The sequence below is a fragment of the Nitratireductor sp. GZWM139 genome, assembly GCF_030068685.1.
Taxonomy (GTDB): domain Bacteria; phylum Pseudomonadota; class Alphaproteobacteria; order Rhizobiales; family Rhizobiaceae; genus Nitratireductor; species Nitratireductor aquimarinus.
The window spans coordinates 225244-281893 of the sequence record NZ_JAMQML010000001.1 but is presented as its reverse complement, the minus strand read 5'-3'; the positions used below and the strand labels follow the sequence as shown (position 1 = coordinate 281893).

At 62.0% G+C, this 56650-nt stretch carries 51 protein-coding genes and 3 pseudogenes; 20 read left to right on the top strand and 34 right to left on the bottom strand.

Annotation, left to right across the window (positions count from 1 at the left end):
* Positions 1-347 precede the first annotated feature (347 nt).
* The gene (locus tag NDI72_RS01310; RefSeq protein ID WP_206993674.1) at positions 348-2303 is read left to right on the top strand and encodes an acetyl-CoA carboxylase biotin carboxylase subunit; all 1956 of its coding nucleotides are present in this window, start codon (positions 348-350) and stop codon (positions 2301-2303) included.
* Between the two features lie 89 nt (positions 2304-2392).
* Here the strand turns inward: NDI72_RS01310 and NDI72_RS01305 are convergent, their stop codons facing one another.
* From NDI72_RS01305 to NDI72_RS01290, 4 genes are all read right to left on the bottom strand, one after another.
* Positions 2393-2659 carry an SEL1-like repeat protein gene (locus NDI72_RS01305; RefSeq protein WP_113154643.1) on the bottom strand — a complete coding sequence of 89 codons (267 nt, stop codon included), beginning with the start codon at positions 2657-2659 and terminating at the stop codon, positions 2393-2395.
* Positions 2660-2978: 319 nt separating this feature from the next.
* Positions 2979-3815: an ABC transporter ATP-binding protein gene (locus NDI72_RS01300; RefSeq protein ID WP_113154642.1), complete on the bottom strand. Its 837-nt coding sequence runs from the start codon at positions 3813-3815 to the stop codon at positions 2979-2981.
* Entirely contained in the window at positions 3808-4863 is a 1056-nt protein-coding gene (locus NDI72_RS01295) for a FecCD family ABC transporter permease (protein ID WP_283799336.1), read from the bottom strand. Before NDI72_RS01295 ends, NDI72_RS01300 begins: the two co-directional genes overlap by 8 nt.
* The gene (locus NDI72_RS01290; RefSeq protein WP_283799335.1) at positions 4860-5852 is read right to left on the bottom strand and encodes a FecCD family ABC transporter permease; all 993 of its coding nucleotides are present in this window, start codon (positions 5850-5852) and stop codon (positions 4860-4862) included. Before NDI72_RS01290 ends, NDI72_RS01295 begins: the two co-directional genes overlap by 4 nt.
* A 130-nt stretch (positions 5853-5982) precedes the next feature.
* Between NDI72_RS01290 and NDI72_RS01285 the strand changes: the two genes are divergently transcribed.
* The 3 genes from NDI72_RS01285 to NDI72_RS01275 all read left to right on the top strand — a co-directional run bounded on the left by NDI72_RS01285 (position 5983) and on the right by NDI72_RS01275 (position 8342).
* Positions 5983-6882 carry an ABC transporter substrate-binding protein gene (locus NDI72_RS01285; protein ID WP_283799334.1) on the top strand — a complete coding sequence of 300 codons (900 nt, stop codon included), beginning with the start codon at positions 5983-5985 and terminating at the stop codon, positions 6880-6882.
* Between the two features lie 84 nt (positions 6883-6966).
* Positions 6967-7881: an ABC transporter substrate-binding protein gene (locus NDI72_RS01280; RefSeq protein ID WP_283799333.1), complete on the top strand. Its 915-nt coding sequence runs from the start codon at positions 6967-6969 to the stop codon at positions 7879-7881.
* 116 nt (positions 7882-7997) lie between these two features.
* Entirely contained in the window at positions 7998-8342 is a 345-nt protein-coding gene (locus NDI72_RS01275; RefSeq protein WP_206546034.1) for a DUF2147 domain-containing protein, read from the top strand.
* A gap of 166 nt (positions 8343-8508) precedes the next feature.
* Here the strand turns inward: NDI72_RS01275 and NDI72_RS01270 are convergent, their stop codons facing one another.
* Complete coding sequence (locus tag NDI72_RS01270; RefSeq protein WP_113154637.1) at positions 8509-9417, bottom strand: LysR family transcriptional regulator; 909 nt, start codon at positions 9415-9417, stop codon at positions 8509-8511.
* Between the two features lie 111 nt (positions 9418-9528).
* On the opposite strand from NDI72_RS01270, the gene NDI72_RS01265 reads away from it, so the two are divergent.
* On the top strand, positions 9529-9867 hold the full coding sequence (locus NDI72_RS01265; RefSeq protein ID WP_113154636.1) for a DMT family transporter: 339 nt from the start codon (positions 9529-9531) through the stop codon (positions 9865-9867).
* Entirely contained in the window at positions 9864-10181 is a 318-nt protein-coding gene (locus NDI72_RS01260) for an SMR family transporter (protein ID WP_113154635.1), read from the top strand. The genes NDI72_RS01265 and NDI72_RS01260 overlap by 4 nt, the downstream gene beginning before the upstream one ends.
* A 73-nt stretch (positions 10182-10254) precedes the next feature.
* Here the strand turns inward: NDI72_RS01260 and NDI72_RS01255 are convergent, their stop codons facing one another.
* Positions 10255-10959, bottom strand: a complete 705-nt coding sequence (locus NDI72_RS01255) for a glutathione S-transferase family protein (protein WP_206547334.1) — start codon at positions 10957-10959, stop codon at positions 10255-10257.
* Between the two features lie 226 nt (positions 10960-11185).
* Between NDI72_RS01255 and NDI72_RS01250 the strand changes: the two genes are divergently transcribed.
* From NDI72_RS01250 to NDI72_RS01235, 4 genes are all read left to right on the top strand, one after another.
* On the top strand, positions 11186-11356 hold the full coding sequence (locus NDI72_RS01250; RefSeq protein ID WP_206545936.1) for a hypothetical protein: 171 nt from the start codon (positions 11186-11188) through the stop codon (positions 11354-11356).
* Positions 11357-11379: 23 nt separating this feature from the next.
* Positions 11380-11556, top strand: a complete 177-nt coding sequence (locus NDI72_RS01245) for a hypothetical protein (protein WP_162742260.1) — start codon at positions 11380-11382, stop codon at positions 11554-11556.
* Between the two features lie 92 nt (positions 11557-11648).
* A complete protein-coding gene (locus tag NDI72_RS01240) occupies positions 11649-13148 on the top strand; it encodes an AMP nucleosidase (protein WP_113154633.1) in 1500 nt (499 codons plus the stop codon).
* Between the two features lie 59 nt (positions 13149-13207).
* The gene (locus tag NDI72_RS01235; protein ID WP_283799332.1) at positions 13208-14224 is read left to right on the top strand and encodes an endonuclease/exonuclease/phosphatase family protein; all 1017 of its coding nucleotides are present in this window, start codon (positions 13208-13210) and stop codon (positions 14222-14224) included.
* Positions 14225-14284: 60 nt separating this feature from the next.
* Here the strand turns inward: NDI72_RS01235 and NDI72_RS01230 are convergent, their stop codons facing one another.
* Together NDI72_RS01230 and NDI72_RS01225 are read right to left on the bottom strand one after the other, a co-directional pair.
* Positions 14285-15136 (bottom strand): class I SAM-dependent DNA methyltransferase, encoded by an 852-nt coding sequence (locus NDI72_RS01230; protein ID WP_283799331.1) that lies wholly within the window; start codon positions 15134-15136, stop codon positions 14285-14287.
* Between the two features lie 5 nt (positions 15137-15141).
* Entirely contained in the window at positions 15142-16824 is a 1683-nt protein-coding gene (locus NDI72_RS01225; protein WP_283799330.1) for an electron transfer flavoprotein-ubiquinone oxidoreductase, read from the bottom strand.
* Positions 16825-17186: 362 nt separating this feature from the next.
* Between NDI72_RS01225 and NDI72_RS01220 the strand changes: the two genes are divergently transcribed.
* The 4 genes from NDI72_RS01220 to NDI72_RS01205 all read left to right on the top strand — a co-directional run bounded on the left by NDI72_RS01220 (position 17187) and on the right by NDI72_RS01205 (position 20355).
* Positions 17187-17786, top strand: a complete 600-nt coding sequence (locus tag NDI72_RS01220) for a DUF2585 family protein (protein WP_245447508.1) — start codon at positions 17187-17189, stop codon at positions 17784-17786.
* Positions 17787-17890: 104 nt separating this feature from the next.
* Positions 17891-18463 carry a hypothetical protein gene (locus tag NDI72_RS01215; RefSeq protein ID WP_283799329.1) on the top strand — a complete coding sequence of 191 codons (573 nt, stop codon included), beginning with the start codon at positions 17891-17893 and terminating at the stop codon, positions 18461-18463.
* 86 nt (positions 18464-18549) lie between these two features.
* A complete protein-coding gene (locus NDI72_RS01210) occupies positions 18550-19386 on the top strand; it encodes a uracil-DNA glycosylase (protein WP_283799328.1) in 837 nt (278 codons plus the stop codon).
* Positions 19387-19485: 99 nt separating this feature from the next.
* Positions 19486-20355, top strand: a complete 870-nt coding sequence (locus NDI72_RS01205) for a hypothetical protein (protein WP_283799327.1) — start codon at positions 19486-19488, stop codon at positions 20353-20355.
* Between the two features lie 25 nt (positions 20356-20380).
* On the opposite strand, the gene NDI72_RS01200 is transcribed toward NDI72_RS01205, so the two are convergent.
* Both NDI72_RS01200 and NDI72_RS01195 read right to left on the bottom strand, forming a co-directional pair.
* Positions 20381-21334, bottom strand: coding sequence for a DMT family transporter (locus NDI72_RS01200; RefSeq protein ID WP_113154626.1), 954 nt, complete (start codon positions 21332-21334; stop codon positions 20381-20383).
* Between the two features lie 68 nt (positions 21335-21402).
* Positions 21403-23718, bottom strand: a complete 2316-nt coding sequence (locus NDI72_RS01195) for a xanthine dehydrogenase family protein molybdopterin-binding subunit (RefSeq protein ID WP_283799326.1) — start codon at positions 23716-23718, stop codon at positions 21403-21405.
* 187 nt (positions 23719-23905) lie between these two features.
* Between NDI72_RS01195 and pepN the strand changes: the two genes are divergently transcribed.
* Positions 23906-26551 carry an aminopeptidase N gene (pepN, locus tag NDI72_RS01190; protein ID WP_283799325.1) on the top strand — a complete coding sequence of 882 codons (2646 nt, stop codon included), beginning with the start codon at positions 23906-23908 and terminating at the stop codon, positions 26549-26551.
* A 130-nt stretch (positions 26552-26681) separates the two neighbouring features.
* Positions 26682-29018, top strand: a complete 2337-nt coding sequence (locus NDI72_RS01185) for a PAS domain-containing sensor histidine kinase (protein WP_162742259.1) — start codon at positions 26682-26684, stop codon at positions 29016-29018.
* A gap of 25 nt (positions 29019-29043) precedes the next feature.
* On the opposite strand, the gene NDI72_RS01180 is transcribed toward NDI72_RS01185, so the two are convergent.
* The 18 genes and pseudogenes from NDI72_RS01180 to NDI72_RS01095 all read right to left on the bottom strand — a co-directional run.
* Positions 29044-32010 carry a bifunctional [glutamine synthetase] adenylyltransferase/[glutamine synthetase]-adenylyl-L-tyrosine phosphorylase gene (locus NDI72_RS01180; protein WP_283799324.1) on the bottom strand — a complete coding sequence of 989 codons (2967 nt, stop codon included), beginning with the start codon at positions 32008-32010 and terminating at the stop codon, positions 29044-29046.
* A gap of 43 nt (positions 32011-32053) precedes the next feature.
* The gene (locus NDI72_RS01175) at positions 32054-33514 is read right to left on the bottom strand and encodes a sensor histidine kinase (protein WP_206545924.1); all 1461 of its coding nucleotides are present in this window, start codon (positions 33512-33514) and stop codon (positions 32054-32056) included.
* Positions 33514-34185, bottom strand: coding sequence for a response regulator transcription factor (locus NDI72_RS01170; RefSeq protein WP_113154620.1), 672 nt, complete (start codon positions 34183-34185; stop codon positions 33514-33516). Before NDI72_RS01170 ends, NDI72_RS01175 begins: the two co-directional genes overlap by 1 nt.
* A 97-nt stretch (positions 34186-34282) precedes the next feature.
* Complete coding sequence (locus NDI72_RS01165) at positions 34283-35830, bottom strand: Do family serine endopeptidase (protein WP_206545923.1); 1548 nt, start codon at positions 35828-35830, stop codon at positions 34283-34285.
* A 124-nt stretch (positions 35831-35954) separates the two neighbouring features.
* Positions 35955-37199, bottom strand: coding sequence for a bifunctional alpha/beta hydrolase/OsmC family protein (locus tag NDI72_RS01160; RefSeq protein ID WP_283799323.1), 1245 nt, complete (start codon positions 37197-37199; stop codon positions 35955-35957).
* A gap of 103 nt (positions 37200-37302) precedes the next feature.
* Complete coding sequence (locus NDI72_RS01155; RefSeq protein ID WP_283799452.1) at positions 37303-37776, bottom strand: cytochrome c-type biogenesis protein; 474 nt, start codon at positions 37774-37776, stop codon at positions 37303-37305.
* Positions 37776-39764 (bottom strand): heme lyase CcmF/NrfE family subunit, encoded by a 1989-nt coding sequence (locus NDI72_RS01150; RefSeq protein WP_206547318.1) that lies wholly within the window; start codon positions 39762-39764, stop codon positions 37776-37778. The genes NDI72_RS01155 and NDI72_RS01150 overlap by 1 nt, the downstream gene beginning before the upstream one ends.
* 62 nt (positions 39765-39826) lie before the next feature.
* Entirely contained in the window at positions 39827-40261 is a 435-nt protein-coding gene (gene ccmE / locus NDI72_RS01145) for a cytochrome c maturation protein CcmE (protein WP_283799322.1), read from the bottom strand.
* A gap of 7 nt (positions 40262-40268) precedes the next feature.
* The gene (ccmI, locus tag NDI72_RS01140) at positions 40269-41408 is read right to left on the bottom strand and encodes a c-type cytochrome biogenesis protein CcmI (protein ID WP_206993688.1); all 1140 of its coding nucleotides are present in this window, start codon (positions 41406-41408) and stop codon (positions 40269-40271) included.
* 169 nt (positions 41409-41577) lie between these two features.
* Positions 41578-42015 (bottom strand): RT0821/Lpp0805 family surface protein, encoded by a 438-nt coding sequence (locus NDI72_RS01135; RefSeq protein ID WP_204360793.1) that lies wholly within the window; start codon positions 42013-42015, stop codon positions 41578-41580.
* A 98-nt stretch (positions 42016-42113) separates the two neighbouring features.
* The gene (locus tag NDI72_RS01130) at positions 42114-43520 is read right to left on the bottom strand and encodes a sensor histidine kinase (RefSeq protein WP_283799321.1); all 1407 of its coding nucleotides are present in this window, start codon (positions 43518-43520) and stop codon (positions 42114-42116) included.
* 9 nt (positions 43521-43529) lie between these two features.
* Positions 43530-44201 carry a response regulator transcription factor gene (locus tag NDI72_RS01125; protein ID WP_206545916.1) on the bottom strand — a complete coding sequence of 224 codons (672 nt, stop codon included), beginning with the start codon at positions 44199-44201 and terminating at the stop codon, positions 43530-43532.
* A 75-nt stretch (positions 44202-44276) separates the two neighbouring features.
* On the bottom strand, positions 44277-44543 hold the full coding sequence (locus NDI72_RS01120; protein ID WP_113156228.1) for a hypothetical protein: 267 nt from the start codon (positions 44541-44543) through the stop codon (positions 44277-44279).
* 106 nt (positions 44544-44649) lie between these two features.
* The gene (locus NDI72_RS01115; RefSeq protein WP_206547315.1) at positions 44650-44856 is read right to left on the bottom strand and encodes a hypothetical protein; all 207 of its coding nucleotides are present in this window, start codon (positions 44854-44856) and stop codon (positions 44650-44652) included.
* A gap of 24 nt (positions 44857-44880) precedes the next feature.
* The gene (locus NDI72_RS01110) at positions 44881-45159 is read right to left on the bottom strand and encodes a hypothetical protein (protein WP_283799320.1); all 279 of its coding nucleotides are present in this window, start codon (positions 45157-45159) and stop codon (positions 44881-44883) included.
* Between the two features lie 34 nt (positions 45160-45193).
* A pseudogene (locus tag NDI72_RS01105) lies at positions 45194-46138 on the bottom strand (IS630 family transposase).
* 91 nt (positions 46139-46229) lie between these two features.
* Positions 46230-46535 carry a DUF6107 family protein gene (locus NDI72_RS01100; RefSeq protein ID WP_283799319.1) on the bottom strand — a complete coding sequence of 102 codons (306 nt, stop codon included), beginning with the start codon at positions 46533-46535 and terminating at the stop codon, positions 46230-46232.
* Positions 46427-47074: pseudogene (locus NDI72_RS01095) on the bottom strand (IS110 family transposase); the annotation flags it as partial. The gene NDI72_RS01100 and the pseudogene NDI72_RS01095, both read right to left, overlap by 109 nt.
* A gap of 277 nt (positions 47075-47351) precedes the next feature.
* Here NDI72_RS01095 and NDI72_RS01090 point away from each other — a divergent pair.
* A pseudogene (locus NDI72_RS01090) lies at positions 47352-47657 on the top strand (integrase core domain-containing protein); the annotation flags it as partial.
* 524 nt (positions 47658-48181) lie between these two features.
* On the opposite strand, the gene NDI72_RS01085 reads toward NDI72_RS01090, so the two are convergent.
* The 5 genes from NDI72_RS01085 to NDI72_RS01065 all read right to left on the bottom strand — a co-directional run bounded on the left by NDI72_RS01085 (position 48182) and on the right by NDI72_RS01065 (position 52460).
* Entirely contained in the window at positions 48182-48463 is a 282-nt protein-coding gene (locus NDI72_RS01085) for a hypothetical protein (protein ID WP_162742257.1), read from the bottom strand.
* Positions 48464-48828: 365 nt separating this feature from the next.
* On the bottom strand, positions 48829-49515 hold the full coding sequence (locus NDI72_RS01080) for a hypothetical protein (RefSeq protein WP_283799318.1): 687 nt from the start codon (positions 49513-49515) through the stop codon (positions 48829-48831).
* A gap of 37 nt (positions 49516-49552) precedes the next feature.
* Entirely contained in the window at positions 49553-50722 is a 1170-nt protein-coding gene (locus NDI72_RS01075; RefSeq protein ID WP_206547298.1) for a phage portal protein, read from the bottom strand.
* A gap of 33 nt (positions 50723-50755) precedes the next feature.
* A complete protein-coding gene (locus tag NDI72_RS01070) occupies positions 50756-52003 on the bottom strand; it encodes a DNA-packaging protein (RefSeq protein WP_502888362.1) in 1248 nt (415 codons plus the stop codon).
* The gene (locus tag NDI72_RS01065; protein ID WP_283799317.1) at positions 51987-52460 is read right to left on the bottom strand and encodes a hypothetical protein; all 474 of its coding nucleotides are present in this window, start codon (positions 52458-52460) and stop codon (positions 51987-51989) included. The genes NDI72_RS01070 and NDI72_RS01065 overlap by 17 nt, the downstream gene beginning before the upstream one ends.
* 344 nt (positions 52461-52804) lie before the next feature.
* Between NDI72_RS01065 and NDI72_RS01060 the strand changes: the two genes are divergently transcribed.
* The 3 genes from NDI72_RS01060 (at position 52805) to NDI72_RS01050 (ending at position 56157) form a co-directional block, all read left to right on the top strand.
* Positions 52805-54952 (top strand): transglycosylase domain-containing protein, encoded by a 2148-nt coding sequence (locus tag NDI72_RS01060; RefSeq protein WP_113154606.1) that lies wholly within the window; start codon positions 52805-52807, stop codon positions 54950-54952.
* Positions 54953-55037: 85 nt separating this feature from the next.
* A complete protein-coding gene (locus NDI72_RS01055) occupies positions 55038-55622 on the top strand; it encodes a DUF1214 domain-containing protein (protein WP_206547295.1) in 585 nt (194 codons plus the stop codon).
* Positions 55615-56157: a DUF1254 domain-containing protein gene (locus tag NDI72_RS01050; RefSeq protein ID WP_283799316.1), complete on the top strand. Its 543-nt coding sequence runs from the start codon at positions 55615-55617 to the stop codon at positions 56155-56157. The genes NDI72_RS01055 and NDI72_RS01050 overlap by 8 nt, the downstream gene beginning before the upstream one ends.
* Positions 56158-56303: 146 nt before the next feature.
* Here the strand turns inward: NDI72_RS01050 and NDI72_RS01045 are convergent, their stop codons facing one another.
* Positions 56304-56495, bottom strand: a complete 192-nt coding sequence (locus NDI72_RS01045) for a hypothetical protein (RefSeq protein WP_162742256.1) — start codon at positions 56493-56495, stop codon at positions 56304-56306.
* Between the last annotated feature and the right edge of the window lie 155 nt (positions 56496-56650).

Sequence of the window (56650 nt, the reverse complement as noted above, 5' to 3'; positions counted from 1 at the left end):
ACGATGCGAAGTACTTGGAACGAACCGACGCGTACTCGGGGTCTAGACACACGAAAAAAATAGACGGAACGGATACCGCTTGAGCAGTGCTGGAAGGGTATGGTTACGGTATCGAAATCGAAGGGATTACGGATTAAAGCACTGCAATTACTTTGTCTTTCAGGACACAAACGGAGAGAAGACCTGTTGATGCGGTCTCTCGGACAAGCGCAGCAGGACAGTTCAGCGTGGCTCCCGGAACGGTGTTTGCTTATGCATCCAAAAAACAGCGCCAGTGACCGATTCTTCGCTGCAAGCCCGTGCGACAGGCGTTATGCTCTGGCAGCTTTGTAGGAGGATCGGTTCGCATGTTTCAGAAAATCCTGATTGCAAACCGCGGCGAGATCGCCGTGCGGGTGATCAAGACCGCGCGGCAAATGGGGATTGCCACGGTCGCGGTCTATTCGGACGCGGACCGGGATGCCCGGCATGTGCGCATGGCGGATCAGGCCGTCCATATCGGCCCGGCTGCAGCTTCTGAAAGCTACCTCAACGGGGACCGGATCATTGCGGCGGCGCAGGAAACCGGTGCAGAGGCGATCCATCCCGGCTACGGATTTCTCTCCGAAAACCCGGATTTCGTGGAAAAGGTGGAAGCAGCGGGCCTTGTCTTCATCGGGCCTTCGTCGCAGGCCATTCGCGCCATGGGGCTCAAGGACGCCGCCAAGCGCCTGATGGAAAAGGCGGGCGTGCCGGTTGTGCCCGGCTATCACGGAGACACGCAGGCGCTGGTGGCGCTCGCCTCCAAGGCGAACGAGATCGGCTATCCGGTGCTGATCAAGGCGCGGGCCGGCGGTGGCGGCAAGGGCATGCGCCTGGTTGCGGACCCGGATGCGTTTCCCGATGCGCTCGCGGCTGCGCAACGCGAAGCAAAGGCCGCCTTTGGCGACGAGCGCGTTCTGGTGGAGAAATACATCGAGACGCCGCGCCATATCGAAGTGCAGGTCTTTGGCGACAAGCATGGCAATGCGGTGCATCTGTTCGAGCGTGACTGCTCTGCCCAGCGCCGTCACCAGAAGGTGATCGAGGAAGCGCCCGCGCCCGGCATGGATGCGCTGACGCGTGAAGCCATGACGGATGCTGCAGTGAAGGCGGCAAAGGCCATCTCCTATAGCGGAGCGGGCACGATCGAATTCATCGTGGATGCGTCCGAGGGGCTTCGGCCCGACCGGTTCTGGTTCATGGAAATGAACACGCGCCTGCAGGTGGAGCATCCCGTGACCGAGATGATCACCGGCATTGATCTGGTGGAGTGGCAGTTGCGGGTGGCCGCCGGCGAGCCCCTGCCCCGTACGCAGGACGAGATCGCCGCGCATGGCCATGCGGTGGAGGCGCGCCTTTATGCGGAAGACGCCACGCGGGACTTCCTGCCGGCCACTGGTACGCTGCATCATCTGAAGTTTCCCGAGCATGTCGATGGCGCGCGCCTGCGCGTGGATGCCGGTGTTGCCGAAGGCGACGCCATCACCCCGTTCTACGATCCGATGATCGCCAAGCTGATCGTGCATGCCCCGACCCGCGAGGAAGCGCTGGAGGGGCTGGCGAATGCGCTGGAACGCACGGAGGTTGCCGGATCAACGGTCAATCTCGGCTTTCTGACCCGATTGTTGCGCGACGACGATTTTGCGGCCGGCCGGCTGGAAACGGGGCTGATCGCGCGCAAGCAGGAAGCGCTGACCACGGTCGCGCCACTGCGGGACCGCCATCTCGCCGTTGCCGTTGCCGCCACAAGCGGGACGGCCACGGGCGCCGATGCCTCAGACCCGTTTTCGGCAATCTCGGGTTATGGGCATTTTGGGCCGCTCGTTCACAGGCGGACACTGGTGGATGGCGAGGATGCGGTGGAGGCGCGGGTGACGGCGCAGGGGGATGGCGCGTTGAGCATTCGTCTCGGCGACGACGAGGCGGCGCGACCGATCATCGTGCGTCGGGATGATCCGACGCGCATCGCGCGCTGGCCGGGGCATGTCACGGTTTTTGAGGGTGCGGATGCGCTGACGTTAAAGGTGCCGGATCGCCTTCAGGCTGCCGACGAGAGTGCTGGCGGTGACAGGCTGAGCGCGCCCATGCCCGGCCTTGTGAAGGTCGTGCGGGCAGCGGTGAACGACACGGTGAAGAAAGGTCAACCGCTTCTGGTGCTTGAAGCCATGAAGATGGAGCACACCATCACCGCGCCTCATGACGGCGTGGTCGCAGAGATTGCGACCGAGGGGGCGCAGGTGAATGACGGCGCGATGCTTGTCCGCTTCCAGGACGCTGATTAGGAGAATAAGGCGCCCGGGAGCCGGTGGATCTGCGTCCGGTCCCGGGCGTTCCGCCCTCGCTATCAGTTCCCGGGCGTTCGCCCCCGTTATCAGTGCATCGTCATCCATTCGCGCGCATCGCGCAGCGCCTTGGCGAGTTCCGGCTTGCTCATGCTTGCGGCCAGTTCCGAGCGCAGCGCAGCGGCGCGTCCAGAACCCTTGATGGCCGCAATGTTGAACCATTTGTGCGCGGCCACCAGATCGACAGCACAATCGCGGCCGGTCGCATACATCATTCCCAGTTGAAACAGCACGTCCGCCTGGGTGGACGAACCAGCCGTACCGAAGCCTGCTTCCTGAACGTCATAACGTGCCATAATCCAAGATCCCTGTTTTTCTCCCGAGAGCCTTTTGTTTTTGCCCGTCTGGGCTAGCCCTTCGATGCTTCCGAGAATGCAGGGAGCGGCTGAAATCGCCGTTAAATCTTGTGCTTAATTTGAAGAAAAAAAGTTCAAATTTTCAGTAAACGCCTGTTTTTGTTAAGCATCGCAAACCCGCACGGTGTCGGGGTTTGGGCTCTGTGTGACTGGCTCATTCGTTAACGCCCAGGCTAAGACTTCGCTAACCATGCGGAACGCAAGAACAGACGGTTTTCTGAAAATTGCGGCGCATCGGACCGAACGGACGCTCGGCGCTTTAGTCCTGCACGAGGCGGTCGCGACGGGCCGGACAGGCTGCGAGCGGCACGCAGAAGGGGCGGCCTGACGCTTCTTCGCGGCGGACAATGCATTCGATGCCGAACACGTCCTCGATCAGCTCCTGATGGAAAACCGCTTCCACCGGCCCGCAGCCGGCGACCTGGCCCGCACGGAAGAACACGATGTCATCGGCAAAGCGCGCGGCCAGATTGAGATCGTGGAGCACGACCACCACGGTCTTGCCCTCCTGCGCGCCGAGGCGCTGCACAAGCGACAGCACTTCCAGCGCATGGGCGATGTCGAGATGATTGGTGGGCTCGTCGAGCAGGATGACGGGTGCGGCCTGCGCCAGAACCATGGCGATCCAGACGCGCTGAAGCTGGCCGCCAGAGAGCGTGCCGATGGCGCGATGGGCAAGCTCGGCGAGATTCGTTTGGGCGAGCGCAGCGGCGACGGCCTCGCGGTCGGCGCGGGCATCGGGCGCGAAGGCCCGGCGGTGGGCGTAGCGGCCAAGAGAGACCAGTTGCTCGACCGACATTTCGTCGGGTGCGGTGGGGCTTTGCGTGAGCATGGCGATCTCACGCGCAAGCGCCTTGGCCGGGATCTGCGAGAGCGGCGTGTCGCGCAGCAGCACGGAACCGGCCTGCGTGGGCAGCATGGCCCGCATGGCGCGCAGGGCCGTGGACTTGCCACAGCCATTCGGCCCACACAAAGCGGTGAGACGCCCCGGACGGATTGAAAGATCGAGCGCATCGAAGACGAGCTTTCCCGGATAGCCGAGCGCTGCGGCGCGCAGTTCGATTTCGCACTGGTCTGCCGAATGGCCTTTAAGCATGAACGCGTCCTGCACGGATCAGAATGAATAGGAAGTATGGTGCGCCGATCACGGCGGTGACCGCACCGGCAGGCACTTCAAGCGGCGCGAACAACACCCGCACCGCGAGATCGGCCGCGATGACGATGGCTGCGCCGATGAGCGCCGCGCCAAGCGCCTGCACGCCCGCCCTGCCCCCGAGCATGAGCCGCGCGGCATGAGGCGCGACGAGACCGACGAAACCGATGGCTCCGGCAAAGGAGACCGCGGCGGCTGTGAGTGTTGCCGCCAGCGCAAAGAGCATCAACTGGGTGGCGCGGACGGGAAGGCCCGTGGCCTGCGCGCTCAGTTCATCAAGCTGGAGCTGGTCCATGCGACGGGCGAGCAGAAAGACAAGCGGAACCAGAACGCCAAGCACGATGGCCAGCACCTGAACATCGGCCCAGCGCGCCTGATAGACGGAACCGGCAAGCCACATGGCGGCCTGGCTCGCGCGATGCACCGGGCCATCAACAATGAAGAGCGTGACGCCGGCCTTGGCCAGAGCACCCAGCGCGACACCGTAGAGAATGACCCGCAGGGGCGGCGCTCCGGTGCGCGCGGCAAGCAGGATGACAAGTCCTGCGAAGCCGAGCGCGCCCAGCACCGCCGCCAGCGGTTGCCACTGAATGCTGACAGTGAGCGCATTCTCGTCATTGCTGAAGAGGAAGAGAAACACCACCACGCCAAGGGCAGCGCCATCGACGATGCCGAGAACCGACGGTGAGGCGAGCGGATTGCGCGTGGCGCGCTGAAGCGCGAAGCCTGCCAGCGCCAGCGCCAGACCGCTCAGCCCGGCCATGGCGAGGCGCGGCATGCGCAGCGACCAGATGATGATGGTGTCGCTGCGCTCTCCCGTGCCGAGGATGGCGGACAGGACACGCTGCAACGACATGCCCGAGCTGCCCAGCGCAACGCTTGCAAGTGCAAGCGCGCATAAGACGGTGGCGCAGGCGACCAGGATGGCCACGCGCGCCGGGATGCGCGAGCGGACAGGATGCGCACGCTGCGCGAAAGAGGCTGCCGTCATGCTGCGGCTCCGAGCCGTTTGCGCTGAAGGAGATAAAGCAGCATCGGCACGCCGACCACGGCCAGAAGAACGCCAACCGGCGCTTCTGACGGATAGATGATGAAACGGGCCGCAATGTCGGCGGCGAGCGCCAGCGCCGACCCGGCAAGAAGCGAGAGCGGCACGAGCTGCCGGTGCCCCGGAAAGCCGCTGAGCCGCGCCAGATGTGGCGCGGCAAGACCGATGAAGGCGACCGGCCCGGCAACCGAAACACTGACACCGGCAAGGATGGCCGCAAGAACAAGCACCGTCATGCGCACTTTCAGAACCGGCACGCCCAGCGCCTCGGCAGTCGTATCGTCGGTCATGAGCGCGTCGAGCGTCGGAGCGAGGAAACGGCATGCCACCGCCACCAGAACGACCACCGGAGCCGCCAGATAGAGAAGCTCCGCGTCCCGGTCAGCGAAACCGCCGGAAAGCCAGAAGATCAGCTCTTCCATGGTGCGTTCATCGGCAACGATGACGATCTGGATGCCGGATGACAGAAGGGCGGCGATGGTGACACCCGCCAGAAGCAGATAGGAAGGCGAGGAAATGCCCCCCGCCGAGAAGGCAAGCGAGAAGACGAGAAGCGCGCATAAAAGCGCGCCAAGGCAGGCCGCGAGCGCAATGAGGGAGAGTGATCCCGTGCCGGTGAAGACGACCAAGAGCACGACGGCAAAGCCAGCCCCTGCATTGATGCCCAGAAGACCGGGTTCGGCCAGCGGATTGCGGGTTGCCGTCTGAAGCAGAAGCCCGGCAAGACCGAGCGCCCCTCCCACAATGAGCGCCACAGCCGTGCGCGGGACACGCAGCGTGTTGACGATCAGCGCGGCCTGATCGTCCCCGCCCCGGCTCAGGGCGCGCCAGACCTCTGCGCTGGGTGTGAAGCGAATACCCACATGCAGGCTGATGATCGCCAGAAGGGCAATCACCGCAATCAATATGGTGTGTGGAAGATAGCGCGGCATCCGTCTCTCTTTCGTGCCCGCTGCATCCCAGAAATTGACTAATAATGTCAACTTCAAACTTGACATTTTAACGCAAGATTTGTTGGTCGTGCCGGCAAGACAGCCACCGCGTCAAATCAGGAGACAGATCATGCGCGTCCTTCCCCTCTTACCGGCCATGCTGATGGCGTTGTTCACGGCGGCGGCAGGCGCTGCCGGGATCGAGCACGCCATGGGAACGGCCACGGTGCCCGACGCTCCGCAGCGCGTGATCGTGCTGACCAATGAAGGCACGGAAGCCCTGCTGGCGCTGGGCGTGAAGCCCGTGGGCGCGGCGAATTCCTGGAATGGCGATCCCTGGTATGCCCATATCGCGGACCAGATGGAGGGCGTGGAGCCGGTCGGCAAGGAGAGCGCCGTCAATCTGGAACTGATCGCTGCACTTGAGCCAGACCTCATTCTGGGCACCAAGATCCGACACGAGGGGATTTTCGAACAGCTTTCCGCCATCGCTCCGACCGTTGTTTCGGAGCGCCTGCGCGGCGACTGGCGCGAGAATTTCGAACTCTGGGCGAAGGCGCTGAACCGGCAGGAAGCCGGCGAGAAGGTGCTTGAGGACTTCGACGCGAAGGTCTCGTCCCTGAGAAACGATCTGGGCGAAGCGGTGGATGAGAAAGTCTCCGTGATCCGCTTCATGCCCGGCCACATCCGCATCTACCAGAAGGACAGTTTTTCCGGCTTCATCCTCGACAGGGTCGGTTTTCAGCGCCCTGAAAATCAGGATGTCGACAACTTCATGCTGAAGGCCGGAAAGGAGAGCATTCCGGACATGGATGGCGACCGCATTTTCTACTTCACCTATGAACCCGGCGATGGCGACGCGACCAGACTTTCTGAAGAGGTGCTGGCCGATCCCCTGTGGCAGACGCTTTCAGGCGTGAAAGCGGGCAAGGTTCATCAGGTGGATGACACGATCTGGAACACGGCCGGAGGCGTTCTGGCCGCGAACCTGATGCTCGACGATCTTGCCCGCCTTTACGGGCTTCCTTGATCAAGACCGGGGCGGCCTGCCAGTGACGGGCCGTCCCACCCTCCCCGTTTTGGGGATTTTTCTCATTTTAAGACGAGATTTTTCATGAAACGATTGCTTATTCCCCTTTTGACCCTTGCCCTGTCCGCCGTGAGCGGAGCCGCTCTGGCCGGCAATGTGCAGCATGCCATGGGCAGGACGACAACGCCCGACAACCCGCAGCGCATCGTGGTGCTGACCACCGGGGGAACCGAAGCGGTTCTCGCACTGGGCATCAAACCGGTGGGCGCCGCCAATGGACGCGCGGTCAATGCGCGTGGCTCCGTCTGGTATGCGCATGTGGCCGACCGGCTTGACGGCGTTGAGCCGCTTGGCGAAGAGCGTGCGGTCAATCTGGAGCAGATCGCGGCGCTGGAGCCGGACCTGATCCTCGGCAACCGCCAGCGTCATGAGGGCGTATACGACCAGCTCTCGGCGATTGCGCCCACCGTGCTCTCCAACCGCCTCAGGGGCGACTGGCGCAAGAATTTCGAACTCTATGCCGAAGCGCTTGGCAGGAAGGACGAAGGGGCTGCGGTGCTTGCGGCCTTCGACAAGCGTGTGGCTGACCTGTCCGACGCGCTCGGCGCGCAGAAGGACGAGACGCTTTCCGTCATCCGCTTCATGCCCGGACAGATCCGCATCTACCAGAGAGACAGTTTTTCAGGCGATGTGCTTGCCCGCCTCGGCATTGCGCGGCCTGAACTCCAGCAGGAAGACAGCTTCGTGCTTAAGGTCGGCAAGGAGAGCATTCCCGACATGGATGGCGACCGGCTGGTGCATTTCACCTATGAATCCGGTGACGGAAAGGCCACCGCGCTTGCGCGTGACATTGCCAGCGATCCGCTCTGGCAGAGCCTGAAGGCCGTACAGGCTGGCTCGGTTCATGCCGTTGACGACGTGATCTGGAACACGGCTGGCGGCATCCTTGCGGCAGAGCGCATGCTGGATGACGTGGCGAAGATCTACGGCGTCGACTGAGCGAAAAGCCCCCGCCCGTCTGCGCGGGGGCCTTCACGGGCCAGTTGCAGAAAGAGGTTGTATTACGTTTACGTTCGCGTAAGCTTGCAGCTGCAACGTCATTGGGAGGAAGAATGATGATTGGCAAACTCTTTCTGGGCGGTGCGGCCCTGCTGCTTGCCGGCGGTGTCGCCATGGCCGACCCGATCGAGGGGAACTGGAAAACGGAATCGGGCGCGACCGCGCAGATCGCCCCCTGCGGCGGTTCCTATTGCATCACGCTGAAAAGTGGAAAGTTCGCCGGCAAGAAGATCGGCACGTTCCAGGCAGCGGGCAGCAACAAGTACACCGGCAAGATCACCGACCCGGCCAAGGACAAGACCTATTCCGGCAAGGGCACCCTCACCGGCAACAATCTGAAGATGGGCGGCTGCGTTCTTGGCGGCCTGATCTGCCGCAACCAGACCTGGTCCCGCATCTAAAGCAATTCCAGGAAAGGTGGGAACCGGTTTTCCGTCCGGAATTGCGCAAAACAATGCCTTAGAGCGCTTTCGCGATTCAGCGAAAAGTGGAAGCGCTCCAGGGGCAGGCAAAACCCTCCAGCTCAATGCCTCCGCGCGCCTTAACCCTGCAAGGCGCGTGGAGGTTTTAATCTGCAATCAGCCCATCGCTGCGCATCTGTGTGAGAATGATGTCGTGCGCGCGCGACTGTAGCGGCTCCCTCGCCTGCCCCTTGGCGGCCAGCGGCTCGCGACTGCAGACGAAATAGGGATACCACGCAGCGCCCAGACCATGATTGATCTGGCCGAGCTGCGCGTAGTCTTCTTCCGACAGCAGGGATTCGGGCACATAGCCCCAGCCCAGACCGTCGCAGATCGCATCCTTGCCGAGTTCAAAACTACTCAGCGCAATCCGCTCGCTGCCCATGGCGTCGAGGTGGAAGCGCTCATGCTGCGTGCTGTCGAGATAGGTGATCTGCGGCAGGATGGAGAGATCCGCATCGGCGACATAGCTCATCGCGGCGAGCGGGTGACCACGCGCGACCATCATGCGCATGCCAATCCGCGCGATGACACGGCTGTAAAGCCCGCTGGCGGGACCGGACCGGCCTGAAGCGATGAAATAGGCAATGTCCAGCTGCCCCTCGCGCACCAGTTCCGGCAGCACGTCGCTTTCCGCGTAACGCATGCTCAGGCGCACATCCGGCCGCGCGCGCCTGATGGAGCGGATTACGTGGCGCCAAAAATTTTCCGAAAGCACGTCGTCGCGACCGATCCGCAACTCCTGGCCCGCAGTCTCCTCGCCGCGCGCACAACGCTCGATGATGCTGTTGGAAAGCGCGATGATACGGGCGCAGTCGTCCAGAATATGCTCGCCGACCGGCGACAGGGTGAGGCTGTTGCCGCGCCGCACGAAGAGCTCCGCACCCAGCTCATCCTCCAGCGCGGCAATGGCCATGCTGACCGTGGAACGGTTGCGGCCCAGCTGCACCGCTGCGCCCGAAATGGAGCCGGTTCGCGCCGCAGCCTCAAAATATTCCAGGTAGTCGAGCCGCATTGGAACGGCCTTTCGTCAAAATTCTTGTCACTCAGCGATTTCTCATACGCCGAAAAGGCGGATATCTCAATCAAGTGACATTAAATTTGATCTTACATCACGAGGACTAAATTGCACTGGTTCTATCTGATCGCTGCGGTCTCCGCAGAAGTTGTCGGGACCACACTGATGAAATTCCTGGTGTCCGCGGGCCAGCTGGCTCAAGGGACGCTTGCCGCAATCTTCATGGTCGCCATGGCCTATCTCTTTCTGGGCAAAGCGACGCTGCGCATACCGGTGGCGCTGGCCAACGCCTTCTGGGAAGGGCTCGGCATGATCCTGATCGCGCTTGCATCGCTCTATCTGCTGGATGAGAGCATCTCGACCATGCAGGCGGTCGGCATCGGCGTGGCGCTGCTGGGCATTGTTATAATCAATTATGGCCACCACCAGCAGGAGCAGAAGCGATGACCATCTATATGGGATATGTGCTCGGCTCGGTGGCGCTCGACATCATGGCCAATCTGGCGCTGGAAAAATCGAACGGCTTTGCCCGCAGAGGCTGGGGCGTTGCGGCAGTTCTTCTGATCATGGCGGCGTTCGCGCTGCTCGCACTGGCCGTCACCGGCATGGATCTTTTCATCGCCTATGCGGTGTGGGGCGTGCTTTCGATCCTGGGAACGGCCATCGCCGTTTGGCTCGTTTTCGGCCAGCGCCTCAACCTGACAAGCTGGGTGGGCGTGGGCATTCTGATCCTTGCCATACTGCTGATCAGGCTTGGCTAACGTCTGAGATTGGGCTGACGATAAAGGAAAGCGGGCGACCGGGATCGCCCGCTTTTTGCATTCCGGACAGGGATCAGCTTGCGCGCTGACCAAAGAGAACCTTCTGGGCCTCCTTGTCCTCGGCCAGATTGCTGCGATGCGTCTGACCAACCTCGAGCGCGCGAATGACCGCCGGCCGGGCCATGACGGTTTCGAACCAGCGCTTCAGGTTCGGGAAGTCGTTGAGGTCCTGCCCCTGCTGCTCATAGGGCTTGATCCAGCCAACGCAGGCCATGTCTGCAATCGTGTACTCATCGCCCGCCAGATAGGCGCGGTCGGCAAGACGACGATCCATCACGCCGTAAAGGCGGTTGACCTCATTGGTGTAGCGCTCGATGCCGTAGGGCACTTTCTCGGGCGCATATTTGCGGAAATGATGCGCCTGACCGGCCATCGGGCCAAGACCGCCCATCTGCCAGAACAGCCACTGATCGACTTCCACGCGGGCGCGTTCGTCCGCGGGATAGAACTTGCCCGTCTTGCGGCCAAGATATTGCAGGATCGCACCCGACTCGAAAACGGAGATGGGCTCGCCGCCCGGGCCTTCGGGATCGATGATGGCGGGCATGCGGTTGTTCGGTGCGATCTTCAGGAAGGACGGCTCGAACTGCTCGCCCTTGCCGATGTTCACATAGTGCACGGCATAGGGAAGTCCGGTCTCTTCAAGAAAGATGGTGACTTTCCAGCCGTTTGGTGTCGGCCAGTAATGAAGTTCAATCGGCTTGATCTGGGTGGTCATGCTTGTCTGCCTCCAAGGGTTCAGAGCCACGCGGTCGGGGGAGGATCGTGGCGACATTGGGGCAGGTAAGCACCGCCCGCCCGTTTTGCAACACACGCGCCGATAAACGATCTGTCATCGGGTGTTAACCGCCGTGTTAACGCTGCTGAACGCCGGATGAATGCCCCCATCAGTATCGGTTCAGCCGTCCCCTGCCACATTGATGGCAACAAAGAGGAAGAGCCCGATGCTGATACGCCGATTTTCGATTGTCTGCCTGATTGCAGCCCTGTTCGGCATGGGCCTGGCGATCCTCGTTGCAGAGGCCGGCCGGTCTTCCGACCGCTGGCAGGGTGGCAGGCCTTTCGCCTGCATGACCGATGACAACGCGTTTTGCGGCCAGACGGTGCGGCGCTGAGCAGAAAAGAAGTGGGGTTGGTGATGTTGCAGACAATGACACATATGGCCAAGGGACTGATGTTCGCGATGCTGATCGGCTCGCCGCTTCTGGCGGTCCAGAATGTGCGCGCCGGTGATGAAAACATCATCGAAGGGCGTTATGACAGGTCGAGTGGCGCCGGTCTCGTTCTGATGGTCAGCCTGCAGCGCTCGCGCTAGGAGGGCTCTCCCTACCACCTGGAAGTGCGCGAGCAGACCATGGATGCCGCAACCGGGCCTTGAGAAGACCGGGAAAATCCATATAAAAGGCCATGGAACACAGAATCTATCCTCAGCCCATTCAGACGATTTCAAGTCCGGAGCCCTACGCCCGGAAGAGCTTTACCGATGCCCGCGAAGCCGTCGCGGCGTTGAAAGCGCTCTATGAGCGCAATACCGCATTCCTGCGCGATGCGTTTGCGCAGGTTTCCAAAGAAGGCGAGAGCGATTGCCGCTTCCGCGCCTTCTATCCCGAAGTCAGCCTCGCCACCGCCACCTACGCCCAGATCGACACGCGGCTGGCCTATGGCCATGTGGCGGCACCCGGTGTCTATGCGACCACAATCACCCGGCCCGATCTCTTCGACGATTATCTGATCGACCAGCTGAGCCTGGTGATCCGCAATCACGGCGTGCCGGTGACCGTGTCGGAATCGGAAACGCCGATCCCCCTGCACTTCGCCTTCCTGCAGGACACCTATGTGGAAGGCTCCATCGCCGACCGGCTGAAACGGCCGCTGCGCGATCTGTTCGACGTGCCGGATCTGAACGCCACCGATGACCACATCGTCAACGGCACCCATGAAACGCCGGCAGGAGAACCGGAACCGCTGGCCCCCTTCACGGCGCAGCGCGTCGACTATTCGCTGCACCGGCTGTCGCACTATACGGCGACGGCGCCTGCGCATTTCCAGAACTTCGTGCTGTTCACGAACTATCAGTTCTACATTGACGAGTTCTGCGCCCTCGCCCGCGAGATGATGGCCGAAGGCGGCAAGGGCTACACGGCCTTCGTGGAGCCCGGCAATGTGATCACCAAGGCCGGCGAGACGAGCCCTTCGGCCAGCACGCCGGCGCGCCTGCCGCAGATGCCCGCCTATCATCTGAAGCGTGACGGTCACGCCGGCATCACCATGGTGAACATCGGCGTCGGCCCCTCCAACGCCAAGACGATCACCGACCATGTGGCGGTTCTGCGCCCGCATGCCTGGCTGATGCTCGGCCATTGCGCGGGGCTCAGAAACTCGCAGGCGCTGGGCGATTACGTTCTGGCGCATGCCTATGTGCGCGAAGACCATGTGCTTGACGACGATCTGCCGGTGTGGGTGCCGCTGCCCGCACTTGCAGAGGTGCAGGTTGCGTTGCAGGAAGCGGTAGCGGAGACCACCGGCCTTTCCGGCTATGAGCTGAAGCGCATCATGCGCACCGGCACGGTGGCGACCATCGACAACCGCAACTGGGAACTGCGCGAACAGCGCGGCCCCGTGCAGCGGCTCTCGCAGTCGCGGGCGATTGCGCTGGATATGGAATCGGCCACCATCGCGGCCAATGGCTTCCGCTTCCGCGTGCCCTACGGCACGCTGCTTTGCGTTTCGGACAAGCCGCTTCATGGCGAACTGAAGCTGCCGGGCATGGCCACCGACTTTTACAAGCGGCAGGTCTCCCAGCATCTCAAGATCGGCATGCGGGCGGTCGAGAAACTTGCGGAAATGCCGCCAGAACGGCTCCATTCGCGCAAGCTGAGAAGCTTTTTCGAAACCGCCTTCCAATAGCCCAAAAGAACGGCTAGCCCGCGTATCTCAAGGGACACGCAGCAAACAAGGCGCGAGAGATGAAGAAGAGCAGAACCGCATCCGCACTGCCGGCAATTCTGGCAATCGGCGCGGTTCTGATTTCGGTGCCTCTCGTGGCCGGCTATTGGGGCCGGCTGCACCCGGCCTTCGACGCCATGGCGCATTTTCGGATGCATCTGGCGGTGCTGATCGCCATTCTCTCCCTGCCTCTGATCTTCATAAGGGGCTGGCGGCAGATCGGTGCGGCGGGAACCGTGCTCGGCCTTGCAGCCCTGAGCGCCGCGCTTTTGCCGGGACAGAATGCAGCAGGAACGGCCAGAGCCGAAGCCGACGACATGCCGGCTGCGCGCTACCGGCTCCTCCAGATGAACCTGCGCTACGACAACCCCACCCCAAAACAGGTGTTTTCGCTGATCGGCCAGACCCGGCCGGACATCGTGACGCTGAACGAGGTTTCAAGCATGTGGGTGGAGGAACTGAAGTTCCTTGAAGCCACCTACCCCTACCGCGTGATCTGCCCGCCGCCGGCCCGGATTGGCGGCGTTGCCATTCTCTCCCGCCGCCCCTTTGCCAGCTCATCCGCCTATGCCTGCTACGACCGCGGCTCAATGGCCGTGGCGACGGTGCGCCTTGGCGCAGATCCGGTGGAGATCGCCGCGCTGCATCTCGGCTGGCCCTGGCCTTATGAACAGCACCGTCAGGTGGAGCGCGTGACGCCGGTTCTGCAGCGGCTCGGCAAGACGGCGATCCTTGCAGGTGATCTGAACGCAGCGCCGTGGAGCGCAACGGCGCATCGTGTTGCGGCTGCCGGTGAGCTGGATCTTGTGCCGGGCGTTGGCCCGACCTGGCTGAAGCGTCTGGTTCCCGAACCCGTTCGCCGGGTTGCAGGCCTGCCCATCGACCATGTGTTCAGCAAGGGACGGATCGTGCCGATTGCCATCTCGCGGCCGCAGGATGCCGGTTCCGACCACCTGCCCGTCCTGTTCGAATTCGGCATCATGCCTGACGCCGAACAGAACATCCTTGAGGTGAAACTGGTGCAAAACGCCGGTTAGAGCGCCGTGCGTCCATCCGGACGCACAAAGGACGCCCTAACCTGTTGAAAGCACGGTGCGCTAATCGGCTTTCTGCTTTCGGGCGATGACCAGATGCCCCGGCACCGGCTTGCCCATTTCATGCCGCACCACGATGTCGCCAATCGCCAGACCGGCGAAGCCGTGATCGGCAAGCATTTTGCCGAGATAGGCCTGCGCATGGGCAAAGCGCTGATGCGGGCCAACCATGAAGGGGCGGCCGGCAAGCGTTTCGTCCGGCAGGGTCTCGCTTGAGAATGCGAGAACCGCGCCCTCTGTGGCGAGTTCCGCAGCGCCTTCGAAGAAGGCTTCCAGCTCACCGAGATAAGGCAGAACATCCGTCGCCGTGATCAGGTCGAAGGGTTCGACATCCGCATGCTGCAGAAAGTCCACCGCATCGCCCACATAGAGCGCGTCGTAAAGTTCTTTCTCGTCGGTGACCTCGATCATCGTTTCGGAAAGATCGACGCCGGTGATGTGGGCCGCCATATCGCGCAGCACCTCGCCGGCAAGGCCGGTACCGCAACCAAGATCGAGCATGCGCTCATAGGGGCCGGGCGCGATCTCTTCCAGCGCCTGGCGCACAAGTGCGGGCACATCGTAGCCGAGCTGGTCTACGAGGATGCTTTCGAATTCACCGGCGTGCTGGTCGAACAGCGTTGCGACATAGGCCTCCGAGGCGCGTGTCGGCGTTTCGCCGCGCCCCATGCTGGCGAGCCGCACGGCTGCCCCGCCGTGATCGGCGGGATCCAGCGCCAGAACTTCCCTGTAGGCCTCGGCGGCGGCGTCGAGAGCGCCCGCCTTTTCCAGTGCAAGCGCGCGATTATAGACTTCGGCCAGCGCCTCTTCATCGACGGGGCTGGCTTCGGCGGCGCCGGTTTCATGATCGGACAATGCGGTTACATCCCGGTGTAGACGGGCCCTTCGCCACCCTGCGGCGGCACCCAGTTGATGTTCTGGTTCGGGTCCTTGATATCGCAGGTTTTGCAGTGGACGCAGTTCTGCGCGTTGATGACAAAACGCGCGTCAGCCACATCGCTGCCATCGGTCAGCGCGTTGCCGTCGGCATCCACCCATTCATAGACGCCCGCCGGGCAATAGCGCGAGGACGGGCCGGCAAAGACGCCGTATTCCGAAGTCTTCTGCAGCTCCATGTCCTTCACCTGAAGATGAACGGGTTGCTCTTCCTCATGGTTGGTGTTGGACAGGAAGACCGAGGAGAGACGGTCGAAGGTGAGAACGCCATCGGGCTTGGGGTAATCGATGGGCGCGTGTTTCGCGGCCGGCTCAAGCGAGGCGGCATCGGTCTTGCCGTGCTTCATCGTGCCGAAGGGCGAAACGCCGAACAGCGAGTTCAGCCACATGTCGAGACCACCGATGCCGACGCCCAGAAGCGTGCCGAAGCGCGACCAGAGCGGCTTGACGTTGCGGACCTTCTTCAGGTCCTTGCCGATTTCTGAGGCGCGCCAGGCGGCCTCATAGCCTTCAAGCGTGTCATTGGTGCGCCCTGCCCCGAGCGCCTCGACAACGTGTTCGGCGGCGAGCATGCCGGACAGAACAGCATTGTGCGAGCCCTTGATGCGCGGCACGTTGACGAAGCCTGCTGAACAGCCGATGAGCGCGCCGCCCGGGAAGACGAGCTTGGGCACGGACTGCCAGCCGCCCTCGGTGATGGCGCGCGCGCCATAGGAGAGGCGTTTGCCGCCCTCGAACGTGTCGCGAATGGCCGGATGCGTCTTGAAGCGCTGGAACTCCTGAAACGGCGAGAGGAAAGGGTTCTTGTAGTTCAGGTGAACCACAAAGCCGACCGCCACCTGGTTGTTTTCCAGATGATAGAGGAAGGAACCGCCGCCGGTTTTCATGTCGAGTGGCCAGCCAAAGGAGTGCTGGACGAGACCGGGCTTGTGGTTCTCCGGCTTGACCTCCCAGAGCTCCTTGAGGCCGATGCCGAACTTCTGTGGCTCACGCTCTTCGTCGAGACCGAACCGGGCGATGAGCTGCTTGGCGAGCGAGCCGCGCACGCCCTCACCGATCAGCACATATTTGCCCAGAAGCGCCATGCCCGGCTGGTAGTTGGGCCCGTGCGAGCCATCACGCTCAACGCCCATGTCGCCCGTGGCGACGCCGATGACTGCGCCTTCGTCATTGTAGAGCACTTCGGCTGCGGCGAAGCCCGGATAGATTTCGACGCCAAGCGCCTCGGCATGGCCGGCGAGCCAGCGGCACACATTGCCAAGCGACACGGCGTAATTGCCGTGATTGTTCATGAGCGGCGGCATGAGGAAATTGGGCAGGCGGATGGAGCCTGCCGGCCCCAGCACCAGAAACTGGTCGTCGGTGACCGGCGTCTTGAACGGGTGGTCGGGATCTTCACGCCAGTCGGGAAGCAGGCGGTCGATGCCGATGGGATCGACAACAGCGCCCGACAGGATGTGCGCGCCAACCTCACCGCCCTTTTCGAGCACGACGATGGAAAGCTCGGGATCAAGCTGCTTGAGCCTGATGGATGCGGCCAGTCCTGCCGGCCCTGCGCCGACGATGACCACATCGAATTCCATGCTTTCGCGTTCCATCTCGCTCATTTAACCCTCCGCAGTCTTTTTCTCTAGCGCACCATGGTTTCGACCCGAATATGGGCCGGTGCGGACCGGATACAAATCAGCCCCGCATAACGGTTTCAACGCCGGGCTATAGCGCATCCGCGCCCCTATCGAAACCAGAGAAGTTGCATCAACCCATTCCTGATTGCTGCAAACATATGACTTACTTTAACGTAAACGTAAATATCGGACAATCTGGTGCTGGGCAATTCCTGTTTGCCAGCCTTCCCGAATCCCATCAGTGTCGCGCGGTTTCGAGAGCGTCAGGCAAGAATGCAATCCGGCTGTCGGCTGGATATTCCGAATTGAACCCGGTGTTTCAAATCGAGAAGGAGATCGTGCGCGTGAATGCGAGTGAAAATGCGCTTCTGAGAGCATATCGGCAAAGACCGGTTGCGATCACCGCGTTCTGCGTTCTCGGTATTCTGGCGATACAGGCGCTGTTTCTGAAGCTGATGGGGCAGACGACCATCTGCGACTGCGGCACGGTCAAACTCTGGTATTCGGATCCGTCGGGACCGGAAACCTCGCAGCATATCGGCGACTGGTACACCTATTCGCACTTTCTCCACGGCCTGCTGTTCTATGCGCTGCTCTGGCTTGTCGCGCCACGCCTGCCGATTGGAATTCGCCTCGCGCTGGCGGTGGGTCTCGAAGCGGCATGGGAGATGGCCGAAAACACGCCGATGGTGATCAACCGCTATCGGGAATCGGCGCTGGCGGAGGGGTATTACGGCGACAGCGTGCTGAACTCGCTCTCCGATACCGCCGCGACGATTGTCGGCTTCTTCGTTGCCCGCATATCGCCAGTATGGCTGAGCATCGTTCTGGTGGTGGCGACCGAGATCTTCATGGCCGTGATGATCCGCGACAACCTCACGCTCAACATTCTTCAGCTGGTCTATCCCTCTCAGACGATCTCGAACTGGCAAGTGGGCGGCTGAACTGGGCAGCTGAATTGGGCTAACGCCATTCCATTTCGCGGAAAGTACCGATGGCGCTATAATGCGGCAGGAAGGGAGGTGTTATCCTGCCTCGCGCCGCAACCATGATAGCCCTGCCCCTGCTCGCATGCCTGCTGGCTGCGGAGCCGGGAGATGACGGGCGCTGGCAGGCGGGGCCATACGCCTTCTCGGACGAGAGCGGCGGGTTTCGCATCCGCGCGGTTTCCGGCAGCGGTTCGCGCGGTGATCCCGTCATCCTTCAACAGGAACTCTACACCGCATCGGCGGTGGTGATGGTCATTCGCCTCATCGGAGAGACGCCGCGCTATGCCTATGACGAGCGCGCGGGCGCGGGCTATCTCTTCATCGAGATCGAAACGCTGAATGCGAGCAATCTGCCCTGGGTGGAATTCGAGTTCGAACTTCAGGAGAAGCGCGGGGTTTCCAGCGTCTATGGTGACGGGCTTTCGTTCGACCAGCGCAATGTGGGCAGCGACTATGTGGGCTCTGACGCCTTTAAAAGCCACGACCGCAAATTCGAGCCCCATGACCGACTGCTCTTTCAGTCCGGTACGGTGGATGCGGGGCATTCCGTCACATTTCGCCTGCTGATGACCGATCTGACGCCCCAGCCGGTCTTTTATCTGGTGCAGGATCCACGCATTCCCGCTTCGTGAACTTGCAACGGCAGGCAAAGAAAGAGAAAGTGCCGCTTCACCGCCAACCGGCGACAATCAGGATTTCGGGCAGGATTTCGGGCACGATGGATTCCGCAGGACTAAGGGAGCTTCTGACGTTCTACGCCGATGCCGGCGTGGATGAGTCCCTGCTGGAATCTGCCGCCGACCGGTTTGAGGAAACCCGGGTCGAGGCGGAAAAGCGCGCCGCACGCCGCGCGCCGGCCGCGCAGGAGCAGAAGAAGAAAGCGCCGGCAGCACAGATCCAGGCGCCTCCCCTTCCCAGCTCGCAGCGCGCGGCCATTCCCGACGATGCGCAGGCAGCCCGCGCACGCGAGATCGCCAAAAGCGCAAACACGCTGGAGGAACTGCGCGAACAGCTCGCCGCCTTCGATGGATGCAATCTGAAAACGACCGCGAAGAACACCGCCTTCTCAGACGGCAACCCGCAGGCCGCCGTGATGCTTGTGGGCGAAGCGCCCGGCCGCGACGAGGATCTTCAGGGCCTGCCCTTTGTCGGGCGCTCCGGCAAGCTGCTCGACCGCATGCTGGCAGCCATCGGCCTCGACCGCACATCGGTCTATATTTCCAATGTCATCCCGTGGCGGCCGCCGGGCAACCGCGATCCCTCTCCGCTTGAGACGGAGATCTGCCGCCCTTTCATCGAGCGCCATATCGAGTTGGTCGCGCCGAAAGTTCTGGTGACGCTGGGCAACCCTTCGACGAAGCTGCTGCTCAACACGCAGACGGGCATCATGCGCATGCGCGGCAACTGGGCGCTGCACAAGACGCCGGCTGGTCAGGAAATTCCGACCATGCCGACGCTGCACCCGGCCTATCTGCTGCGCAACCCCGCCCACAAGAAGCTCGCATGGCATGACCTTCTTGCGATCAAGGTGAAGCTGGAAGGCGCTGGCGCGTAGAGCCGCTTAAGCCCGCATTAACCCTGTTGGGGCACAGTCGACAGCCTCAACAACGTCCCGGAGTCGAGCATGTGTGTTCGCGTTATATCCGGGGGGCGCGTGGTTCTTCTTTTTCTCTTTCTGATCCTCACTTTTGCATTCCTGCCCAGCCAGGCATTCGGTGCTGATCTTCTGGCGCATGAGGCGCTGGAGCGGTATCGGAGTGCCCAGAGCGGCTCCATCAGGCATGCGCGCACCATGGGTGTGATCGAATATCGCCAGTCGGATGGCGATGGCAGGGTGGCCGGTGAAAGCGGGCGCAGCTCGACTGTTTCCGTCTCGGCAAAAGCCAACCGACGGATCGGCGCGGGCTGGAACGTGCAGGGCAATGTGAAGCACCGGCATTCGGAGCTGAACGGCGACAGGCGACAGCGCACGCAGGGTACGGCGCATCTCTATCATCGCGACCCGGAGCGCTATGCGCTTGGAGCCTTCGGCAGTCTGGCGACCGAACGCGCAAAGCCGGCAACTGCCATCGCTGGCGATGAATGGAAACGCGTGGACAGTGCGGCCGGCGGCCTGGAGGCAGCGCTCTTTTCGGAGAAGACCACGCTTCTGGCCGCAGCCGGTCTGCGCCGGAATATGACCGAGCAGGAGGAGAGCGACAGCGCCTTCACCATGCTTGGCGCACGCTACTATGTGACGGATCAGTTTCGCCTTGGTCTTCAGGGCACTTATGAGCGCCCTCTCACCATCGAGGACGACCCGGTCATCTACGGGCTCGGCGCGGAGGTGAGCTACCGGCCGCACGAGCTGCCGTTCAGCGGCTTTGGCGGCTATCGCTACCAGCTGGCGCAGGCCGATGGCAGCGCCGAGAAGACGGTTTCACACGGCGTCTTCGCAGGCTTTCGCTATCATTTCGGCAGCCACAGCCTGAAGGAAGAAGAGCGCTACGGGCCGCTCTGGCCCGACCTGCCCATCGACCTTTAAAAAGTCGGCGCGGCTGCGCCGGCCTTCAGGAGGCCGGCGGCACGAAGCGGCGCGCGGCAACGCGCCGGAGGCCAAGCCTGCGCTCGCGCCAGATGATGAACAGACCGGCGCTGATGACGATGGTGCCGCCGACCAGCGTGTAGATGGTCGGCACATCGCCAAAGGCGAAATAGCCGATGATGATGGCAAGCAGCATCGAGGTGTATTCGAACGGCGCGATGGTGGAGAGCTCCGCATGGCGGTAGCACTCCGTCATGAGGATCTGCGCGACGCCACCGCACACGCCCGCCCCGGCAAGGGCCAGATACTGATCACGCGTCAGGTCTGCCCAGCCGAACGGGATGGTGAAGAGCGCCAGCACCGTGGCCGTGACGGAAAACCAGAGAACGATTGTGGCGGTCTTTTCCGTCTGCACCAGGCGGCGGACGAGAAGCATGGCGACGGCAGAGCCCGTCGCTGCGCAAAGGGCCGCAATGACGCCCACCGCCTGCGCGGCCTCAAGGCCGGCATCCCCGGTCAAAAGGGTGAGTTTCGGCCACGCGATGATGATGACGCCGATAAAGCCGACGGCCACGGCGCTCCAGCGATAGACGCGCACGATCTCGCCCATGAAGATGGCCGAAAACACCACCACGATGAGCGGCTGCGCGTAATTGAGAGTGATGGCGTCAGGTAGCGGCAGGCGCGTGAGCGCGAAGAAGCCGAGCCCCATGGAGGTCACGCCGACAAGGCCACGCATGATGTGGCTGACGGGGTGCGTGGTGCGAAAGGCGGTCGACAGCTCCTTGCGCCAGGCGAGCATGGCGAGGATCGGGAAAATCGCGAAGAAGGAGCGATAGAAGACGATCTGTCCGGACGGCACGGTCCCCGCCGATTTGATCAGCGAGGACATGACGACGAAGATGGAGACCGAGATGACTTTCAGCGCGATGCCGATGAGTGGCTGGCGTTCGGCGCCGAGTTCGGTCACAGCAGGCATTCTCTAAAATCCTGAAAAGCAGCTTCTGGGGATGGGAGAGCATTCCAGGGCGTATGCGCAGGCCTGCCTCATGCCGCGTCTGCCTCCCGGGCCATGCGGATAGCCTCCCAGACGCGCGATGGCGTGGTCGGCATGTCGATATGGTCGATGCCGTGAGCGCGGTAGAGCGCATCCGTGACTGCGTTCAGAACCGCCGGCGTTGCGCCGATGGTGCCGGCCTCGCCCGCCCCCTTGATGCCCATGGCATTGGTGGTGGACGGCACGTTGCGCGTCTCGAAATGGATGAAAGGCAGATCATCGGCGCGCGGCATGGCGTAATCCATGAAGCTGGCCGTGATGAGCTGGCCGTCTTCGCCATAGACCGTGTCTTCCGTCAGCGCCTGTCCGAGCCCCTGGGCAACGCCGCCATGCACCTGGCCGGCCAGCAGGATCGGGTTCACCGTTGCGCCGAAATCATCGACGATCCAGTAATCGAGCACCTCCGTGCGGCCCGTATCCGGGTCGATCTCGACCTCGCAGATATGGGTGCCGTTCGGATAGGTCGCCTCTTCCTGCACGAACTCGCCGAACCCTTCGACATCCTCGGGAGCCTTGGCGGCCTTTGCGATGGCTGCGAAATCGACCGCGCGGTCCGTACCGACGATGCGGGCCGCCCCGCCTGAAAGCTCGATATCGTCAACGGACGCTTCCAGTTCGTCGGCCGCCAGCTTGCGGATTTTCTCGGCAAGGTCTTCACCGGCGCGCGCGGCGGAGACGCCGCCCAGCGGAATGGAGCGCGAACCGCCCGTGCCGCCGCCCGACGCCAGCTCATCCGTGTCGCCCTGGCGCACAGTGATTTTGTCGATGTCGAGATTGAGCTTGTCGGCCACGAACTGCGCATAGGCCGTGGCGTGCCCCTGCCCGTTCGACTGGGTGCCGATCAGAAGCGTGACCGTGCCATCGTCATTGAGCTTTACATGGGCCGGCTCGGAGCCTGCGAAGGCGCAGGCCTCGATATAGGTGGCCATGCCGATGCCGCGCAGCTTTCCGTTTTGGCGTGCCTGATCCGCCCGCTCATCGAAAGTGCTCCAGCCGGCATTTTCCATGCACTTGTTCATGTGCCCTTCGAACTCACCGACATCGTAGAGACGGCCGGTCTGGGTGCGATAGGGGAACTGCTCGGGCCTGATGAAATTGCGGCGGCGGATTTCCTCGCGTCCCATGTCGAGATCGCGGGCGCAGACATCCACCAGCTTCTCCAGAAGGAAGGCAGCTTCCGGGCGCCCCGCGCCACGATAGGCGTCCACCGGGCAGGTGTTGGTGTAGACGCCATTGATTGTCACATCGAGCGCCTGAATATCGTAGACGCCCGTCGACATGGACACGCCAACGAACGGAATGAACGGGCCATATTGCGAGATATACGCGCCCATATTGGCCGTGAGATCCACGCGAAGACCAAGGAAACGGCCTTCTGAATCCATCGCCATTTCAGCGGTCACGACATTGTCGCGCCCCTGCGCGTCGGTCATGAAATGCTCGTTGCGGTCGCCCGTCCACTTGACCGGACGGCCAAGGCGCTTCGCGGCTTCCATCACCATGGCGTATTCGCGGTAGACGAAGGTTTTCGGGCCAAAACCGCCGCCCACATCCGGCGTGATGACCCGGAGGTTTTCCGGCTCGATGCCAAAGGTCTTGCACAGAATGCCGCGCATGGAGTGCACGCCCTGCGAGCCGGTTGTCAGCACATAGCGGTTTTCATCGTCGCGCCATTCGGCCAGCGCCGCGCGCGGCTCCATGTAATTGCAGACCAGACGGTTGTTGACGAACTCGATGCGCGACACATGGTCGGCTTTGGCGAAGGCGGCGTCGGACTTTTCCTTGTCACCCACATGATAAAGGAAGGCGCGGTTTGACCCGAGTTCCGGCCAGACCAGCGGCGCGTCTTCCGAAAGCGCTTCGGCGGTTGCCGCAATCGCCTCTTCATCGTCGAAATCGATATCGATCAGTTCTGCGGCGTCCTGCGCCTGAGCGCGGCTGTCGGCCACCACGAGCGCCACGGCATCACCGACATACTGCACGCGGTCGCGGCAGAGAATCGGGATGTCGCGCGTCGGCGCGCGCGTGCCATCGGGCTGCTTCTGCATCGCGCCGGAGCGCAGATCCTTGAGATGCGCCACATCGGCGCCGGTCAGCACCAGATGAACGCCCGGCGACGCCTGCGCTTCCTCAATCGAGGAAATGGTGAAGGTTGCCTTGGCGACGGGCGAGCGCAGCACATAGAGATGCAGCGTACCCTCGGGCTGGAAATCGTCTGTATAGTGTCCCCGGCCCGTGATGAAAGCCGCATCCTCCTTGCGGCGGACCGAAGCCCCCATGCCGAATTTCGGCGTCATCACAGTCATGCGGAATCCCTTCTGGCCAAAAATTCCTGGCCGATGTTCGGTGAGCTGGCTGGAAACAGTCGAGCGACGTTTGATGCCTTAGTTTTGTCGAGCCGGATGGTTGTGTAAAGAGCCGCAATCCGATTTTGTTGGGCCAGGCGGACGCGGATTTTCCCGCACTGCGCCACAGGTCATGGAAAGAGTGAAGATGCGTACAGAAAGCGGCCAGATTTTTCGTCTCGAAGACTACAAACCCAGCGCCTATCTCATCCCCGGGATTGCGCTCGATTTCGCGCTGGACGCTGACAAAACGCTGGTGACGGCGCGGCTTCGGGTGCAACGGGCCGAGAATGCGCCGGACGATGCGCCGCTGGAACTCGATGGCGATGCGCTGACGCTGGAAGCGCTGAGAATCAATGGAGCCGATGTGCCTGTCTCAAGCTACGAGGCGACGCCCGACAAGCTGACCATCCGGAAACTCCCCGAGGAGCGGGAATTCGAGCTGACCATCGTCACGCGGGTCCTGCCTTCGAGCAACACGACACTGATGGGGCTTTATGTCTCAAGCGGCGTCTTCTGCACGCAGTGCGAGGCGGAAGGGTTTCGCCGGATCACCTATTTCCTCGACCGGCCTGACATCCTGTCGGTCTACACGGTGCGGATGGAAGCCGACCGCAAGGCTGCCCCCCTGCTTCTGTCGAACGGCAACCCGGTCGAGAGCGGCGCGCTTGAGAATGGCAGGCACTTTGCCGTCTGGCACGATCCGTTCCCCAAACCCTCCTACCTGTTTGCGCTGGTGGCTGGCGACCTTGGCGTGGTGACGGACAGCTTCACCACCGCGTCGGGACGCGAGGTCTCGCTCGGCATCTATGTGGAGCACGGCAAGGAAGAACGCGCCGCCTACGCGATGGACGCGCTCAAGCGCTCCATGCGCTGGGACGAGGAGCGCTTCGGCCGGGAATACGATCTCGATGTGTTCAACATCGTGGCCGTGTCGGATTTCAACATGGGGGCGATGGAGAACAAGGGTCTCAACGTCTTCAACGACAAATATGTGCTGGCCGATGCGGAGACCGCCACGGATGTCGATTTCGCCAATATCGAGGCGATCATCGCGCATGAGTATTTCCATAATTGGACAGGCAACAGAATCACTTGCCGGGACTGGTTCCAGCTCTGCCTGAAGGAAGGTCTGACGGTTTTCCGCGACCATGAATTCTCTGCCGACGAGCGATCGCGCGCGGTCAAGCGCATCGGCGAGGTGCGCGCGCTCCGGGCGCATCAGTTCCCCGAGGATCAGGGACCGCTGGCCCATCCGGTGCGGCCGCGGCGCTATCGCGAGATCAACAATTTCTACACGGCGACCGTCTACGAAAAGGGCTCGGAAGTGGTGCGCATGCTGCGTACCATTCTGGGTGAAGAGGCGTTCCGCGCCGGCATGGACCTCTATTTCGAGCGGCATGACGGGCAGGCCGTGACAATTGAGGATTTTCTAAAAGCCTTCGAGGATGCCTCGGGCCGTGATCTCACCCAGTTCGCGCTCTGGTATCATCAGGCAGGAACCCCGAATGTGGCGCTCTCCTCGCGCTATGACGCCGGGGCGAAGACGCTGACGGTGGAGATAGAACAGTCCGTTCCGCCGACACCTTCTGAAAGCCGCAAGCGGCTGATGCACATCCCCCTCGCCTTTGGCCTTGTCGGGCCGGAAGGTGAAGATTTCGCCTATGAAAGCGCTGAGGGCGCGGTGGTGGAAAACGGCGTCATTCACCTGCGCAAGCGCCGGCATACGATTGTTTTCAAAGGCGTAAATGCGCGGCCAGTGTTCTCGGTCAACCGTGGATTCTCAGCGCCGGTGACGCTTTGCAGCGAGGGCAGAACCGCCGACCGGCTGTTCCTGGCCCGCCATGACAGCGACCCGTTCTCGCGCTGGCAGGCGCTCACGACACTCTTCACCGACACGCTGATTGCCGCAAGCAAGGCCGTGCGCGGCGGCAAGGAGCCGGCCTTCGCCGACGATCTCGTGCAGCTGGCGCTGGATCTGGCTGCCGATGCAACGCTGGAAGAGGCCTTCCGCGCACTGGTTCTGACCCTGCCCAGCGAGGCTGACGTGGCGCGTGAAATCGGCCATGACATCGATCCGGACGCCATCCACACGGCCCGCAGGGCGCTGCTTGAGACCATTGCGCAGGCAGGACGGGAGACGTTTGGCGACCTCTATGAGGGACTGCACGACAACGCCCCCTTCTCGCCCGATGCCCGCAGCGCCGGACGCCGCGCCCTGCGCAACACGCTGCTGGAATATCTGGTGCTCGACGAAGGGAACCCTCAGGCCGCACGCCGGCAGTTCGACGATGCCGACAACATGACCGAGCGCGCCGGCGCGCTGACCATTCTGGCGCAGTATTTCCACGACACGGAGGATGGCAGGGCTGCTCTTGCGGCCTTCGAGGAACGCTATCGCGACACGCCGCTGGTGCTCGACAAATGGCTTCAGATCCAGGCCATGATCCCCTCCGAAGGGGCCGTATCGCTGGTGCGGTCGCTGATGGAGCATCCGCATTTCTCGCTCGCCAATCCCAACCGTGTCCGGGCGCTGATCGGCACCTTCTCCATGGCCAACCAGACGGCCTTTCACAGCGCCGATGGCGAAGGCTACCGCCTTGTCGCCGACACGGTGCTGGCGCTGGACGGACAGAACCCGCAGGTGGCGGCAAGGCTGGCCACCGCATTCCGCTCGTGGCGGTCGCTCGAAAAGGGCCGCCGCGAACATGCCCGCGCGCTTCTTGCCGACATGGCGGGACGTGAAAACCTGTCGCGCGATCTGGCGGATATCCTTGAAAGGACACTGGCCTGAGGGGGCGCATTAATAAGTTTTTTACCATGACATCTGGACAAGGCGAATCACCTTTGATTCCTTATGGATGATTCGGCAGCAGGCGGAGCCGAATCACCGAACTTAACCGAGGAACGAGGGAGCCCGTCGGATGGCGAAGGCAGGGGGTTGGGCTTTGCCCCTGATAGCGGGCATGGCTGCCGGGCCAAAAACCCGACGCGCAAGGCGTATGGGACTGGCCGGCAATGCCAAGATAATCGCTGCTCCGGCATACGAGCGTCTGCTGGCGGTGGAACCATATCTGCGCCGCTCGATCCCCATTCTGATCATCATCTTTCTGCTGGTGCTGGCCGCAGCGCGCCTTCTCTCGCTGTTCACCTGGCGCGACGACATCGAACGCGATGCGCGAACCATGCTGGCGCTTGCCGCAGATTCGCTTGCCGCAAGCGTGGCCGTGGACACGACCGAGGCCGACCCGACGCACAAGGCCCGCATGCTGATCGAGGAAGCGATGCGCCGCGCGGGTTCCGAAGACCAGCGCGTTCTGGCCATCACCGACAGCCGTTTCGACGTGATCGCAAGTTCGCCCAACGGGACCGACCTTGTCGGCCGTTCGCTGGAATCCGTGCTGACAGGCGGGCAGCCGCTCTTCCTGTTCGGCGCACGCGCCGGCGTGATGAACGTGGAAATCGGCGGCGAGAGCTGGCTGGCCTCGCTCGTGCATGTGCCCGGACAGGATGGATCGGCGATTGCGCTGACCTCGCATGACGCGCTCTTTGCCGACTGGCGGCGCTCCGTCTCGCTGAACGTGACCCTGTTTGCGCTGACGGCGGCGATCCTGATGGTGATCCTCTACGCCTATTTCAGCCAGGCCGCGCGGGCGCAGGCCGCCGACCGCATCTACATGGAGGCCCATCAGCGGGTCGACATGGCCATGGTGCGCGGCAAGTGTGGCCTGTGGGACTGGGACATGGTGCGCGGCAAGATGTTCTGGTCGCGTTCGATGTTCGAGATGCTCGGCTACGAGACCACCGACGACATGCTTTCCTTCGGCGAGGTGGCGGAGATCATCCACCCCGAGGATGGCGATCTGTTCGATCTGGCCAACCGCATCGTGGCGCGCGAGATCGACCATGTGGACCGGGTTTTCCGGATGAAGCGCGCCGATGGCCAGTGGGTCTGGGTGCGCGCCCGCGCGCAGGTTGTCGACCCGAACGCGCCCGAACTGCACCTGATCGGCATTGCCGTGGACGTGACCGAGCAGCGCACGCTGGTGCAGCAGACGGAAGCGGCCGACCAGCGGCTGCGCACGGCAATCGAGAGCATCGGCGAATCCTTCGTTCTGTGGGACTACGCAGAGCGCCTCGTCATGTGCAACACGAAGTACAAGCAGGATCTGGGCGTTGACCAGAGCATGATCGTGGCCGGCGCGCGCCGGCGCGACATTGAGGCCCATGCGCCCGCTTTCCGCTCAGAGCGGAGGCTGGCCATCCCCTCCGGCAATGGCAATGGCGCGACCTATGAGCGCCAGCTCGCAGACGGACGCTGGCTGCAGGTCACCGAATTGAAGACGCGCGATGGCGGCACCGTGTCGGTGGGCACCGACATTACCCAGCTGAAGCAGCATCAGGGCAAGCTGGTCGACAGCGAACGCCGCCTGATGGCGACCATTCACGATCTGAGCCTTGCGCGCCGCGCCGAGCAGGAGCGCACCCGCGAGCTCAGCGAGCTGAACCGCAAATACATGCGCGAGACCGAGCGCGCCGAGGCGGCCAACCGCGCGAAATCGGAATTCCTGGCCAACATGTCCCATGAGCTGCGCACGCCGCTCAACGCCATCATCGGTTTCTCCGAGGTGATGCAGTCGGGCATGTTCGGCCCGCTCGGCTCCGAGCGCTATGCGGAATATGTTCAGGACATCTGTTCCAGCGGCTCCTACCTGCTGGGCGTGATCAACGACATTCTCGACATGTCGAAGATCGAGGCGGGCCAGTTCTCCGTCGATTGCGAGGAGATCGATCTGTGCCCGCTGATCCGCGAGACGGTGCGTGTGGTGGATCTTCAGGCGGCGGAGAAGTCCATCGACATGAAGATGGATATTCCGGAGACCATGCAGGTTTTCGCAGACCGCCGCGCCATCAAGCAGATCGTCATCAACCTGCTCTCCAACGCGGTGAAGTTCACCGGCGAAGGCGGACACATCTCGCTGCGCGCGCGCAAGGTTGGCCAGGCGGTGACGCTGACCATCGAAGATTCGGGCTGCGGCATTCCGCGCGATGCGCTGAAAAAGCTCGGACGGCCCTTCGAGCAGGTGCAGAACCAGTTCTCCAAGAGCCATACCGGCTCCGGGCTGGGGCTTGCCATCTCCCGCTCGCTGGCGGAGTTGCATGGCGGTGTGCTGAAAATCCGCTCGACCGAAGGCGTCGGCACCATTGTGTCCGTCCGCCTGCCGGCAGGCGAGCGCAAGAAGCCGGCCGTGGCCGCCTGATGACAGTCGTTAGAGGCTGGTTCGCTTAATCCTGTTCAACCGGGCCGATGAGCGCCTCGAAATGCCGGCGCACCCTGCCGGCGGTTTCCTCCACATGGGCGGCAAGAACCGGCAGTTCCGGCAGGTCGGTCTGACGAAGAAGCAGATCGGCAAAGCCCGGCGGCGCTTCGTCCGGGTCAAAGCCGCCTTCGAGGCAAAGCCGCGTGGTCTGCGTGAGCGTCATGTAGAGCGCATGCGCATCGACCAGCTCCTGACGGACCTGCGGCGGACAGAAGCCCTCTGAAAGCGCGGACAGAACCTCGCCGGTTGCCGTGGCCTCCTCGCCCTGTTCCTCGATATTCCCGGTCAGGGCCGCAACCTGCGCGATGAATTCCAGATCGATCAAACCGCCGGGAACCAGCTTCAGATCCCAGATATCGCGGGCCGGCTTTTCCTCTTCGAGCAGGCGACGCATTTCCGCCGCCTCGCCGCGTATCTTCGCGGCATCGCGCGGCAGAGAGAGGATTTCGCCCACCTCCCCTTCAACGCGTTCCATGAGCGACGGGTCGCCGGCGACGGCGCGCGCACGCGTCAGCGCCATATGCTCCCATGTCCACGCCTCGTTGCGCTGGTAACGGGCGAAGGCCTCGATATTGGTGGCGACCGGCCCCTTGTTGCCGGACGGGCGAAGCCGCAGATCGAGTTCGTAAAGCACGCCCTCTGCGGTGGGGGCCGAAACGGCGGCGATCAGCCTCTGGGTGAGCCGCGCATAATATTCTGACGGCGCAAGCTCCTTCTTCCCGTCCGAATAGTCCGCGTCGGCATCGTGATCGTAAAGCAGGATCAGATCGATATCGGAACCGGCGGTCAGCTCACGGCTGCCCAGCTTGCCCATGCCCAGAATGGCGGCGCGCCCGCCGGTGATGCGGCCATGGCGTTCGGCAAAATTGTCGATCACCGCATCAAGCGCGGAGCCAACAGTAAGATCGGCGAGATCGGAAAACGCCTTGCCCGCACGGGACGCGTCAATGACGCCGGTGAGAAGCCGGATGCCGATCAGGAATTTCTGCTCGGCGGCGAAGATGCGCAGCCGGTCGAGGATTTCCTCAAAAATCCGGGCTCCGGCCAGAAACGTGTCCAGCCGCTCGGCGAGATAGGCGCGATCCGGCAGTTCGGAGAGAAGCGCCGGATCGAGCAGACCGTCAAACACGTGCGGTCGCCGCGTGATGATCGCCGCCAGCCTTGGGGCCGCGCCCATGATGCTGACCAGCATGTTGAGCAGCGCCGGGTTGGACTGAAGCAGAGAGAAAAGCTGAATGCCGGCTGGAAGACCCGCAAGGAACGTGTCGAAGCGCAGCAACGCCTCATCGGCGCGCCTTGTGCCGCCAAAGGCCTCGAGAAGCGCCGGTGTCAGCTCGGTCAATCTTTCGCGCGCCTCGGCAGACTGTGTCGCGCGGTAGCGTCCATAGTGCCAGCCACGGATCACACGGCACATGTCGCTTGGCCGCTCGAAACCCAGCTCGCTCAGCGTTTCGAGTGTGCCCGGATCATCCACATCGCCGGTGAAGACGAGATTACCCACGCCGCGCGACAGCTGCGGCGCGGTCTCGAACAGGTCCGCATAATGCTGCTCCACGAGGCGCAGACTTTCGCGGAACGTTTCCGCAAACGACCCGGCGCTGTCAAAGCCCAGCATATGAGCGATGCGCTCCAGTTCGTCATCGTCTTCCGGCAGTGTGTGTGTCTGTTCGTCAGCCACCATCTGCAGGGCGTGTTCCACATCCCTGAGGAACCAGTACTGGTGCGTCAGCGCATCGCGCGCTTCATCATCGATCCAGCCGCAGCGGGCAAGCTCCGCCAGCATCGTGACCGTGCGCCGCCCGCGCAGCTCCGGAAATCGCCCGCCGGCAATGAGCTGCTGAGTCTGAACGAAGAACTCGATCTCGCGAATGCCGCCACGCCCGAGCTTGACGTTGTGGCCCTTGACCGCGACCTCGCCATGCCCCTTGTGTGCATGGATCTGGCGCTTGATGGAATGCACATCTGCAATCGCCGCATAGTCGAGATATTTGCGCCAGACATAGGGCTGCAGCTCCTTGAGGAAGCTCTCGCCGCCTACGAGATCGCCCGCAATCGGCCGCGCCTTGATCATGGCAGCGCGTTCCCAGTTCTGGCCACGGCTCTCGTAATAGTGAAGGGCGGCTCCGACCGGGATGGCAAGCGGCGTGGAGCCGGGATCGGGCCGCAGCCGCAGATCGGTGCGGAAGACATAGCCATGCTCGGTGCGGTCCTGAAGGATCCGCACCAGCCGGCGCGTCAGCCGTACGAACAGATCGACAGCCTCATAGGGCTCGGGGATGGCGGGCGCGTGCGGATCGACCAGAACGATCAGGTCGATATCGGATGAGAAGTTGAGTTCATTTGCGCCAAGCTTGCCCATGCCCAGAACAATCCAGCCACTGCCGCTGGAGGGGTTTGCGCGATCCGGCAGTTTGAGTTTTCCAGCCCGGTCCGCATCGAGGAGAAGGAAGTCGACGCTGGCGCGGATGCACTTGTCGGCAAGAAGGCTGAGCCGCTCGGTGGTGAGGGCCGTATCGGCGGCATCCGCCAGGCGGCCAACCGCGATCAGGAAATGCGCCTCGGCCTTCAGATCGCGAAGGGCCTTCATGAGCCCGCTCTCGCTCTGCCCCTCTTCAAAGGCGCTCTGCTCGATTGTGTCGAAAAGAACATCCAGCCGCGCGGCAAGCGGCGTGTCGAACAGGGCTTCCAGCGCCTGCGGGTTGCGGCGCGCGAAGTCACGCAGAAATGGCGACAGCCCGAACACGGCCGTGAGAAAATCCGTCAGCGCGGTTTCGCCTGCAAGAAGATCGCCGAACCGTTGGCATTCATTGTCACGGGCGGCCTCAAGCACCATTTCCAGCGCATCGGCAGCCTGCTCGGCGTCGGCGGGTGTCAGCGCCTTGACCGGCGCTCCGAACCACAGGCTCCCATCCGCAACCGCATCACGCCCCATTCCGGTCCCCTCTTCAGTCAGGCATTCTTGCTTGTCCGCCCCGTCAGGCAGAGGCGTCACGCTTCTTGAAAATCGCTTCCGATTTCCGTTTCGGCGGCTCCGCGGGAAACACCATCGTGACGGCGAGACCGGGCGCATTGTCGGCAAATTCGAGGCGACCACCATGGAATGTCATCACCGCCTTGGCAAGGCTGAGACCGAGGCCGGAACCCGGCTGGGTACGGCTTTCCTCAAGCCGCACGAAACGCTCCGTCACGCGCTGCCGGTCCGCCTCGGATACGCCGGGGCCATTGTCGCGAACCGTCAAGCGGATTTCGTCGCCGACCTTGTCCAGAGAGACCTTCACTGCCGGGCTTTCGCCGGAACCGGCGGAATATTTGATGGCATTGTCGACGATGTTCGACAGCGCCTGTCCGATCAGCTCGCGGTTGCCTGGCATTTCGAGCGCACCGTTGATCTGCGCTTCAAGCGCAACGCCCTGCTCCTCGGCCAGCGGCTCATAGAGCTCGACCACATCGGCGAGGATCGCGCGCAGATCGATGGTCCCGGTCGCCTCGGCTGAATAGCCGGCCTCAAGGCGCGAGATCATCAGGATTGCATTGAAGGTGCGGATGAGCTGGTCGGATTCAGCAATCGTGCGCTCAAGCGCGGCGCGGTAATCCGCTGTCTCCGGCTTGCCGGCGAGTGCCGCTTCCGCGCGGTTGCGCAGTCTCGTCAGGGGCGTCTTCAGATCATGCGCGATGTTGTCGGAGACCTGGCGCAACCCTTCATTCAGGGCTGAGATGCGGTCGAGCATCTTGTTCAGATTGTCGGAGAGACGGTCGAACTCGTCGCCTGCGCTGGAGACCGGCAGCCGGTGCGACAGATCTCCACCCATGATGCTGCGACTTGCCTCAGACACGCGGTCGATGCGTTTCAGGGCGCGACGGCCGACGAAATACCAGATCAGCAACGCGCCGACACTCATGATTGCAAGCGTCACCACAAGGGCGCGCTGCATCACACTGCGGAATTTCTCGGGCTCTCCCAGGTCACGCCCGACCATGACGATGACCTGATTGGGCAGGCGAAAGACAACGGCCACCGCCTTGTGTTTGGCTTCACTCCCGTTCGGGTCCAGACGCACCTCGCCTTCACCGAAACGGCTGTAGGTGAACGGGCGCTCTGTCCAGCCCATCACATCCAGAACGCCCGGCTGGAGGCTTTCGACATTGCCTGAGAGAATGCGGCCATTGGCGTCTGCGAGCAGATAGAGATTTGCGCCCGGCTGGCGCGCGCGCGACTCAATCACGCGAACAAGGAGCGGCAGCCCACCCCGCCGATAAGAGCGATCAAGGCCGCGCACTTCTTCATTGATGGCATCGCGCGTCTGCCCGACCAGCATGCGGGCGGACAGAGACGTCATGTAGATGACGAGGAAAGAGGCACAGACGGCAAACAGGATGAGATAGAGCGCAGAGAGGCGCGCTGCCGTCGTGTTGAGGATGGAAAGGATGCGCGCCATCAGTCCTTCAGCATGTAGCCGGCGCCGCGCACCGTATGAAGGAGCGGCTTGTCAAAGCCCTTCTCGATCTTGCCGCGCAGGCGCGAGATATGCACGTCGATGACGTTGGTCTGCGGGTCAAAATGATAATCCCAGACATTTTCGAGCAGCATGGTGCGCGTCACCACCTGGCCGGCATGGCGCATCATGTATTCGAGAAGACGGAACTCGCGCGGCTGGAGCACAATCTCCTGCCCCGCGCGGCGCACCGTATGCGACAGGCGGTCGAGTTCCAGATCGCCGACCTGGTAGGAGGTCTCGACATCTTTCGCGCCAGCGCGACGGCGCAGCACTTCGATGCGGGCGAGCAGTTCGGAGAAGGCATAGGGTTTGGTGAGGTAATCATCGCCACCGGCGCGCAGACCCGTCACACGGTCGTCCACCTCGCCAAGTGCCGAAAGGATGAGCGCCGGGGTATCATTGCCGCCTTCACGCAGTTCCGTGATGATCGACAGGCCGTCACGGCGCGGCAGCATCCGGTCGACGACGAAAACATCGTAGCTGCCGGTATCGGCCATGGAAAAACCGGTATCGCCATCGCGGGCGATGTCTGCCGTGTGTCCGGCTTCGGTAAAAGCGTTCTTCAGATAGTCCGCCGCTTCACGGTCGTCTTCGATAACAAGAATCTTCATACGCCCGTTATACCCCGTTTGCCGATCCAGCGAATTCAGAGAAGACAAACTCCCCCGCAAAGATTGCGGGGGAGATGTGAGGTCTTGTGTGAGGTGATCAGCCCTGGCCGGTTGGCAGGGCAACGAAACGGCTTGCGTCGTCACGCTGGATCTGGATCAGGACGGCCTTGCGACCGGCTTCAACGGCAGCCGCAACGGCTTCCTCGACATCCTTGCCTGACTTCACCGCCTGAGAGTTGACAGTGCGGATGATGTCGCCGGCGCGAATGCCGCGATCATCGGCGGGGCTGCCGGGCTCGACATCCGTGACAACGAGACCGTCACCATCTTCAGCCGGGGTAACCTTGAGGCCGAACTGCGCGTTCACCGCATCCGGCTGCGCGCCACCGCTTGCCGATGCCATTGTTTTGACGCCAGGCATTTCGGCAAGCGTCACCGTGAGGTTCTCGGTCTTGCCGTCGCGCCACACGGTCACCGCCACGTCATTGCCCGGGGCGTAGCCGGCGACAAGCCGTGCAAGCTCCTTGGGCGACGAGACCGGCTTGTCCTCAACGGCGATGATGATGTCGCCAGAGCGGATGCCAGCCTTGGCGGCAGGCTCACCAGCCTGCGCGTCGGCAATCAGCGCACCCTTTTCCTCGTCGAGGCCAACCGATTCAGCGATATCCTTGGTCACGGGCTGAATCTGGACACCGAGCCAGCCGCGCTCCACGGTACCGTCGTCGATCAGGTCTTTGACCACCTGTTTGGCGATGGACGCGGGAATAGCGAAGGCAATGCCCACATTGCCGCCCGAAGGCGAGAAGATTGCCGTGTTCACGCCAACGACTTCACCCGTCAGGTTGAAAGCCGGACCACCGGAGTTGCCGCGATTCACGGCAGCGTCGATCTGGATGAAGTCATCGTAAGGACCTGCGCCGATGTCACGACCACGCGCCGATACGATGCCCGCCGTCACGGTGCCGCCGAGACCGAACGGATTACCAACGGCCACGACCCAGTCGCCAACACGCACCTGCGCATCATCGGCGAAGTCGACATAGGTGAACTCGCGCTCTTCATCGACCTTCAGCACGGCAAGATCGGTGCGCGGGTCGGTGCCGACCAGCTTGGCGTCGATCTCGGTGCCGTCATCCATCACAACGGTGAAGCTGCTGCCACCTTCCACCACGTGGTTATTGGTCACCAGATAACCGTCTTCGGAGATGAAGAAGCCGGAACCCTGAGAGACCGGACGTGCACGCTGGCGACGGTCGGGACGGCGGTCCTTCTCATAGCCGCGCTCACCACGCTCGCCGCGGAACTCGCGGAAGAAGCGCTCAAGCGGATGCCCTTCCGGCAGTCCCTCGAAGCCCGGCATGTCAAAGAACGAGCCGCCACGGTCCGATGTGGTCTGGATTTCAGCCTTCACGCGCACGCTCACGACAGCGGGAGAAACCTCTTCCACGATGTCGGCAAAGCTCGGAGCCTGAACCGGCTGCTCGAGGCGAACGGCCTCAGCCATCACCGGCGCGGTTCCGCTCGTCACGACACCAAGGCCAACCGCACCTGCAATCGCAACAGACGCAATCGTGGCCATCAACCGGCCGCGACCCTTGCCGATAACGCTCTTGTTTGTCGCGTTGTTGTCAGCATTCTGATGCATGGAATGATATCCTCTTGAAAACATTTCATTTCGGCGCGCCTCGCCGTCTTCGAAGACAGAGATAGTGACCCAAACATTACAGCGCCATTTCCAGCCGATGAATTTTTGGTAATGTTCGCTGCACCTACTCAGTCATGCTTTCACCCTCGCGGACACGCGTATGCACGTGTGCGACGCTCTCCAGGGTCCGGTGAACCGGGCATTTCCCGGCAATCTCTATCAGCTTGTCGCGCAGCTCTTCCGAAATGTCTCCCTCCACATCGATGACCCGTTCAAACCGGTCTATCTTCCCCTGCTCCTTCAGCGCTTCGGAACAGTCAGCGCAATCTTTGGAGTGAATCTTCGCATGCGAGACGTCCACATTGATCCGGCCGAGTGAGAGTTTCTTGCGGTCTGCATACATGCGCAGCGTCATGGTCGTGCAGGCGCCAAGCGCGATGGAGAGGAAGTCGTAGGGCGACGGTCCGCTGTCCATTCCGCCATAGCTTTCCGGCTCATCGGCAAACAGCCGATGGCGACCCGCCTGCACTGCGTTCTGAAATTTCCCCTGCCCCGTCTCCATGACACGGACATGCTCGATGGGCGCCTCGCCCTGCGGCTCATCGCCGGAGATGTAGCGCGAAAGCCAGCCGGTCATGACACTTGCGGCAAACGCGGCATCCTCTTGCCCGGTCAGAAGATGATCGCCGCTGTCCAGCGATACGAAGCTCTTGGGGTGTTTGGCGGCGAGGAAGATCTGCGTGGCGTTCTCGATGCCGACGATCTCATCCAGCGGCGCATGCATGACCAGAAGCGGCTTGTGCATCGCAGCCACGGCATCAAGCAGGGCATGCGAGCGCACATCCTCGACAAACTGATGCTGAACGCGGAACGGGCGGCCGCCGAGGGTGACATCGACCTCGCCTTCCGCTTCGATGCTCTCCGGCGATGCCCCGAGATGCCTGAGAACATGCGCCGTGTCGGAAGGTGCGCCAATGGTGACGACCGCCTTGACGGAAGGAAGACGCGCCGCAATCGAAAGCACGGCAGCACCGCCAAGCGAATGCCCGATCAGGACGCCCGGCGCTTCATAATGCTCTTTCAGGAATTCGCCAGCGCTTAGAAGGTCACCGAGATTGGTCGAGAAGTTTGTGGAGGCAAATTCGCCCTCGCTCGATCCGAGCCCGGTAAAATCGAACCGCAGGACGGCAATGCCACTGCGCGCCAGATCGGCTGCAATCCGGCGCGCCGCCAGCAAATCCTTGGAGCAGGTAAAACAGTGGGCAAACAGCGCATAGGCGCGAACCGGGCCGTTGGGCAGATCGAGACGCGCGGCCAGTTCAGCCCCTGAATGGCCGGGGAAAGCGAGCTTGAGTGTTTTCGCGGTCATGCGCCTACCTTTTGCGTGTGCCTCAATGGATCGTTTCAGGCCGAAGCCAGAGGCTCAAGCTATGATGAAACGCCCGCAACGCAATGCTTGACGTAGCGAAAACTCAATCACGCTCGTTCAAGATTCGGTCAAGCCGCTCTTTCTCCTCGGCGCTCAGCGCCTGTTGACCCGCGCTGGCCCCGCGACGGCGGGCATTCGCATAAATGATCGCACCGCCGATCAGCAGCAGGAGAATCGGTGCGCCCCAAAGGAGCGCATTGCGATAGCTGAAGCGCGGTTTGAGAAGAACGAACTCGCCATACCGGTCGACCACATAGTCGAGCACTTCCTCATTGCTGTCGCCCGCCTGAAGACGATCACGAACCAGAACGCGCAGATCACGCGCCAGTTCGGCATCGGAATCGTCAATCGACTGATTCTGACAGACCATGCACCGCAGTTCGGTCGACAGATCGCGGGCGCGCGCTTCCAGTGCCGGATCTTCCAGCACCTCGTCGGGTTGCACGGCCGCCACCGGCTGCAGCGACAGGAAGAGTGCGGCCGCAGACACAGCCAGAAGGCTGACTGGCTTGCGCATCATGCCTGTCCGCCCTGTGCCAGAGCGGCTTTCTTGCGGGGCATGGGTGCTCCGATCCGCAGCCTGCGATCAAGCAGCGACACCGTGCCGCCAATCATCATCACGAGCGCGCCAAGCCAGATGAGCGTCACCATCGGCTTCCACCAGATCCGCACGACAATCTTGCCGTTGGGCGTCTGGTCGCCAAGCGAAACATAGAGCTGGCTCACGCCGAGCGTGCGGATGCCCGCCTCCGTGGTCGGCATCTGACGCGCCGTGTAGAAGCGTTTCGACGAAACGATTTCGCCAAGCTGCCTGCCGGTCACGCGCGTCAGGACGAAGCGCGCCTGATCCTCGGTGTAGTTCGGCCCGGTGAAGGGCCTGAAACTGTCGAAGCGCAGATTGTAGCCATGAATTTCCACGACCTCGCCCGGCTCCATGGCGACGATCCGTTCCGTCTCCAGCGTGGTTACCGCCACGATGCCGATGGTGGTGAGCCCAAGCCCCGCATGGGCAAGCGCTGTGCCGAACACAGAACGCGGCAGCCCCTTGAAGCGACTGAAGGCAACCGAAGGCGCAACCTTGCCGAGACCGGACTTGATAACGAGGTCCGTCATTGCCCCCAGCACAAGCCACGCGCCAAGGCCGATGCCCAGCGCAGCCAGAACCGAAGTGCGATCCACCAGAACCAGCGCCAGAAGCGCAACCGCCAGCGCCCCGCCGAAGGCCCAGATGAGCCGCTGCGAGACCGCCCAGAGATCACCGCGCTTCCACGCAAGCAGCGGGCCGAAGGGCACGATTGCAAGCAGAGGAAGGATGAGCGGCCCGAATGTCAGGTTGAAGAAGGGCGCGCCGACCGAAATCTTGTCACCCGTCACCGCCTCCACCAGAAGCGGATAGAGCGTGCCGATCAGCACCGTGGCCGTCGCCGTGGTCAGGATCAGATTGTTGAGAACGAGCGCCCCTTCGCGCGACACGGGCTGAAAGAGCCCGCCCGACGTCAGCGTCGCCGCCCGCCATGCAAAGAGCGCCAGCGATCCGCCGATGAACAGGACAAGGATGCCCAGAATGAACACGCCGCGCGCAGGGTCCGTCGCGAAGGCGTGGACGGACGTCAGCACGCCGGAGCGCACGAGGAACGTACCCAGAAGCGAAAGCGAGAAGGTCAGGATCGCCAGCAGCACGGTCCAGATCTTGAGCGCGGAGCGCTTCTCCATCACCAGCGCGGAATGCAATAGCGCGGTGCCGCCCAGCCAGGGCAGAAGCGAAGCGTTTTCCACCGGATCCCAGAACCAGAAGCCGCCCCAGCCCAGCTCGTAATAGGCCCAGTAGGAGCCCATGGCGATGCCGCCCGTCAGGAAGGTCCAGGCGGCCAGCGTCCAGGGACGCACCCAGCGCGCCCAGGCCGCATCGAGCCGGCCTTCGATCAGCGCCGCAATGGCGAAGGAAAACGCAATCGAGAAGCCCACATAGCCGAGATAGAGAAGCGGCGGATGGATGGCGAGCCCGATGTCCTGAAGGATGGGGTTGAGGTCACGGCCTTCAATCGGCGCCGGATCAAGCCGCGCAAACGGATTCGACGTCGCCAGAATGAAAATGATGAATGCGCAGCTGATCGCCCCCTGCACGCCAAGAACATTGGCCCGCAGCGAAAGAGGCAGGTTGCGGCCGAAGAATGCCACCAGCGCACCGAAGAACACGAGGATCAGAACCCATAACAGCATGGAGCCTTCATGGTTGCCCCAGGTGCCGGTGATCTTGAACAGCATCGGCTTGGCCGAATGCGAGTTCTCCCACACATTCAGCACCGAGAAATCCGACTGGATATAGGCCGAGGTCAGCGCCATGAAGGACAACGCGACCAGCATGAAGCTGGTGATCGCCGCAGGCTCCGCGACCCGCATCAGCGTTTCGTTCCTGAGCTGCGCGCCAATGATCGGCACCGACATCTGGACAAGCGCCAAAGCAAAGGCCAGGACAAGGGCGAAATGACCGAGTTCGATGCTCATTATCCGGTACGCTCCAATCAAGCCGTCTGCGGAGAAACTTCAGTGTAAAGGATCAGCCGCGTTCAATCTTCTTTCCAGACGCCCTTTTCCTTCAGGCTGTCTGCAACTTCCCGCGGCATGTAGTTCTCATCGTGCTTGGCAAGTACCGTATCAGCAATGAAGTTGCGGTTCTGATCGAAGGCGCCTTCGGTCACAACCCCCTGCTCTTCGCGGAAGAGGTCCGGAAGAATGCCGGAATACTGCACCGCCACGGATTCGGTTCCATCCGTGACCGCAAAACGCACATATGTGTCGTCGCCGCGCTGAATGGAGCCCTTCTCCACAAGACCGCCCAGACGTATGCGCTGACCCGCCGCAACCGGCCGTTCTTCAAGGTCGCCCGGCATATAGAAATACGACGTCTGCTCGCCCAGCGCATAGAGTGTGAGCCCTGTCGCGAGCCCCAGAAAACCGATTGCGCCTGCGATGACGGCCAGTCTTTTCTGTTTCCGTGTCACGTCACACCTACTCGCTTTTGATGCCGAGACTATCGGCGAAGGCTTTCAATTCCTGGCTCTCGGGCGCATCGGCCCCAAGGGCTGCCACAGCTCGCTCCAGGGCGGCCTTTGCGTCGTCCGGACGCTTCAGCACGATGTATGAACGAATGAGACGCTGCCATCCATCCATGTCATCCGGGTTTTCCTGCAGCTTGGCGTCGAGGCTCGCAACCATGCCTTCGATCATGTCCTGACGATCAGCCTGGGAGAGTTCGGCTGCCGCAGCCACATCCTCATCGCTTGGACCCGTTGGCGCGGTTTCTGCGCCTGCCACCGATGTGTCACCCGAGCTCAGCAGTGCCTGCCGCGCCGCCACGCGCCACGGCGATTCTCCCGGCAGGTCAGCCAGCATCTCACGCCACATCGCCTGGGCATCTATGGTTTCGCCATCCTGCGCCAGCGCCAGCCCAAGGAAGAAACGCGCCCTCGGCTCCTTCGGGTCAAGCGCAATGGCGGCATTGAAGGCCTCTTCGGCTTCCGCCGTCACCATGCCCTGTGCGCCACCGACAATCGCTTCGCCCAGCGCAGACTGCATCTCAGCACTGTCGCCGGATATGCGCATGATATTGCGCAACGCGGTCTGTGCATCGCCGAAGCGGCCGATCCGCATATAGACCGGAGCCAGAACCTGCCAGCCGCGCGCATCGTCGGGGTTTTCGGCCAGATGGGCTTCCGCCCGCGCCACCAGCTCATCAATCGGGGCATTGGCCGGCTCTTCGGTTGCACGCGCATGAAAGGGCTGCGCCGGCATGTTGGGCGAGCCGGTAAACACGTAGAGCCCCCAACTGACGAGCGGCACGGCCAGAACCGCAATCGCAGCCGTCAGCTGCGTCACGCGTCGACTGGCGTTTCGCTTGCCGGCCTGGCTGTCGGCCGCTTCGGATGCCTTGAGGATGCGCCGGCCGATTTCGGCACGCGCCTGCTCGGCCTCCTGCGGTCCGATGAGACCGCGCTCGGCATCGCGCTCGACTTCATCGAGCTGGTCTCGGTAGACCTCGATATCATGAGCGGGGGCATCGTCTGCCTGCCCGTTGCGCACGGCAAAGGGCCGCAATACGGCGAAAGCGGCGACGAAGGTCAAAAAGGCTGCAAGGATCCAGAACAACATGAGCCCTAAATAGCGGTCGGCAAACCCGCTGCCAACTCGATACGCCTGCGGCCATTTGGCAAGTCACGGTTGCGCTGTGCAAACATCTCGCACAAACGCCTAAAATGCCAGACGTTCAGAAACCGGCACAACCGGTCAGTCAGGCCATTTGCGCTTTCTTGTCAATGTGTTAGCCGAGCAACATCCAGCTGCCATCCTCGTTGCGGCAAGCAGTTCCGCGCGCCTCGCGCGGCCCGCCATTGACCTGAATGACATGGGTATACTGCCGGCAGTCCTGCGAACCGACGCGGTAAGGCTGCGCCGGGCGCACTGTTCCCGCCCGTCCGGACGAGGCATCCTGCCACGAGACATCCTGACCGGCAGGCGTATTTTCCAGCGCCTTGTACTCGGCCTCGATGGCAAGCCGCTTCTGCCGTCGCGACAGGGCGTCACCAAGTTCACCGCCGACGAGCCCGCCGCCCTCCATGCCAAGAATGGCAGAGCTGTCCGCAGGCGTCTGCGTCGCCGCGAACTGATTGGGCTCAAGCTGCGAGCCGGACATGTTGCTGCTGAGGCAGCCCGACAAAACTGCGGAGAACGCTACAGCGAAGATTGGCGCGAGTTTCATTGATCTCGATGATCCCCTGAGACACACTCATCGTTTACGAGCCCCTGATTAGGGCATCGATTTGGCCTAATTTGGACGATCTTCCTTAACAAGCAATTCTATGCTTCGGCCCGTGGCAGCGTAACGACAGCTTTCAGCCCACCAAGAACAGACCGCTCCAGCGCAAGCGTGCCCCCGTATTCTTCCACCAGGTCGGCAACAATCGCAAGGCCCAGCCCTGTTCCCGGCTTGGTTTCATCGAGCCGGCGACCGCGTTTTACTGCGTCGCGCGCCTGCTCTTCGGGAATTCCAGGCCCGTCATCTTCAATCACGATGCGCAGGCCCCGCCCCTCGCCCGGCTCGCCCCCTTCTTCAAGGGTCAGCGCGACCTGGCCTGCGGCCCACTTCATCGCATTTTCCATCAGATTGCCGTTGATCTCCTCCAGGTCCTCCCGCTCTCCGGCAAAGACCAGCACCTCGTCGGGCAGTTCCACCTGCAGATCGATGGACGGATTGAGCTTGCTCATCACCCGCGCCATCCGCTCCAGAGAAACCTGCACCGGTGTCCGAAACACAAGGCTGTCGCGCTGTGCTGCAGCACGCGCACGCTGGAGATAGTGGTCAAGCTGCTGTTGCAGCGCCTTGGCCTGCGCGGTGATCAGCTTGCCGCGCTCGCCGCCCACCGCATCGCCTTCATTCATAAGCACGGCAAGCGGCGTCTTCAGCGAATGCGCCAGATTGCCCACCTGTTTGCGTGAACGTTCGACAATGCGTCTGTTGTTGTCGATCAGCGCATTGGTCTCATCCGCAAGCGCCTCGATCTCTGTGGGGAATGGCCCGGCCAGCCGCTGCGCCGTTCCCGCCCTGATGTCGGAAAGCGCCTGCTGCACGCGGTTCAACGGGCGCAGACCGTAAAGAATGGCGAAGACATTGATCGCCACCATGCCAATGCCGAAAAGCGCGAGATAGCCATAGAGCGTGCGAATGAAGCGGCTGATTTCGTCTTCCAGCTCGCTGCGGTTTCCCATCACGCGAAAGCGCGCAACCTGCCCCTGATCGCCCACCACCAGCTCGGCCTCAACCACCTGGATCGTGTCGCCACCGGGACCGGTCGCCTTGTAATTGCGTTGAAAGCCCGCATTGAACGGCACCCTGGACGCGTCTGGCGAAGGGATCGGCGTCGCCATGGACGGCGAGCGCAGTGCCCGCCCCAGATCATCCGTCACCGGCTCAACCGCCCAGTACCAGCCTGACTGAGGCTGCAGAAAGCGTAGATCATCGAGGTTCGGATTGCCCTGCAACCCGCCATCCTCGGCCACGCCGACAGAACCGATCACATTGTTCAGATAGGCTGACAGAACGCTGTCAAACCCCCGTTCCGAGACCTGTCGGAACAGCGCCGAGATGATGGTGGCGATCACCACCAGCGCTATGATTGCCCAGAAAGAGGAAAACGCGATCACCCGCACCGCAAGCGAGCGGGACAGGATGCGCCTCAGATAGGATTGCTTGTTATGGTCAGCCATCGGGGCGGCCTAACCGGCCCCCGGCTCGCGCAGACGATATCCCATACCACGCACGGTTTCGATCAGATCCACATCGCCAAGCTTCTTGCGCAACCGTCCGACAAACACTTCGATCGTATTGGAATCCCTGTCGAAATCCTGGTCGTACAGGTGCTCGACCAGTTCCGTGCGCGAAACCACCGTATCCTTGTGGTGCATGAGATAGGCCAGCAGCCGGTACTCATGCGACGTCAGCTTCAGCGGAACGCCCCCCACATCCGCCTTCGAGGCTTTCGTATCAAGGCGGACCGGACCACAGCGCAGTTCAGACGATGCGTGCCCCGCCGCGCGCCGGATCAGTGCGCGCAGCCGCGCGAGGACTTCCTCAATGTGAAATGGCTTGGTGACATAATCGTCAGCGCCCGCGTCGATACCGGCAACCTTGTCGCTCCAGCGGTCACGCGCCGTCAGGATCAGGACCGGCATCTTGCGCTCGTCCTGACGCCAGCGCTCCAGAACGCTGATGCCGTCCATCTGCGGCAATCCGATATCAAGAACCACCGCATCGTAGGGCTCGGTGTCTCCGAGGAAATGCCCTTCCTCGCCATCGAACGCCTTGTCGACCACATAGCCGGCATCGGTCAGTGCTTCGCAGATCTGCCGGTTGAGGTCCTTGTCGTCTTCGACAACCAGAATGCGCATCAGCCCCTCGACTTGTCCTGTTTCACGTCATTCAAAGGCCACGCACGGGCAAACGCCTCGCCCGGGCGCGCGGCATCAATTGGCCGGCACCACGAACTCGGCGCGTTTCGGGCGTTCCCCGTTACCACCGGGAATGACCACGACCACCCTGCAGACGGTCTTTCCACCCTGGTCTTCGGCTGTTGCCTGAACCAGTTGCCCGCCATTCTGGGCCGCAACCCGTGAACCGACGGAGTAGCAATCGACGCCCGACTGGGCGGCGGCTGCGGATGGCCAGATCAGCACCGGTAAAAGCGCCAGAGCGACCAGCAAGAAGGGTTTATTTGCACGATGCCAGAACATGCATCCGGTGTAGCCCATACAGCCTGAATAGGAAATGAACGGCTGTGTTATTTTACGGGGCGCTGGGTTTGCGAAGGCGGGTCATTGCCCGCCTTCGCAACTCTTTCTAGGCAATCGTGCTGCGGGCATGAACCCTGCCGAAAATGGCGACCAGCCCAGAAATGGCAGTGATGGCCTGCAACAGCCCTTCAGACACGGCCGAACTGTCGATCTCGCCGACCGGATAGCCGAGCATACTCGCCGCCGTCGCCGCAATCGTGACCACAGACGCCCAGATGGTGCGCGAGAGGTACCATGGTTTGCTTCTGATCATCGTCTTCCTTCCCTTGTTGAATGGTCAAACGGTCACTGCAATGCTGGCCGGGTTTCCCGGTCCGGCCTGAGCGCTGATCTGGCGCACGGTGAAATGGATCGGCCCCGCAGCACCCGGAAAATCGGCAGCCCTCTGCGCCGCCTCATAAACCCACTCGGCTGCCGCTGAGGAAACACTGCGCACCACCGCGTCGTGACCAAGATCGACCCGCCCGAACAGGCTTGCGTAGCCCGAAAAGGTTCCGTCCGCCTGCATCGTTTCGATGTCGAGCCCGGCATATTTGTGCTCGTCGGGTATCGGCACGCTCTTTGCGTGCATGGTCTAGAGAAGATTTGACTTAATCCGGGTCATATCCGGCTGCCTTGAAATAGTGTTGGCATTCCTCGGCTGTGAAGGCGGGTAGGCAGTCTGCAACGACGGACCCGTCGTAGACGGTTCTGGCGGCGACCTTTCTAAGCAGTGCCTTGAGCTTGGAGAAGGCCATTTCTATCGGATTGAAGTCGGGCGAGTAGGGCGGCCGGAACAGGAGCCGCGCTCCGACCTTCTCCATGGCCTCGCGCGCATCGCTGACCTTGTGGGCCGGCAAATTGTCCATGACCGCGACATCGCCGGAGCGAAGCTCTGGCGCGAGAACCTGCTCAGCATAGGCCAGGAAGGCTGCACCGTTCATCGGACCGCCGAGCAGCACCGGCGCCGCTATGCCGGACAGTCGCAGGCCGGCGGTGAAGGTGGTCGTCTTTCAATGGCCATGGGGAACGGCCGCTCGGCATCGCTCGACGCAAGGCGCGCGCCCTCGCAGTCTGGCCATCTTGGTGGATGCCGCGGTCTCATCGATGATGATCAGCTTCTCGGGATTGAGATCAAGCTGACTATCGAACCAGACTATGCGGCGGCGAAGAATGTCCGCGCGCTGCTGCTCTGAGGCATGCGCCGTCTTTTTTATACGTGAAACCGCGCCGGTCGAGAAACAGCCACGCCGTCGAGGTTGCAGCCTCTACGCCGCGTTCGGCCGCAAGGCGCTCCCCAGATCTCAGCAAAGGTGATGTCCGGCACCTCCTCATGAGACCCAGAATAAAGGCCTCATGCGCATCGAGCTTCGAATGAGACCGCTGGCCCTGCTTGCGCGCCTCGGTCTCGCCGGTCTCGCGATAGCGACGCCCCCCCCCCGCCCCGCCGTCGAGATTCCGATGCGGAAGCGCCGTGCCGCCTCCCGAGTCGAAACCCTGTCCTCGATCGGCGCAATCACCTGACCGCGAAGGTGGCCGCTCAGGCTTCTCGTCATCTTCACCTCCTCCCAAACCACCCACAGCAGTGAACCCGACAAGGCTGTCCGCGTGAATTCCCAAATCGACTCTGCGTTCATCGAAGATTCTCTAGCGTCCTTTCTGTTCGCGAAGACGATCATGCCCCTCCTGCGGCAGCACCCCGACCGGGCGCGCATGGAGATAACGCAGCGCCAGACCGATGGCGCTCCACGCGCAAAGGCTTGCCACCGCCTCGCCCATCAGCATGGTTTCCGTCGCTTCCAGCCGCTCCGTCAGTTCCAGGATCTCGGCGAGTTTCAAGCCTGTCACCCCGCCGAAAACCATCCCGCACACCACGCCAGCCGCAAAGCGGATCGCCGCATCGCGCCGGTGGCTCGGCAGGATATAAGCAAGCGAAATCGCGGAGCCGGCCACAGCGCCAGCCCCTTAAGGCCAAGATAGGCTACCAGCTTCTGCGGATCACTGAACCGCCGGATGTCGCCGATCGCAGCGGCAACGCTCGCGGCCACAGTGACGTCGATGCCAGGTTACGTCATCAGGCGGCGAATTGTCGGATCGTTGATCTGACCTATCAGGCCGAGGTGGCGCTCGATTGCCGCGCGCTCGTCCGCAGGCAGCGTTTGCTTGGCAAGCCATTTGCGTCCGCTGATTCCGACCAGATTGCCATGCGGACAGAGTGGGATCAGGTGGGCGTGTAGGATTGACTGGATCAGGTTCTTCAGCCGGGACCGTTGCCGCACCAGCTGTGTCCGTCGCGTGACTTGTCTACGCAGAGCGAGTGTCTCCGGCTCAGGGACCCAGACCTCCGGCAGGAAGCCCGAGGCATAGAGCTTGGCCAGGACCGTTGCGTCGATCGTGTCGGTCTTCACCTTCGCGTGGGCGATCATGTGCACATGCTTCGGATTGGCGATCACGACGCGACCGACGTAGGGCGACAGCACTTCCGCAACGGCACGGCCTCGGCGGCCACGCGGTGTATATCCATGCCGATGATACGCATGGTTCCCTCCATCGTTGGTCACCAACAGGGAGCCGGGGGGCAACACGACAAATACGGATCCGCGCTAGCAGCGCATCCGGGCGAGTCGTAGGGGCGGCCAGATAACGTGCTCGAACTATCAGTTCATCTGCATACGACGGCCTGCCCGCACTTGCGTGCTCCCGGTGCCCCGTGGCCCGGATACGCCAAGTCTAACCGACTTAGCGACTAAGCCAACGCTGGCACCGAAAGGCAACATGCCGGAAAACGCGTTCATTGAATCGTTCAATGGCAGGCTCAGGGACGAGATGCTCAACGAGACCTTGTTCCCGAGCCTCTTCTAAGCCCGCATTACCCTTCGAGAATGGCGGACCGACTAGAATGGGAATCGCCCACACTTGAGGCTGGCCTGGCTCACCCTGGCCAAATACGCCACCACCTTCACCCACCGACGGGATCTGGCGCTGCGCTCAATGGCCAGCTCCACCCCAGCTCCCGTCTTCCACCCGGCTCAGCACGGCCAAAACACACCCCGGAGTCTAAGTCACGCTGGATAAAAAGATGGGGGCAACGTCAGTCGCTGCCTCAATCGGTGTCCGGAACGGGTGTGTGCGGCTGCTCCTTGAGGTCACCCCTCATCCTATACCTCTAGTAGAATTTTGAAAGGATTTTCGCGTCAACTTTAGTGCGGAAATTCTCCCGGAGGCTTGCCATGATGCGAACGCCTCGCCGGTATGCTGGTTGCGGTAGATCACACCATCTCCACTTTTGGCATTGCGCTCAAATCTGTACCCGTTTCGAAAGAGCTCTTTCAGCAACCACCTGCGTCCCCAGAGAGGATTAAAATGGGGAACCGCCCCACGGGTGAGCTCCTGAAATCGATCACGCGCCTGTCGAGTAACAGCTTCGAAACGAAGTATTTCACCGTGTATGGTGGACGTAGCGCATGTCGATCCGCGCCGCCCACCCGGCTCCACAGCGCCTCCCGATCATCGCCGGAAAGTTCCATTGCGAGTTTCATCCCTTCAGCCAGGCGGCAAAAACCTCGGGAACTTCCATCACTCACCTCGTCATCGCCAATCTACCCGGCACGCAGTGCCTCAAGGAGCTCCCGATAAAAAAGCTCCGCATACCCTTTGCGAAGGTAGCAATCAGAGCCCGTTTCTGACCAGATTTTCACCAAATCCTCATCGTTCAGCCCGTCCGCCAGCAACCGTTCGATAAAACCGGATGCAATTTCCTTTTCTTGCGCGGTCAAGGACCGAGCGAGATAGGCTGGCAACTCGTCATCAGATCGAACGACAAGCTCCACATCGGCATGCATATGGCGCGCCATGCGAGTAAAAGCGTCTGGAACAGACACTGTCTTTCTCCCGGCCTTGTTCTGCGGTCCCCGCAAGGGAGGCAATCAAGGCATTGCCCTACGTGTGCCGGAGAAAATACCGCACGAGGCACAAAACCATAGAACTAACGATGAATAAAATTAACAACGAGGCAAAGAACCATGACAAGGCCAATAAAAATAAATTCCCCCACTCTATAAAATCCGATTTCGACACCAAATCAAAAATAAAAATAAAACCAGCCCCAAATCTACAATCAAAACCTTCGTATGAAGCAAAATATGAAGCTTGAGGATTATGATCTAGGGCTATATAAACAATATAAATAGATATAAAAACAGATATAATAAGGGAAAATATTAAAATTTTCCCAAAAGAAATATTCCTACAAATCCCACCACGGTTCTTCTTCATAGATTTTCTGAACACGAGCCCCATAACCTGAAACCTGCTCTGCTGACAGATTGTTGTACAGCGTTGCTACCTTTGCAACCGTAGGCTCTTTCACCCGCTCTGATATACGCTTCAGCAAAGTCACTCCGGCTCGAATATTGGTCGCCGGAACCTGTAGATCTTCCCGACTCCAGCCAAAGCCCAACCAATATGACACATGGACATTCATCGGCAAAACCGTCTTGGGCCGAGGGTGCAGCCGATCATAGTACCCATGCGTGGTCTTCATGTAGACGATGGCCATCACCAATCGATGATCGACATCTTGTGCCGACGCCTCCTTCAGAATGTCCACGGCATGCTCAAACACCTCGTTCATCTCATGGAGTTCGTAGATTGGTTTGCTGCCGTTTGCTTCTGAGTTCGCCTCAACCTCAAAGACTGCGGGCGTATCCTTGATTATACTTCTTTTCCTGTCTGCCGATCTTTGCAGGACAGGTGCTTCATCCTGCCCCATAGCGCCGGAACCAGTGCCCCCGCCTCCATCCGTCCACCGCCCGCCACCAGGATTTCCCGCCGGCACGCGCGGCTGAAGGTGCCATCTGGGATTGTATTTCAGTGCCATCTCCAGCCGCGCGGCGGCGGCCAGCAGGCGGAACCAAGCGGCCTCCCCGCGCATCCGGCGGCAAGCACCCCCGCATCCACCATGAAGCGCCTCACTCGCCGCGCGGGCCATAGCCCACGGCCCGGCGTTTTTCCTCGTCGCTCAGGAAGTCGGCAGCGCCCACCCGGCTCCACAGCGCCTCGCGCTCGGCGGCCAGTCCCTCAATGCCGTCCGCGTCGTACCAGAGCCGCACCCCAGCGCCGAACACCGGCTGGAGCCAGGCGGAGAACTCCTTCGCCACCCGCCCCACAAGCGGCAGCACGGTCAGACGGTAAAAGGCCCGGTTCGCCTCCTGATAATTGGCATAGGTGTTGTCCCCGGGAATGCCAAGCAGCATGGGCGGCACGCCGAGCGCCAGCGCGATGTCGCGGGCAGCCCCATTCTTCGCCGCCATGAAGTCCATGTCGCGCGGCGAAAGGCTCATCGCCTTCCAGTCGAGCCCGCCTTCCAGAAGCAGCGGCCGCCCGGCGCGCGCAGCGCCCGCATAACCCTGTTCCAGTTCCACCTTCAGCCGGTCGAACTGGTCGTCGGAAAGGTTCCCGCCCTCTTTCGGTGCATAGACCAGCGCTCCCGAAGGCCGCGCAGAGTTGTCGAGTAGCGCCTTGTTCCAGCGCGCCGCCTGATTGTGCGTGTCGAGCGCCATCAGCGCCGCGCCCAGCGGCGCGAAACCATAATGATCGTCGAGCGGATGAAAGAGGGTGAGTTGCAGCGCTGCCCCCGCCTCCAGCGGCACACGCTCGCGCGCCTTGCCCTCGCGGTAGTCCAGCGCCACCGGCCAGCCACCCGCATCCGCCACCACCGACACGCGGTCCGGCCGCAATAGATGCAGTTCGCGCGTGCCCGTGCCCGTTTCCAGCATGCGCAGATAGGCATTGCCCGACAGAAGCAGATGCCCGTAAAGCGCCTCCATGAAGCCGCTGCCGGCCTGGCGCTGGTTGGGCCGCGCCATCAACTCCAGCACCGGATGCGCGTCATGCTCCCGCGCACCTTCATAAAGCAGCCACGGGATCGCCGCCGCCGCCTCCGCGACAAGCCGCACGGCGCGATGCGCAATCGGGTTGGCCATAAACCCCTCGCGCGACATCGCAGCATAGTCGCGCCGCGAAAACCGCGCCTCCGCCTCCCGGTGCAGCGCGACGAAACCGCCGGCATGCATCTGTTTGGTTTCAACCGGCGCGTCAGCACCTCCCGGACGCCTTGCCCAGGGCCAATACCAAGCCATGTGATTTTCCCGATCTGTGTTTCTTTGTCTGCCTCAGCCGAGCGCGCGCACACGCGGCTCCCGCCGGTTCGAAAGCATCAGTTCACTCAGCGCCCAGACCAGCGCATCCACCCGGTCCGGTGAGTGCCCGCCCGAGAGACCATCGAGGCCGAAATCGCACATCTCGTCCTCAAGTGCCGGAAAGCGTTCCGCATGGCGCACCCTTCCCTGTTCATAAAGTGCCGCCACCGGCTCCGCCCGCAGCCACTTGCCGCGTGTTGCCCGCACCGCCTTCACCGGCACGCTCGCGTCAACCGTGGCGATCACCGTCGCCACCATCTCGCCGCCCTGGTTCACCTCCGCCACCAGACAGTCGGCACCGAGCCGGCGATAAAGCGCTACCGCGCGCGCCGCCCATTCCTGTGGCTTTGCGCCCTTCACCGTCTCATCGCACAGCACCACGCCATGGCCCGCCGCATCGAGCCCCGCCGCCACCAGCCCGCAGGCGTCCGAGCGACGGCCCGAAGCAGCCGGCGGATCGACCGCCACCACAATGCGCCTCAAGTCTCCCGCCTGTTCGGCGCAACCCGCCGCCTCCAGCATTGCCCGTGTCCACAAAGCGTCAGGCCGGTCCTCGATCAGCTCGCCGTCAAGCTCCTGCCGCCCCAGCCGCGTGCCCGCATAGCGCTGGCGGATCGCCCGGATGAAGCCCGGCGCCAGATTGTCCCGGTTTTCGTCCGTACGCATCCGCGTCACCGTCACATGCGGATCGTCCATCAGCCGGCGGATCAGCGGGATCGGTCGCGGTGTCGTTGTCAAAAGCTGCCTTGGCCGCTCGCCAAGCCGCAGTCCGAACTGCAGCATGTCGAACGTCGCATCCGCCAGCCGCCATTTGGCCAGTTCATCGCACCAGGCGGCATCGAATTGCGGTCCGCGCAGACTGTCTGGATCCTCTGCCGAGAACAGATGCGCCACCGCGCCATTCTCCCACACGATGCGCCTGCGGCTTGCCTCGAAACGCGGGCGCGCACCGCGCGACACGGCAAGCACACCCGACGGCCCCTCCACCATCACCTCGCGCGCATCTGTCAGCGTCTCACCGATCAACGCCAGCCGCCCATAACGCCGGCCGCCGGAAAAGGGCGGCAGACCGCGCACCAGCGCGTTGACCCATTCAGCCCCCAGCCGGGTCTTGCCCGCGCCGCGTCCGCCCATCACCAGCCAGCTGTCGAAAATCGCGCCAAGCGGATATTGCGCAAGCCGCGCCCAGCCCAGCCATTCCCGCTCAATCGCCAGCGCCAACCGCTTTTGAAGGTTCGCCCGCGCCCAGCCCTCCCGCCAGTTCTTCGGCAAGGCTGCGAATGCGTTCGTCGATGCGTTCGAGTGCGGCGGCCATGTCTTCATCGCTTGGAGCCTGCTCTGCATCCGCATCCTGCTCACCGGCAGCGTTTTCACGCATCTTCTCAACAATCTTGAGCATCGAGCCCAGCGCATCGATCCGCGCCTTGTCATAGGCGTCATCGCGCACACCGCGCTCAATCGTCCGCTCGAGCTCCGTGAAGATCAGCCCCGTCAGAACCTCTGCCCGGTTCCCGCAGGCGCGGGGCTGGACGCCATCCCGCGTCTTCCACCCTTCCGTCTGCGCGCGCTTGCGCAACAGCCTCTCCGAGCGGCCACTGGCCAGCGCCAAGAGCTCAAACGAGGCCGGCGCGCCCTCACAAAGCGCGCGCAGGGCCATCAGATCGGCCGAAACCGTCATGCCCAAGAGACCCTCATGAGATCGCCATCCATTTTCGGAAACAAAAAAGGCGCGCCTTCGCCCGAAGACCCGCCCCGATGCCGCAACTTTGCGACCATGCCTGAAACCTATCAGCGGGCCGTTACGGTGTCAAGAATTTTTTCCTATATTTTGACATAGCCTGCCCCGGCGTTAGCCATCATGCCGGATTTCACTTGCAGAAAACGTTGAAATTCGGCGAAATTTACACAAATTCGCGCTAGGGTGGATATCATAAATGCGTCACACTGCAGGACCATTCTCGGCACATAATCCAATGGCGCGGATGTGATCGGGTTGGCCGCAAATGGCCGGACGGAGGTTGGGTGAATAAGCCGCGCGAAAAACGGCAGACGAAGGCTCCCCGGGCGACCAGACTTCTGGCGCTCGATGCATGGATCGATTCAACGCTCTACGAGGCGGGGTTCAAGCTCGCCGAAATCTGGGAAAGCATAACAATCTTCTCCCGTCGCTTTCGCGTTTACGGTTTCAAACGCGCAACGGTGGAACTGTTTAGCGAAGGCGTCACCCTCGCCGCCGTCGGCTCTGTCGTCATGCTGGGGCTCGCCTTGCCGGCCTTCGAGGAGACCGCCGGAGACTGGCGCGCCCAGGACGATTACGCCGTCACCTTTCTGGACCGCTACGGCAACGAAATCGGACAGCGCGGCATCATCCAGCTCGATTCCGTGCCTGTCGACGAAATGCCCGATCACGTCATCAAGGCCATTCTCGCCACCGAGGATCGCCGCTTCTTCGAGCATTTCGGCATCGACTTCCTGGGGCTTGCCCGCGCCTTCACCGAAAATGTCCGCGCCAATTCCGTCGTTCAGGGCGGCTCCACGCTCACACAGCAGCTTGCCAAGAACCTGTTTCTGACCAATGAGCGCACGCTGGAACGCAAGGTCAAGGAAGCTTTCCTGTCCGTCTGGCTGGAGATGAACCTCTCCAAGTCGGAAATCCTGCAATACTATCTCGACCGCTCCTATCTCGGAGGCGGCACATTCGGCATTTCAGCAGCGGCTGATTTCTATTTCGACAAACAGGTCAAGGATATGAGCCTCGCCGAGGCCGCCATGATTGCCGGCCTCTTCAAGGCTCCGGCCCGCTACGCACCACATGTCAACCTGCCGGCTGCCCGTGCGCGCGCCAATGAAGTGCTCACCAATATGGTGCAGGCCGGTTTCATGAGCGAAGGGCAGGTCCTGTCGGCCCGTTTGCAGCCGGCCACTGCCGTCGACCGCGATGGCGCGGAAGCCCCCGATTACTTCCTCGACTGGGCGTTCGAGGAGGTCAAACGTGTTATTCCCAATGGCACAACCCATTCGCTCGTCGCCCGCACCACGCTTGACCCGGATCTGCAGAAGGCGGCCGAGGAATCGCTGGAATTCCATCTGCGCCAGTACGGCAAGGATTACGATGTCTCCGAAGGCGCCATCACGCTCATGGACACGAACGGAGCCGTGCGCGCCATCGTCGGCGGACGCGACTATGGCGCAAGCCAGTTCAACCGCGCCACCAAGGCTGAGCGCCAGACCGGCTCGTCCTTCAAGCCCTATGTTTACGCCGTCGCGATGGAAAACGGGTTCGAGCCCGATTCCCTCATTTCAGACGGCCCCATCTCATGGGGCAGCTGGTCACCCCGCAATTACGGGCGCAGCTATGCCGGCCGCGTCACCCTTACGCGCGCCCTCATCAAATCCTACAACACGGTGCCGGTTCGCCTGGCGCGCGATCATCTGGGCATCGACCCGATCATCGCGCTGATCAAGTCATTTGGCATCGAATCCCCGCTCAACGGTCACAAGACCATGGTGCTCGGCACCTCCGGCATGACCACGCTCGATCAGGCCACCGGCTATTCCGTTTTCGCCAATGGCGGCTACGCCGACACCCGGTTTGGCATCTCGCAATTATCGACCCATTCGGCCCGGCTGCTCTACGACCATGGCCGCGATGCCTCACCGCCGCGCCGGGTTCTGTCCGAAAAGGCAGCGGCGTCCATGAACCAGATGCTCATCCTTGTGCCCGAACAGGGCACGGGTCGCCGCGCCGCGCTTCCCATGACGCGCTCAGCCGGCAAGACGGGCACCACCCAGTCCTATCGGGATGGCTGGTATGTGGGCTATACGGGCAATTATGTCGCCGCAGTCTGGCTCGGCAATGACGATTTCCACCCCACGCGCCGCATGACTGGCGGCTCCCTGCCCGCCATGGTCTGGCAGCGCATGATGGCCTTCGCCCACCAGAATGTGGAGATCAAGTCGCTGCCCGGCATCGAAGGCCCCATGCGTATCGAAACAGGCGAAGAGCTGGTCGCCAGCGAAGGCGCGGAGGGCGCCAGCCGCAAGCGCGAAGACCTGCCGCTCGCTCTTTCATCGCGCACATCCCGTTTCCTCAGGGAGCTGGCCGGGGACTTCAAAAAAGCTCCGAGCCTCAAAAATCAAAGCGCTCTTGAAACAGTCACCGCCCTGTAATGCCCGGCCCGGCACACTTCAAACCTCTTGAACCTGCGGTTGAAATCAGGCTATCCGGGGCCCTCCGTTTTTTTTCGGGCATCACATGCTGAAGTCTGTTTTCCAGGTGGCAGTGGTTCTGCTCATCGCCCTTGGCGGCGGTGCCGGCACGGCATGGCTTGCGCTGGAATCCACCCGCACGATCGGTTCGAGTGAAATCGGTCCCTGGGTTACATTTCCCAATGAAGGCACCAGCGACGCCGATCCCTATGCACGTGCGCGCAGCGCTCGCCTGGGCACGCTTGCGCTCGGAAACGCAGAAGGCATCGTAATCACCGCCACTCAGGACAGTCTGCGCCGTCCGCTTCTGCGCGAATGCAGCTATATGATCCGTGGCGACATGCCGCCCACCCGGTTTTTCACCCTGCACCTGACGGATCTTGAACGTCGCCCCCTGCCCGCGCCGGCGCGGTTTGCATCCGCACTCCACTCACAGTCCCTGGTCTGGCGACGAAACACCCCCCTGCGCATCATGGTTTCACCACATGCCCATCCGGACAACTGGATCGCCACCACGGGCCCCGGCCCCATGCGCATCGTTCTGACGCTGGTCGACACCCCGCTGTTTACCGAGTCCAGCGTTGGCGAAACCCGGCTTCCGGTCATCATGCGGACGGGCTGCGATGCTTAGATTTGCGCACCTTGTCCTTCTCGGCCTCTTCGGCGCAGCCGCCGTCCATCTCGCCATCCTGTTTCTGCTACCCGCCTATTCGGAACGGGACATGTGGTCCGCGCTCACCGCAAAGCAGGACCTTTACACATTCACGCGCCTCGGCAAGGACGATGCCAACGCGCTGCTCGCAGAGAAGCAGAATCCATTTCTTGAGGAGGCTGCCTGCCGGTTCGATCTCGAAAACGGCATGACCTGGCTCAGTGCAGAAACCCGCGTGCCCTTCTGGTCTTTCTCGGTCTACGACCGCGACGGAATCAATGTTTTCAATGTAAACGACCGCGGCGCCGAGAATGGAAAACTCGATGCGCTGATCATGAACGCACCGCAACTTCTGGAGTTGCGCAAGGAAATGCCTGAGATGGTGAGCACCTCACTCATTGCCCAGACCGATCTGGACGAAGGCATAGTTGTCGTGCGGGTCTTTCAGCCAGACAAGAGCTGGCGCGCCACAATCGAGCGTTTCTTTCAGGAACTGCGCTGCTCGGCACTTTGAGTTCACGCGCGCGCTCAGGCCCGCTCTCCGGTCCGCCTGTTTGGCCAGAGCAATTCCAGGAAAAGTGGGAGCCGGTTTTCCGTCCGGAATTGCACAAGAACAATGAATGAAAGCGTTTTTGCGATTCGACGAAAAGCGGAAATGCCCTAGCGTTTCGTCACACGCCGGCCGACGCTTTTCGGCTGGTTGCCACCGCTGTCATCTTCCGGCCCCATATCCGGATGCTGCTCATAGCGCACGCCGGGAAAGATGATGATCGCGGCGTCCGAACGGCGCTGCCTCGGCACATTTGCCGAACTCTTTTTTGCTGCTGGTACGAAGCTCAATATCGTTGCCATGACATCGCGTCCCTTTCTGTGACGGAGTGGTACGCAACGCCTCCGTTACTGAGTAAGGCAGCACATGGTTAAGGTTTCGTTACCCCTGACAATCCGTTTCTGAACGGAACTCTAAAGAAACCGGTTAACAGCTTGCTAAGGGAATTCGTGTAATT

What these genes read in the sequence shown, in the direction of transcription:
- NDI72_RS01310 (WP_206993674.1), top strand. Translation starts at nt 348, where the DNA reads ATGTTTCAGAAAATCCTGATTGCAAACCGCGGCGAGATCGCCGTGCGG.
- NDI72_RS01305 (WP_113154643.1), bottom strand. Translation starts at nt 2,659, where the DNA reads ATGGCACGTTATGACGTTCAGGAAGCAGGCTTCGGTACGGCTGGTTCG.
- NDI72_RS01300 (WP_113154642.1), bottom strand. Translation starts at nt 3,815, where the DNA reads ATGCTTAAAGGCCATTCGGCAGACCAGTGCGAAATCGAACTGCGCGCC.
- NDI72_RS01295 (WP_283799336.1), bottom strand. Translation starts at nt 4,863, where the DNA reads ATGACGGCAGCCTCTTTCGCGCAGCGTGCGCATCCTGTCCGCTCGCGC.
- NDI72_RS01290 (WP_283799335.1), bottom strand. Translation starts at nt 5,852, where the DNA reads ATGCCGCGCTATCTTCCACACACCATATTGATTGCGGTGATTGCCCTT.
- NDI72_RS01285 (WP_283799334.1), top strand. Translation starts at nt 5,983, where the DNA reads ATGCGCGTCCTTCCCCTCTTACCGGCCATGCTGATGGCGTTGTTCACG.
- NDI72_RS01280 (WP_283799333.1), top strand. Translation starts at nt 6,967, where the DNA reads ATGAAACGATTGCTTATTCCCCTTTTGACCCTTGCCCTGTCCGCCGTG.
- NDI72_RS01275 (WP_206546034.1), top strand. Translation starts at nt 7,998, where the DNA reads ATGATTGGCAAACTCTTTCTGGGCGGTGCGGCCCTGCTGCTTGCCGGC.
- NDI72_RS01270 (WP_113154637.1), bottom strand. Translation starts at nt 9,417, where the DNA reads ATGCGGCTCGACTACCTGGAATATTTTGAGGCTGCGGCGCGAACCGGC.
- NDI72_RS01260 (WP_113154635.1), top strand. Translation starts at nt 9,864, where the DNA reads ATGACCATCTATATGGGATATGTGCTCGGCTCGGTGGCGCTCGACATC.
- NDI72_RS01255 (WP_206547334.1), bottom strand. Translation starts at nt 10,959, where the DNA reads ATGACCACCCAGATCAAGCCGATTGAACTTCATTACTGGCCGACACCA.
- NDI72_RS01250 (WP_206545936.1), top strand. Translation starts at nt 11,186, where the DNA reads ATGCTGATACGCCGATTTTCGATTGTCTGCCTGATTGCAGCCCTGTTC.
- NDI72_RS01245 (WP_162742260.1), top strand. Translation starts at nt 11,380, where the DNA reads ATGTTGCAGACAATGACACATATGGCCAAGGGACTGATGTTCGCGATG.
- NDI72_RS01240 (WP_113154633.1), top strand. Translation starts at nt 11,649, where the DNA reads ATGGAACACAGAATCTATCCTCAGCCCATTCAGACGATTTCAAGTCCG.
- NDI72_RS01235 (WP_283799332.1), top strand. Translation starts at nt 13,208, where the DNA reads ATGAAGAAGAGCAGAACCGCATCCGCACTGCCGGCAATTCTGGCAATC.
- NDI72_RS01225 (WP_283799330.1), bottom strand. Translation starts at nt 16,824, where the DNA reads ATGAGCGAGATGGAACGCGAAAGCATGGAATTCGATGTGGTCATCGTC.
- NDI72_RS01215 (WP_283799329.1), top strand. Translation starts at nt 17,891, where the DNA reads ATGATAGCCCTGCCCCTGCTCGCATGCCTGCTGGCTGCGGAGCCGGGA.
- NDI72_RS01210 (WP_283799328.1), top strand. Translation starts at nt 18,550, where the DNA reads ATGGATTCCGCAGGACTAAGGGAGCTTCTGACGTTCTACGCCGATGCC.
- NDI72_RS01200 (WP_113154626.1), bottom strand. Translation starts at nt 21,334, where the DNA reads ATGCCTGCTGTGACCGAACTCGGCGCCGAACGCCAGCCACTCATCGGC.
- NDI72_RS01195 (WP_283799326.1), bottom strand. Translation starts at nt 23,718, where the DNA reads ATGACTGTGATGACGCCGAAATTCGGCATGGGGGCTTCGGTCCGCCGC.
- pepN (WP_283799325.1), top strand. Translation starts at nt 23,906, where the DNA reads ATGCGTACAGAAAGCGGCCAGATTTTTCGTCTCGAAGACTACAAACCC.
- NDI72_RS01185 (WP_162742259.1), top strand. Translation starts at nt 26,682, where the DNA reads ATGGCGAAGGCAGGGGGTTGGGCTTTGCCCCTGATAGCGGGCATGGCT.
- NDI72_RS01180 (WP_283799324.1), bottom strand. Translation starts at nt 32,010, where the DNA reads ATGGGGCGTGATGCGGTTGCGGATGGGAGCCTGTGGTTCGGAGCGCCG.
- NDI72_RS01175 (WP_206545924.1), bottom strand. Translation starts at nt 33,514, where the DNA reads ATGGCGCGCATCCTTTCCATCCTCAACACGACGGCAGCGCGCCTCTCT.
- NDI72_RS01170 (WP_113154620.1), bottom strand. Translation starts at nt 34,185, where the DNA reads ATGAAGATTCTTGTTATCGAAGACGACCGTGAAGCGGCGGACTATCTG.
- NDI72_RS01165 (WP_206545923.1), bottom strand. Translation starts at nt 35,830, where the DNA reads ATGCATCAGAATGCTGACAACAACGCGACAAACAAGAGCGTTATCGGC.
- NDI72_RS01160 (WP_283799323.1), bottom strand. Translation starts at nt 37,199, where the DNA reads ATGACCGCGAAAACACTCAAGCTCGCTTTCCCCGGCCATTCAGGGGCT.
- NDI72_RS01155 (WP_283799452.1), bottom strand. Translation starts at nt 37,776, where the DNA reads ATGCGCAAGCCAGTCAGCCTTCTGGCTGTGTCTGCGGCCGCACTCTTC.
- NDI72_RS01150 (WP_206547318.1), bottom strand. Translation starts at nt 39,764, where the DNA reads ATGAGCATCGAACTCGGTCATTTCGCCCTTGTCCTGGCCTTTGCTTTG.
- ccmI (WP_206993688.1), bottom strand. Translation starts at nt 41,408, where the DNA reads ATGTTGTTCTGGATCCTTGCAGCCTTTTTGACCTTCGTCGCCGCTTTC.
- NDI72_RS01135 (WP_204360793.1), bottom strand. Translation starts at nt 42,015, where the DNA reads ATGAAACTCGCGCCAATCTTCGCTGTAGCGTTCTCCGCAGTTTTGTCG.
- NDI72_RS01130 (WP_283799321.1), bottom strand. Translation starts at nt 43,520, where the DNA reads ATGGCTGACCATAACAAGCAATCCTATCTGAGGCGCATCCTGTCCCGC.
- NDI72_RS01125 (WP_206545916.1), bottom strand. Translation starts at nt 44,201, where the DNA reads ATGCGCATTCTGGTTGTCGAAGACGACAAGGACCTCAACCGGCAGATC.
- NDI72_RS01120 (WP_113156228.1), bottom strand. Translation starts at nt 44,543, where the DNA reads ATGTTCTGGCATCGTGCAAATAAACCCTTCTTGCTGGTCGCTCTGGCG.
- NDI72_RS01115 (WP_206547315.1), bottom strand. Translation starts at nt 44,856, where the DNA reads ATGATCAGAAGCAAACCATGGTACCTCTCGCGCACCATCTGGGCGTCT.
- NDI72_RS01080 (WP_283799318.1), bottom strand. Translation starts at nt 49,515, where the DNA reads ATGCGCGGGGAGGCCGCTTGGTTCCGCCTGCTGGCCGCCGCCGCGCGG.
- NDI72_RS01075 (WP_206547298.1), bottom strand. Translation starts at nt 50,722, where the DNA reads ATGGCTTGGTATTGGCCCTGGGCAAGGCGTCCGGGAGGTGCTGACGCG.
- NDI72_RS01065 (WP_283799317.1), bottom strand. Translation starts at nt 52,460, where the DNA reads ATGACGGTTTCGGCCGATCTGATGGCCCTGCGCGCGCTTTGTGAGGGC.
- NDI72_RS01055 (WP_206547295.1), top strand. Translation starts at nt 55,038, where the DNA reads ATGCTGAAGTCTGTTTTCCAGGTGGCAGTGGTTCTGCTCATCGCCCTT.
- NDI72_RS01050 (WP_283799316.1), top strand. Translation starts at nt 55,615, where the DNA reads ATGCTTAGATTTGCGCACCTTGTCCTTCTCGGCCTCTTCGGCGCAGCC.
- NDI72_RS01045 (WP_162742256.1), bottom strand. Translation starts at nt 56,495, where the DNA reads ATGGCAACGATATTGAGCTTCGTACCAGCAGCAAAAAAGAGTTCGGCA.